The sequence below is a fragment of the Hyphomicrobium sp. genome (assembly GCF_051860585.1).
Taxonomy (GTDB): domain Bacteria; phylum Pseudomonadota; class Alphaproteobacteria; order Rhizobiales; family Hyphomicrobiaceae; genus Hyphomicrobium_C.
This window is the reverse complement of sequence record NZ_JBHYDS010000003.1, coordinates 283,732-338,773: the sequence shown is the minus strand read 5'-3', so window position 1 is coordinate 338,773 and position 55,042 is coordinate 283,732. Positions and strand designations below refer to the sequence as shown.

The following is a 55,042-nucleotide window of genomic DNA, read 5'->3' as shown; positions in this document are numbered from 1 at the left end:
TACAAGCGGGCGCGGGCGGAGTTTACCGATCTCCTGTATCAATCCGAGCGCGCGCTCGGCGCGCCGGCGCGTGGCGGACAGAACAACGTGCCTGAGGGCGCGTACGTCGGTCTCGGCGTGCGTACGGCCGCGGTTCGCCATCTGCATCAGCAGGGCTCGCTCGCGCAGACGACCAACAAGCTCGACGTCGCGATCAACGGGCGCGGCTGGTTCCAGATCACCGGCCCGGACGGGCAGACGCTCTATACGCGTGACGGCGCCTTCAACAAGAACGACCAGGGCCAGATCGTGACCCTCGACGGCTACGAGGTTCAGCCCGCGATGACCGTGCCGCAAGATGCGACGGACATCACGATCAACGAGTCGGGCGAGGTCTACGCGACGGTGGCCGGACAGGTGGCGCCGCAGCTCATCGGCCAGTTGTCGATGGCGTCGTTCGTCAACGATGCCGGTCTCGAGCCGCAGGGTGGCAACCTCTACAAGCAGACCGAATCGTCGGGCGATCCCGTGACGGGCGTGCCGGGCGATGCCGGTTTCGGCAAGATCCATCAGGGCTATCTCGAGAATTCGAACGTCGACGCCGTGAAGGAAATCACGCAGCTGATCGCTGCGCAGCGCGCCTACGAGATGAACTCGAAAGTGATCCAGACCGTCGACGCGATGTACGGCACGGTCGCCAATAACATGCGCTAGCGCTGAGGAAGGGTGGTGACGGGCATGGTGCAGGGACCCGCAAGGTTCAGGATGCGGGGATGGCTCGCGCCGTTGGCGTGCGCGCTCGTCGGCGTAGCAATGCTTATGCCTGTGCTTGCCGCCTCTCCGTGCCAGGCGGGCGAATTCGTGCTGCCCGTGCCGCGCGTCACGATTTATCCGGGCGACGTGATTGCAGACACCATGCTTGTCGATAGGTCGTTCCGGAACCAGGATTTCGACGGACCTGGCTTCGTCTCCGCGCGTGAGCAACTCGTCGGCAAGGTTGCGCGCCAGACGCTTCTTCCCAATCAACCCGTGTCGACCAACGGCGTGCGCGAGGCGCATGTGGTGAAGCAGGGCCAGCCGGCCGTCGTCATCTTCCAGTCGGGCAGCCTTATCATTTCGGCGACAGCGATGCCGCTCCAGGCCGGCGCCATCGGCGAGGTGATCAGTCTTCGCAACACCGAGAGCGGGACGACGATCCGCGGCGTGGTGCATGCGGATGGCACCGTGCGGGTGGGCAGCCCATGAGCCGCACTTTCAAACGCGCTGCCTCCGTCGTTGTCATGATGCTCGCCGGTCTCGGCGTGGCGCAGGCCAAAGGGGGCATGACGCGTATCAAGGACATCACGGCCGTGCAGGGCGTGCGCGCCAATCAGCTGATCGGCTACGGTTTGGTCGTCGGCCTCAACGGCACTGGTGACAGTCTCAGGAACTCGCCCTTCACCGAGCAGTCCCTGCAGTCGATGCTCGATCAGATGGGCGTCAACATTCGCAGCGCGAATTCGCGCACCCGCAACATCGCGGCAGTACTGATCACGGCGGATCTGCCGCCGTACGCGGGGGCCGGCGCGCGTATCGACGTGACGGTGTCGTCGCTCGGCGATGCGACGTCGCTCCAGGGCGGATCGCTGGTCATGACGCCGCTGTCCGGAGCCGATGCCGCGATCTATGCCGTCGCGCAAGGGCCCGTGGCCGTCAGCGGCTTCTCGGTGCAGGGAAACGCGGAATCGGTCAGTCAGAACGTGCCGACGACGGGGCGCATTCCGAACGGCGCGCTGGTCGAGCGGGAAGTCGCCGGGACGCTGGACGACGAGGCCGTGCTGGTGCTCGAGCTTCGAAATCCCGACTTCTCGACGGCCGTGCGGGTCGCCGACACCATCAATGCCTTCACCGATCAGAAATACGGACGGAAGACCGCGCGCGAGCACGACCTCCGGACCATTTCCCTTGAGCGGCCGCACAACGTCACCGCAGCGCGCTTCCTGGCCGAGGTCGGCGAACTCTATACGGAGCCTGATGGGCCGGCCCGCGTCGTTATCGACGAGCGGACCGGAACGGTCGTCATCGGGCGCGACGTGCAGATCGCAACGGTGGCGGTATCGCACGGCAGTTTGACGGTCCGGATCACGGAGGGTGCGCAGGTTTCGCAGCCCGAACCGTTCTCGGATGGCGAAACGGTCGTGGTTCCCGAGAGTTTCATCTCGGTCAATCAGGAAGGCGCCAACCTCGCCATCATGGGCGGCACCAATCTCGAAACGCTGGTGCGCGGCCTCAACATGATGGGACTGAAGCCAACCGGTATCATTGCCATCCTGCAGGCCATCAAGACGTCGGGGGCTCTGCAGGCGGAGCTGGTCGTGCAATGACCGAGCGCCGCGACGCCAGAACGCCGAAACCGAATCGCCCGCGTGAGGGACGTTTTCTCGTTTGGGCCTTCGCTGTCGTGATCATCGCCGAGGCGTTCGGTCTTGGTGCGGCTCACGAGGCTCGCGCACAGGACGCGTGGTCGCCGATGGTCGTTACGGCGCCCGGTGGCACGCTCAATCCGCAGAGTGCCGAAACGCAGGCGCGCTTTCCGGCGCTCGAGCTGAAAATGCCCGGTGCGAATGGCGCCGCACGCGCCACGCACGGCCGGTTGCCACAGGGCGCATGGTCGCCAATCGTGACCGGGGGCATTCCGCAAGGGGGTGAAGCAGCGCCGGGCGCGCAAGTTCCGCCGCTTGCGGGCCGGCAGCAAGTCGGTGTGCCGACGCCAACGCCGGTGCAGATGCAGCCGTTGTCGCCGGTTCGCCCGCTTGCGAAACCGCAAGCCGTGGCCGCGAGCGAGGCCAAGGCCGCACCGGCCGCGCCTCAGACGCTAGAGGCACCGGCCGCCGCTGGGACGGATCCCGCGTCTGCGGACGCTAGCGGGACCTTCTTCAAAAAGCCGAGCCCGCTCGATGCGCTCCCGCCGGACGCCAATGCGGCTCAGCAGTACTGCTTCAATACCGTCGATTCCGCTTCAGATGCCCGTTTCGCCTGGCAGGCGCAGAAAATCAAGGACATGGAAGCCGAGCTCGAAAAGCGGGTGCAGAAGCTCCAGGCCAAGACGGAAGAATATAAAGCGTGGCTGGAACGCCGCGACGCGTTCTCACGCAAGGCTCACGAAAAGCTCGTGGGGTTCTATTCGCGCATGCGTCCCGACGCAGCGGCTGTGCAACTCGCAACTCTCGACGAGAATGTCGCCGCGGCGGTCGTGACCAAGCTCGAAACAAAGGTTGCAAGCCAGATCATGGGCGAGATGGATCCGGAACGGGCGGCCAAGATCGCCATGATCATTTCAGGCGCCGCGAAAATTCCGAGTTCGGGCAAGCGTCCGGCCGGGCCCGCGGCTGCCGCAGCTGGACCTGGCGGGCAAGCGGGGACACCTCCTGGCGCCGCACAGGCGCCGCCACAGCAGCCGGAGCAACCGCGATCATGATACCGGCCAGGATGATCTCAGACATTTCCTCCAAGCCAGCGCCTCGCAAAGCGCTGGCAACAGTGTTTATGGCTGCCGCCATCGCCGCGGGCGGTTGCGCGTCCTATCCGGTCGAAATCGGACGGCCTCCGACGCTGAGCGCCGTTGGTTCGGGGCTGCTGGCCGACCGCGTGTCGCTCCCCGCCGAGCCGACCACGCAACCGACGTACCGGCCCGGAAACTCGATCTGGCAGGATACCAGCGCCGACCTGTTCCGCGATCCGCGCGCGCGCAAGATCGGCGACGTGGTGACGGTCAAGATCTCGATCAAGGACAAGGCGACGCTGGATAACAACTCCAAGCGTTCGCGTGACGCGACGACCAAGCTCAAGCCCAAGATCGGATACGATCTCGCGACATCGGGCGGGCTTGCGCATACAGGCGACATGTCGATCGACGTCGAAGCCGAGGCGGAAACCTCCACCGACAGCAAGGGCGGCATCAATCGATCTGAAAAGATCGAACTGCTGGTGGCGGCCGTCGTCACGGGCGTGCTGCCGAACGGTAACCTGATCATCAGCGGCAGCCAGGAAGTGCGGGTCAATTTCGAGGTTCGCGAACTCAGCGTCGCGGGCATCGTGCGGCCGCGCGACATCTCGACCGACAACGCGGTCGGCTACGACAAGATCGCCGAAGCGCGCATTTCGTACGGCGGCCGTGGCCGCATTACCGAAGTACAGCAGCCGGCGGTCGGCCAGCAAATCTTCGACCTCTTGACGCCCTTCTAGAGTCCTTCCGGTTTTGGTTGAATCGCGGAAAGACTCTAGCCCTTTGTTTTATCGTTCTTCTTATCGGAAAACAGGTTCCCGCTTTTCCGGAAGCACTCTAGGAGCGCTCCTGTGGCCAAGAAAACTGCACCAGCCGGTGGCAAGGGAGGGGGAGGTGGGATCGTCGGATTCCTGCTCGCGACCGTCATGGCTCTGGCCGTAGGCGGTGGCTTCGGATTTTTCCTGGATGGTCACCTCAAGGGCGCCGCGCCTGTCGAGGAGGTCAAAGATGCGGCCGCGAAAGACGAGAAGCCGAAGCCGGCCGTCTCCGCGTCCGCCAAGCTGATCTCGATGGCGCCGATGGTCGTCAATCTGGCCGAGCCGAAGGACGCCTGGATCCGTATCGAGGCCTCCATGCTGATCGAGGGCGGGACGGAGGGCGCGGACGTGCTTGCGGCCCAACTCGGCGAGGATTTCGTCGCCTATCTGCGCACGGCAACGCTCGTGCAATTCGAGGGGCCGAGCGGTTTCCAGAACCTGCGTGAGGATCTCATGGATCGCGCCACGATTCGCGATAAGGCCCGCATCAAGGATGTCATCATCCACGGCGTGGTGATCGAATGAAGCGTCTCGCGCTGTTGACGCTGGCGATCCTGCTGCTCCATCCCGCTGTCGCCATGGCGCAGGGGTTCAATCTGGAGGGGCTGCTGCCGGCGGGCGAGCAGACGGTGAGCGGCCGGATGGTGCAGATCATCCTGGTCGTCACCATGCTGTCGGTGGCGCCCGGCCTTCTGATGATGGTCACGTGCTTCACCCGGTTCGTGATCGTGCTGAGCCTGCTGCGCTCCGGCATGGGGCTTCAGACCACGCCGGCGAACATGATCCTCGTCAGTCTTGCCCTGTTCATGACGTTCTACGTCATGGCGCCGACCTTCGACCGGGCCTGGCAGAACGGCCTCAAGCCGTTCGCGGAGAATAAAATTACCGAGCAGGAAGCCTACGTCCAGATCACGCAGCCGTTGCGCGAGTTCATGCGGGCGAACGTGAGGCCGAAGGACCTGGAGCTGTTCGAGGATCTCGCTCAGGAACGGTTTGGACCGCGGCCGGCGGATCAGGAAGTCGAGCTGCGCGTGCTCATTCCCGCCTTCATGATCTCGGAGCTGCGACGCGGCTTCGAAATGGGATTCCTCGTCGTCTTGCCCTTCCTCGTCATCGATCTCATCGTCGCAACGCTCACCATGTCCATGGGCATGATGATGCTCCCGCCAACGGTGATGAGCTTGCCGTTCAAGGTGCTCTTCTTCGTTTTGATCGACGGATGGAATCTGTTGATCGGAGGGCTCGTACGTTCATTTCCCTGAAAGACGATGAGTATTCGAACTATTAAAGAAAGGTCGCATTAACCGAGGCTCAACACTTCAGGATTATACGTGACTGGGTGGCAGGTAGAGTTCGGGGGAGGACCCTAAGCGCGATGCCGCGGTGTGAGAAGGGGCCGTGTCTCGGTTCCGGGTGCGTAGCGTAAAGGTGTGAAATGAGTAGTCTCAATACGAATATCGCGGCCATGACCGCGCTGCAGGCGCTTCGTTCTACGAACGCCGACATGCTTCAGACGCAGAACCGGATTTCGACCGGCCTGCGCGTTGCCAATGCTTCAGACAATGCTGCCTATTGGTCGATCGCCACAACCATGCGCTCGGATCGCCAGGCTCTTTCTACCGTTTCCGACGCGCTCGGCCTCGGTTCTGCGACCGTCGATATCGCGTCGAAGGGCGTCGATAGCGCCATCTCCGTCGCCAGCAAGATCAAAGACAAGCTCGTTGCCGCGCGTCAGCCCGGCGTCGATCGTTCCAAGATCCAGGCGGAAATCTCGGAGCTTCAGTCCTCGCTGCAGGACACTGTCGCTGGTGCCACCTTCTCCGGCCAGAACTGGCTGCAGGGCGACAGCACCGGTACGACCACCCGCACGCTCGTGTCGTCGTTCTCTCGCGACAGCACCGGCTCCATCAACATCGGCACGATTTCTGTAGATACCGGCGCCACGGGCTCGATGCTGATCGACTCGTCGGGCTCGGGCGCCGGCATTCTCGACACCGATCGCTCGGTGACGAACGGCGCCGACTACACGGTTCTGACGCTCGACATCAGTACTTTGACCGACTCCGCCAACGACCTCGAAGATCTCGAGGACATGGTCAAGGGCGTCGACGCAGCGATCACGTCGATGACGGACGCAGGCGCGCGCCTCGGCGCCGTCAAGACGCGCGTCAATCTGCAGAAGGACTTCGCAGAGACCCTGATGAGTGCCATCGACACGGGCATCGGCGCCCTCGTCGATGCCGACATGAACGAGGAAAGCACGCGCTTGCAGGCTCTGCAGGTCCGCTCGCAGCTCGGTATCCAGGCGCTCGGACTGGCCAACCAGTCGGCTCAGTCGATTCTGTCTCTCTTCAGATAGTCCTCCCGGCCTAATCCCTATCCGCCACTTTCGAGAGGCCGCGCCCAATGACGGGCGCGGCCTTTTGCTTTTTTTTTTGCTCGCGATCCGGCCTCCGGCGCCGCCGCACCGCAGTTCGTGAAATGCTCAACTTGTCAGTATGTTGAGCGTTTCTATTCAGCACCCCTAGGGTGGCGGCCGTTCGTACGCAGACTGAGCGTGGCGGGGCCATTCCGGGGCAATGGGACAGATTTGGAGCAGCGTTTAACGATTCAGTAAGCACGCTTCACTATTTTCTATCCGGACAGCCCGACTTGGGGAGCGGGACAGAGTCGGAAAAGGAACACACGATGGCGAGCCTTCTTACAAACATTGCAGCGATGACCGCGCTGCAGGCGTTGAACCAGACTAACAAGGAAACCCTGACGGTTCAGAACCGGGTTGCCACGGGTCTCCGCGTTGCTGATGCTTCTGACAACGCAGCCTACTGGTCGATCGCGACCACCATGCGGTCCGACCGCCAGGCACTTTCGACCGTTACCGACGCGCTCGGCCTCGGTGCTGCTACGGTTGACGTTGCAAACCAAGGCATGGAAGGCGCGATCAAGATCGCGAGCGATATCAAGGCGAAGCTCGTCGCAGCCCGCCAGCCCGGCGTTGACCGCGCCAAGATTCAGTCGGAAATTACCCAGCTTCAGGAATCGCTTTCGAGCGTGGTCGATACGTCGACCTTCTCGGGCCAGAACTGGCTGGCAGTAGACAGCACGGCGACGCTCGAGCGGACCCTGGTTTCCTCGTTCTCGCGTGACGGAACGGGCGCCATCTCGATCGGCACCATCACCGTCGACATCGGCGCGACCGGTTCCATGCTCGTAGATACGAGCGGCGGCGGCGTCGGCATTCTGGACTCTGACCGCAGCGTGACCAACGGCGCGGATTACACGGTCCTGACGCTGGATATCAGCACTTTGACGAACGATGCGGCCGACCTCGAAGACCTCGAGGACATGATCTCGGGCGTGGATGACGCCATCACGGCAATGACCAACTCGGCGACCGGCCTCGGCGCCGTCAAGAGCCGCGTCGATCTCCAGAAGGACTTCGCCAAGAGCCTGATGGACGCCATCGACACGGGCGTCGGCCAGCTCGTCGATGCCGACATGAATGAGGAAAGCACGCGCTTGCAGGCACTGCAGGTTCGTTCGCAGCTTGGCATTCAGGCCCTCGGCATGGCCAACCAGTCTGCCCAGCAGATCCTGAGGCTCTTCCAGTAAGCCTCAGACCAAGCTCTCCATTTTCTGAAGCGTCAGCCGCGCCCTTCGCCAGGGTCGCGGCTTTCGCCGTTTGTGCCCCGCAATCCCCACACAAGGTTCAGATTTGAGAATGAGTCACGAATCGGTAATGGGGCTCCGGCATGAGCAGCTTAAATACAAACATCGCGGCCATGACCGCGCTGCAGACCCTGAACCAAACCAACAAGGAAATGTTGGTTACGCAAAACCGCATTTCGACCGGTTTGCGGGTCAAGGACGCCTCGGACAACGCGGCCTACTGGTCGATCGCAACGACGATGCGAAGCGACAACATGTCGGTCTCGACGGTACAGGACGCGCTTGGGCTTGGCGGAGCAACCGCCGATGTCGCCGTCACCGCGATGAACAACGCCATCGAGGCGGTCAGCAAGATCAAGGCGAAGCTGGTGGCTGCACGCGCGCCCGGCCTCGACCGCTCCAAAATCCAGAGTGAAATTTCCGCGCTTCAGACCGAACTGCGCAGCACGGCCGAATCGGCGGTGTTCTCGGGCGAGAACTGGCTTAACGTCGACTCAGACGGTCCGCTGAGCAAGACGATCGTCGCCTCGTTCTCGCGCGACAGCACCGGCGCCATCACGATCGGGACCATCGAGGTCGACGTGGGTCCGACGGGCACCATGCTGTTCGATACCTCGGGCAACAACCTCGGCGCGCTCGACCTTGAACGCACGACGACCGGAAACGCCGTTACCTACAGCGTGGCGACGCTCGATATCTCGGCCATCACGGACGACACGACGGAACTTCTCGACCTCGAAGACATGATTCGGGGCGTCGACGACGCTCTGGGCCAGATGACCGATGCGGCGACCGTGCTCGGCGCCGCCAAGTCGCGGATCAGCTTGCAGAAGGACTTCGTCAGCAAGCTCATCCAGTCGATCGACACGGGCATCGGCCAGCTGGTCGATGCGGAAATGAACGAAGAGTCGACCCGCTTGCAGGCGCTGCAGGTCCGCCAGCAGCTTGGCGTGCAGGCGCTCGGTATCGCCAACCAGTCGGCGCAGCAGATTCTCCGACTCTTCCAGAGCTAATAATAAAAAGAACCTCCCGTTTCGGGCCCGGAGCCCATCACCCCGCGCCCATCAAGGCCACGCCCCCCTGCCCCGGCGTGGCCTTTTCTTTTTCGAGGCTTCGAAGGCATCGCCGCCGCTCTTCGCAATTCCCGCGCAAGCTTACACGGCCAGAATCATTCGGCGGTATTTCCAATAAGGCGCGCAAGGGGTTGAGCCGGCAATGATCGGACTCGAACAACTGGAAAAGATCTGGAGCAATCTTCTTGCTCTCGGCGGCCGGCGCCTGGCCGCTCTCGGAGTCGTCGGCGTTGCCGTGTTCGCTGCCGTGGGCTTCGGAAGTTACTACCTCAGCCGCACCGACTTCGAGACGCTTTACTCCGGTCTCACCGCGCAGGATGTCAGCCGCATCGGCGCGGCCCTCAACGAGGCGGGCATCCGCTTTGACGTGAACTCCGAAGGCACCAAGGTCCTGGTTCGCCGCGAAGAGACGGCTCAGGCTCGCGCGCTGCTTGCCGAAAAGGGCCTGCCCGCTGCCTCCAACGGCGGTTACGAACTGTTCGACAAGCTCGGCCCCATCGGCTTGACCTCGTTCATGCAGGAAGTGACGATCAAGCGCGCGCTCGAGGGCGAGCTCGAACGCACGGTGCTGGCGATGAAGGGCGTCAAGTCGGCCCGTGTTCTCATCACGCTGCCGGAAACCGGCTCGTTCAGGCGCGGTCGCCAGCAAGCGCAAGCTTCGGTCACCATCAAGACGGAGTCGCCTTCGGACAATTCCACGGCGCGCGCCATTCGCCATCTCGTTGCGGCTGCGGTGCCGGGCCTGACGATCGACGAGATCAGCGTCCTGAACACGGATGGCACGGTTCTGGCGGCCGCGGGCGACGCAAGCTCGATGGCTTCCAGCCGGAAGCTGGAGCTCGAACGCGAAGTCGGCAAGGACCTGACCGACAAGGTCAGAAAGACACTCACGCCGTCGATGGGCATCGAGAACTTCGAAGTCAGCATCGCGGCGCGCGTCGACATCGACAAGCGCATGACCAACGAGACGAACTTCGATCCGGACTCGAAAGTCGAGCGGTCGTTGCGCGTCGTCAAGGAGTCGGCGAACCAGCAGGATACGTCGAGCAAGTCGCCGGTCGGCGTCGAACAGAACGTTCCCGACCAAGGCGCGGGCGGCTCGGGCGGCGATCTGTCCAAGCGCTCGAACGAGCGGCGCGAGGATCTGACAAACTACGAGCTGAACTCCAAGACCGTCGCGACGACGAGCGAGGGCTACCGGATCGAGAACATCACGGTCGCGGTGGTTCTCAACCGCAAGCGCTTGCTCGAGACCCTTGGCGATTCCGCGACGCCCGAGCTGATCCAGACAAAGGTCAAGGAACTCGAGCGGACAGTGGTCGCGTCGGCCGGCATCAACACCACCCGCGGCGACCAGATCAGCGTGACGGTGGAAGAGTTCGTCGAGAGCGCACGCGCCGGAGACGGCTTCGATACCGCCAACCTCACGGCCCCGCTCATTGGCCTTGCGACCGGGCTTATCAAGGCCATCACGGTGCTCGGGCTCGTGTTCATCGTCGTGACGCTGGGTCTCCGGCCGCTGACGCGGGTGCTGCTTGACCAGCGTGAGGCGCAGCTTGCCGGTGGGGCGCTTGCGACGGACGGTGCAACGGGTACGACCGTGGACGACGGTTCGCTGCTGACGGCCAGCGACGACGAGGCGGCGCGACTTGCGGCCGACTCGGCGGCGACCGCGGAGCTTCTCGGCATCAAGGAACAGCGCGAGCCCAACCTCATTGCCGATATTACGAGCGACGTGATGCGTCTGTCGCAGCGCAGGCTGGAGCAGATGGTGGCGCTCGATGAAGAGCAGGCGGCTTTGATCCTGAAGCAGTGGATGAGAGAGCGGGCGGCATGACGAATACGCTGCCTGTCGCCTACTACCTCAACGATGTCGATGGCGAACCTCCGCGGCGCGGGCCGAGGGGGATGTCGGCGTTCGGGAGCACATCCGACATCGAGGCGCGTATCGCGGATGCGCACGCGCGCGGTGTGCTCGAAGGACAGGCGGCGGGGCAGGTCGAGACCGATGCGGCGTTGGCACGCCAGGCCGGCGACGCGGCGCGGGCGCTCAAGACGGAACGCGAGCGGTGGTCGGAGGTCGAGGGCGCGCGCCTTTCCGGCCTCGTCATGGATGCTTTGGCCGATCTGGAGCAGCGTATCGCAGAGCAGGTGGCGCGATGCCTGAAGCCGGTGCTGACCGACGGCATCCGTCTCAGGACCGTCGAGCAGCTTTCGAGCACGCTCAACGAGCTGCTGCGCAAGGGCGAATACGTGACCATCTCGATCTCCGGACCCGAAGATCTGCTGGCGGCCCTGAAAGCGAAACTTGGCGCCCAACACGCGGGGCTGACGTTCGCACCGTCCGACAGCGCCGATCTCGTCGTCAGCGCCGATGAAACCATTCTCGAGACCCGGATCGCGGCTTGGTCCGCTGAGATCCACGGAGACGACGCATGAGCGACACTCAAGTCCCGCATGAAGTTGTCATCGTCCGGCGCCGTGGCGGAGGCGGCGACGAAGGCCATCACGGCGGCGCATGGAAGATCGCCTTCGCGGATCTGATGACCGCGATGATGGCGTTCTTCCTCGTGATGTGGCTGCTCAATGTCTCCGACAAGGAGAAGATTTCGCAGATCGCGACCTATTTCAATCCGTTGAAGCTCAATGCGAAGCGTCCGACGATCAAGGGCGTGGAAGATGAGCAGGATACGGAAAAGTCGGCGCCGGTCACGGTCGGTCCGGCGGATAAAGGCGCGGACATCAGCACCGTCGACGACAACGACAAGCATCATGGCGCCTCCAAGCCGGGCGGCGATGGCGAACTCGAGGAAGGCGTTGCGCATAAGGCGGAAGAAGAGCTGTTCAACGATCCCTACGGCGTGCTTGCGCGGCTGGCGCTGAAGGCGTCGAGCGAAGACAGCGACGCGAAGGGTGCCGAGAGCGACAACGTGCTGCCGGGCGGCGACGCCTACACCAATCCGTTCGAGCCGTTCGCCGACCGGTCCATCCCCCAGCCGCCGAAGGAAGAGCCGCCGATTGCGCTGGAACAGTCCGGTTCGCAACCCACGGCGCCGGGTCTCGAAAAGCCGCTCGTCGTCGATCCGGAGGGCGTCGCGGACGTGCCGGCCGATGCCAATCTTGCGGCCAAGCCGGTTCAGCCGGGGCTCGGGACCGATGCGGAGGCGGAAAAGGGCAAGCGTGAGGTCGAAGCGCTCGAAGCGGAGCTGGCCAAGCAGCTTCAGGGCGTCGCTGCCGACAAGAAACCGTCGATCGACGTCGAGAAGGTCGACGGCGGAATCATGATCAGTCTCACGGACGATTTCCGCTTCGGCATGTTCGCCAGCGCGTCGGCGGCGCCGAGACCCGAATTGGTCATCGTGATGGAGAAGGTGGCAAAGGTGCTGGCCGACCACCCTGGTCAGGTCGTGGTCCGCGGCCATACGGACGCTCGCAAGTTCCGCTCCGAGCGCAACAACAATTGGCGGCTCTCAATGGACCGCGCGCAGGTTGCCTACTACATGCTCGCGCGGGGCGGCGTCGATGAAAAGCGTTTCGAGAGCATCGAAGGTTATGCCGACCGCGTGCTCAAGATTCCGTCCGATCCGAATGCGGCGCAGAACCGCCGCATCGAAATCATGCTCAAGGTGCCGAAATCGTGATGCGGGGAGCGCTCCTCTCACTGACGCTCGCGGCCGTGGCGATGATCGCCGCGGCCGGCGGCGCATTTGCGGCCGACGATCACCACGCGGCAGCGGATGCGCCCAAGGCTGCGAAAGCCGACAAGGGGCACGGCGAAAAGGGCCACGGCGACAACGGCGCAGAGCCCGAAGCTGCGGCGGACGCTCCGGCGGAACCGGAGGTTCCGATCTGGTCGGAGGTGCCGGCGGTCGAGCTTGAAAAGCAGCCGTACATACTGGTGCGCGCCCTACGCTCGATCCAGGACGTGATCGCGTCGGGTAGCGTCGAGGCGCATGAACAGCAGCGCCGCCTGTTGCGCGACTTGAGCCAGCAGATGCGCGCGCTTCCGACCGGCGTCTGGGATGACGTCCGGAACGTCCGGTCTGCCATCTTTTTCGTGCTGAGCGGCGGCGATCCGGCTGTGCTCAAGCTCGTGATCGGGCGGGAACGCACGCCGCACATTGAACGACGCCTGCTGAAGGGCGCGCTCGCCTATGGCGAGGGGCGGCTCATCGATTCGCTTGCGTTGATCCAGAAAATGGACGCACGCACGCTCGATGCCTCTCTCGCCGGCATGGTGGCGCTGATCCAGGGTACGCTGACCGCAAAAAAGGATGCGCAGAAGGCGCTCGTCTATTTCAACGAGGCGCGGCTGCTTGCGCCGGGAACGCTCGTCGAAGAATCGGCCCTGCGCCAGCAGATCATGATTTTGGCGCGGGACGGCGAAGTCGAGAAGTTCGACCTGCTGGCTTCGCAGTATTCGAGGCGCTTTCCGCGCTCGCTGTTTGCGCGCAATTTCCGCCAGCAGTTCTTCGCGGGTGTGGCGCGGCAGAGCTTCAAGCGCGCGTCCGAATGGATCTCGCGGACCGAGACGGAGCTGATGAAAGTGCCGGTTTCGGAGCGGGCGGGCCTTTATCTCGCCATCGCCGAGGAAGCGCTCAAAGGCGGGAATATCGGCATGGCGCAATTCGCAGCCGGCAAGGCGCGGGAATTGTCGAGTGCGGGCAGCCGGACCTTGCAGCGGGCCACGCTGTACGAAGGCGCGGCCATGGTCGCGACGGCGGATTTCGAAAAGGGCGTTGCGTTGCTCGACGCCATCGACGTGCCGAAGCTCGGCATGTCGGATCGCGAGGTGCTCGCGTCCGCGCGCTCCGTCGCCAAGGCCGTGGGGCGTTGGCCCGAGCCCGGAAAAGCTCCCGAGGAGCCGCCGACGGAAGGCGTGGGCCGCGCGGAAACGCTTTTGTCTCAAGTCGATTCACTTCTAGAAGGAGCTTCGCAGTGACTGCGACGCCAGCATTAAATTCAGGATTGCCTGTCGCCTCGCCTTCGTCCGCTGCCGCCGATACAGGCATGGAAGAAGGTGACGCTTCGTTCGGCGACGCGCTCGATCAAGTGTTTCTTACGACTTTGGCCGCGCTGAAGGACGGTGGGCCGGGACGCGGAAAATTCCTCGGCGGCTCGGTGGGCGAAGATGCCGATCGCGAGTCCGAGGGACTGCGCGATGTGGCGCAGGTGCCGGATCGGACGGGGTCAGCCAATCTCGTGTTGGCGACGCTGCAGGTGTCCGGGGCCGCGAACGGTGGCGCGGAGGGCGTTGCCGGGGCAGGCGATGGCGCGGTCAGCGTGCCAGCGACGGGACCGTGGATGCCTGGCCAGGTCGAGGACGGCGAAAGCGAATTCGATACGGGGCAACTGCTCGACGCGCTGAGACCCGACGCCGCGCGCGTCGCTAGACGGGATGCCACTGGAGTGGAGTTCACCGAGAACACGACGCTCAGGGTTCTGCGCCGGGAAACGCATCTGGCGGTCGTGCGGACTCCGGTCAACGTCTCCGCGACGCTCGGGGGCCTCGAGGAGGCGGCCCGGGCCGCACCCTCCGAAACGTCACAACCTGCTCCTGTCATTGGGGACGCGCGGGGCAATTCCTTGCGGTCCGATCCGACCGACGCCACGCCGCTTGGCGCCGTACTCGCCCGCTCGCAGGGTGACGCGGGCCAAACGCGCCGCGACGTCTCGAATGTTCACGCGGACGCGAGCACGGTCGATAATGCGCCGAAGAGTGGCGCTGCCAGCAGCTTCTCGTTCGAGGAAGCCGCCAAGCATTCCGCTGACCAGAATGCAGGCGGAGACGGACGGCAAGGGTCCAGGGGCGAGCGCGAGCCGTCTTCGCAGACGTCGGGCGCGATCTCGATCGGGCTGGACGGCACACGAACGCAGGCCGTTCGCGACGCGTCGGGTGAGGTCGTCTACGAAACTCCGGCCGAACAGATATTCTCGGAGGTTCGCGCGGAGCTCGATGCTGAACCGGTGCTGCAAACCTCGACCGACGGCGCCAAGAAGGTTCTCCACCTTGAACTCAAACCCGCGAGTCTCGGGAGCGTGACGGTGCGCATCGCGCTCAAGGATAACGTCGTGACGCTGCATCTCGAAGCGCAACGGAGCGATACGCTCGCTGCCATCGAGCGCGACCGCGATGCCTTGGCGGGGGCCTTGAAGTCGGCCGGGTATTCGGTCGACGCCATCACCTCATCGGTGCAGACCGACGGCGGACGTCTCAATGGCCTGGTCGCCGCTGGTGCTGATGCCAATTCTGCGGCGTCACAGGGCAATCCGCAGGGATCGTTCGCTCAGGGCGCCGGCGATGGCGCCGCGAATTCTTCCGGTCAGGGCCGTTCCGGACAGTCGATGTCCGAGAATCATGGTGAACGCGCCCAGTCCGATCGCGGCGGCGATCGCAGCCGGGTATCCCCGGGCGTCGCGGATGGGTTATACGTCTAGTCACTTCAGGTCAGTGACTGTCGCAAGAGTTGAGTATGAGCGTTGTTCTTTTTTCGTCTGGTGCAAGAGCGGCGAGAGCGATGGCAACCACAGCTACAGGTCTTCTCGGGCCCTTCCGGCTCGCTTATGACGACATCACCAACACCATTCCGCGCGTGGCGCCGGGCGCCTTCGTGCTGGGACACAAGGGCCCGGACGGGCGTTTCTACGTCGACTACGTCGGCCGGGCGGATCACGACGTACGGGACAAGCTGCTGCAGATGATCGGATCGGGCAACCTGTTCAAGTACAGGTGCTCGTCGACCATGGAAGCCGCATTCCATGCAGAATGCGAGCTGTTCCACGACTTCCAGCCGCCGGGAAACCGGATGCATCCCGACCGGCCCGCAGGGACTAGTTGGGAATGTCCGAGGTGCCGCTTTTTCCGGCTTCAAGGGCGAGCATAGCCATCATGTCGCTCAGCGCGGCTTGATAGCCGTGATGCCAGTAGGCGCGCTCCGGCGTGTGCGGATCGAGATGGCGCTGATCCACATCGGTGTAGGGCGCCTCCTCATCGAGCCACTCGCGGATGTTGTCGCGGCGCTGACGGAGCATACTCACATTCGATTTCTGCAACATATTGACCGACCCCTGACCCTGCAATTTTTTGTGCTCTCTTGATGCGCGAGCCTCACCTTTGTACAGGGCCGCTGTTGAGGTCGACTTAGGCGGGGCCGGAAAAGTTGCTTCAAATTTTAACGGGTCTTCCGTGCGAAAACGGGACACTTCGCCGACGTTCTTTAGGATTTGATTGTGCCATCGCGGCGTGGCTGGACGCTTTGCCGACGCGACAGCCGGAGGCTTTGTTCAGGGCGCGTTTGGCGCGCTGTATCACCTGAATAGCGGCTCGAATCGCAACGCGTCAGGGATCAGTGGACTTCCGGAAGGATGTCGCTGAGGCGGCGGGCGCCGGCGGGCCGTTTCGGCGCGGCAGCGGGGGCCGGGCCTTTTTCGACGATCTCTGTCGCCAAGCGGCGGATCCAGCCGTCAATGGTGGCATCGGGGTTGCGGCCGGCCGCCACGTCGCTTGCGACGGCGTTGGCGAGGGCGCGTGCGAGCGCCGCGGCGCGGGTTTCCCCGAGCGGGCGGGACAACTCGCCGAGAGCTGAGATACGTGCGCGAAGGTTAGCGGATACTTGCATGGTTGCACCAAACGAAGACATGTCCGTTCTACGCAACTGCCGTGCCAAGGCTCGGACGGAGGCTCGGACTGAGCCTCTTAAAAAACGCCAGCGAAGCCGATCGTGAATTCCGGGTCAGCTTTGCGCAAGGGCCTCGCGTTAACAAGGCGGGTCAGAGGCCAAAGAACCCTGCCATGCACAGCTTTTATCTGGATGCGATCCGCAACTTCGAGGGGTACACCCCGCAGGCGCAGTGGGACTATGCCCAGTTCTCGAACGGGTACGGCACCAAGGCGCGTTTCGCGGGCGAAAAGATCGATCGTGCGGAGGCGGAGCGCCGTTTCCACGCCGAGGTCGCTTCGGCGCGCTCCATCGTCGAGAAAGCGGCGCCCCATGTCGACGAGGGCACGAAGGCCGCGTTGACATCGCTCACATACAACGCGGGGACTTCCTGGATCCAAAGCGGGCTCGGCGATGCGGTGCGCCGTGGCGACCTCGATGCGGCCCGGGAGATCTTTCAGAAATACAACAAGGCCGGAGGCGAAGTTCTGCCCGGCCTGCTTCACCGAAGGTCGCAAGAGGCCCAGTGGATCGGCAATCCGGGTGCCGTGACCGGAGAGATGGCCGCGGCGCCGACCGAAACCGCCAGTGCGGCCTTGCCGCCGGTCGTGGTCGAGCGCGACCAGGGTGCGCTCAACCTGGCCGAGGTCATTCAGCGGCGCGGCGTGCAAGCCGCTCAGCGCGCTGAGGCGCCTATCGAAGCGAACCCGGCATGGCGCGGCAAGGCGATCGAGCGCGTGGTCGCTTCAGGTTCGCTGGGCAGCGTGGCGAACGAGGCTCTGGTCGCGTTGATCGAAGTGGATCGTCTCGGTCCCGGCGGTATCTCGGACTATGCGCGGCTGGCGCAACTCGGGCGCGGCAGCGAACTGGCGAAGTCCGATCGGGACCGCCAGAACAGCGAAACGCGGCGGATTTGACCGCCGCGTTTGCGTTTGTCGTCCATAATGTAACTTGTTCTAGCCGGCGGTGCGCATCCGCGCGGCCTGCATGGCGGACGCGGCGAAACTCGTCGGCAATGTCGCCGGTGCAGGCGAAGGAGCCGGCGCCGCGCGGGGAGCGAACTTGTTTTCGGACGATGCCGGTACGGGCGCGCCGTTGCGCATGAAGATGCCGCGATGCTCGGGGTGGCCGACAAGATCCGTCTTGAGGCCGATCAGGCTTTCCGATGCGCCAAGGGTGAGGAAGCCGTCCGGCGCGAGGACACGCGTCATGCGACCAAGGATGTCCATCTTTCGCGCGGCGTCGAAATAGATCAGCACGTTGCGGCAGAAGATGATGTCGAAGCGGCCGAGGGCCGTGTAATCGGCCAGCAGGTTCATCTGGCGGAACTGCACCTTGCTGCGCATGGCTTCCGAGATCTGCCAGCTGTCGCCGATCTGGTTGAAGTTGCGGAGCAGCATCGGTGTGGGAAGGCCGCGCTGGACCTCGAACTGCGAGTAGATGCCCTTGCGCGCCTTGTCGAGCACCTGGTCGGACAGATCGGTGCCGAGGATCTCGATCTTCCAGCCGGGCATGCGCGCGGCGTTTTCGTCCAGGATCATGGCGAGCGAGTAGGCTTCCTGTCCGGTCGATGCGGCCGCCGACCAGATGCGGAGACGCTTTTCGTTCTGCCGCTTGGCGATCATGGCCGGCAACATGACATTGCGGAATTGATCGAAAGGGGACTTGTCGCGGAAAAAGTAGGTTTCGTTGATCGTCATCGCCTCGATGACGTCCTTGGCCAACTTTGGCGACTGGTTCTTCTGGAGGATGAGCACCAGCTCATCCAATCCCGATAGTTTCTCGCGCCGCACGATCGGCATGACGCGGCTTTCCACGAGATATTTCTTGCTTTGTTCCATCACGAGGCCGGAGGAACGGCGCAAGTAGTCGCAAAGGGCGTCAAATGCTTGGGACATGCTACGCATCACCAAAAAGAGTTGGGCAGTCGTCGAGACGATCGGGGCCATGCGCCGTTGAGCGCGCAGCCGGGCGAATGCGCCCTACATCATTCCGATCTGCTCGAGCTTCGTGCGGATAATTTCTTGGTCAAATGGCTTCATGATGTACTCGGTGGCACCAGCCTCGAGCGCAGTCATGATTTTTTCGCGCGTGTTTTCCGTGGTGCAGAAAACCACCTGCGGATCGTTTCCGTTGGGCAATTTGCGGAGCTTGGTCAGGAACTCCAGGCCGCTCATGACCGGCATGTTCCAGTCCAGCAGAATGAGTTCCGGAAGTGCGACCTGGCACTGCTCAAGAGCGTGTGCCCCGTCCTTGGCCTCAGAGACCTGGAAACCCATGTTGTCCAGAATCTGCTTGGCGATCTTGCGAATGAAGGCGGAGTCATCCACCACGAGCGCAGTCTTCATTGTCACTAACCCTTTTTACTCACGGCTACACGTCAGTTGGCAAAGTCGAAGAGCGCTCCGATGTTGAGAGCGGGAATGAGGAGGTTTCCGACTTTGTAGAGGCCCGCCATAAAGCGGGAACGGGCAGGATCGAAATGGGCGGGAATCTGCACCTTCATCGAGGCGTCGAGGGTGAGCACGTCGCCCACCTCGTCCACGATCAGGGCGAAGTTCTCGCCTTTGTGTTCGATGCCGATGGCGAGCGAGTTCTGCAGCTCGTCGACGGGGATGCCGAGGCGGCGGCGCAGGCTGACCGCCGTCACGATGCGTCCGCGCAGATTGACGAGGCCGACGATGTCGGCAGGACCGAGCGGGATGGGCGTCACGCTCGTGATGCGGAAGATGGTCTGCGTGTGCAGCACCGAAAGTCCAAAGGCTTCGCCGCCGGCGAAAACCGTGAAGTAGCTTTCTTCGCCCGCGGTCGGGACGTCGGAAACTGCCGAGATGGCGAGGGCTGCGCTGCTCATGCGGCGATTTCCATGCTGGAGGTCTTGGCGTCGGCCGCGGCGTCGAGGGTGTAGGCCAGCGTTTCGAGAATTTGCTGACGCTCATGCCGGCTCAACAGCGCCGCCATGCCGCCCTCGGTGGCGATCCGCGTGGTGCGGTTCGTCGGGTTCTTGCTGACGCCGATGACAGGCACGATGTTCGAATTCTTGCGGTCCTTGAGGGCACGCTGGAACGACGGAAGAGCGAGCGCCGGCGCGTCGGCATCGATGATGACCGCATCGAAGCTCGAGATCAGATGCAGGAACTCGTTCGAATCCGCCGGGATCGACGATGCGACCAGACTATAGCCGCCAGCCGAGATGGCTGGGCAGAGCAGATCGCGCAGGACCTGCTCGTCGGCGGCGAACAGCACGCGCTGGGGCGTGGCGTTGCTGCGCGACGGCGGATCGGCCAGGCGGATGAAGTGGGAGACGTCGATCAACTCGACAGCTTCGCCGCGGATCTCGGCCGAGCCGATCAGCTCCGAGTTGGCGCTGGTCAGCTGGATCTCGAGCTTCTCTTCGAGAATGTCCACGATCTCGTCGGCCATCAGGCCGATGGACCGGTTTTCCGTCGCCACGACGAGCACCGGATAGGCCGGGCGCGACATGTCGATTTCGTGGGAGATCGGAACGATCGGCATCAAGCGGCCCTGCAGGAGGACCATCATGCGGCCGTCGGAATTTTCGATGCGGCTCGTTTCGACCATCTCGATGCGCGAGACGAGCGAAAGCGGGAGCACCTTGGGCGCTCCGCTGCCGGCGCGGAACATGACGAGGCGGCGGCGCTCGAGCGCGCCCTGGTCGCGGACCTGCTCGCGCTTCTTGTCGGCCGATTTCTCGATGCCGAGGTTGGCGCCGATGCCGGCCGGATCGAGGATGAGCACGACCGAGCCGTCGCCGAGAATGGTGTGGCCGCTGAAGATCTTGAGATGAGAGAGCGACGCGCTCAACGGCTTGACGACGATTTCCTGAATATCGGCGACGCTGTCGACGATGACGCAGAAGGATTCGGTGCCGACCCGCATGACGACGGCCAGCTTATCGTTGGTGTCGTCGTCCGAACCGGACTGGAGACCGACGACGTTGCGCAGCTCAACCGCTGGGATCACTTCTTCGCGCAGCTTGAGCACCAAGGCGTGCTGCACATTCTGGATGAGGTCCTTGTAATTCCTGCCCAGGCTGACGGCCTCCACGACCGCGGTCTGGGGAAGCGCGAAGCGTTGGCCGGCAACCTCGATGATCAGAGCGGGCGCGATGGCGAGCGTCAACGGAATGCGCATCGAGAAGCGGCTGCCGCGTCCTTCGACGGACGACAGCGAGACCGAGCCGCCGATGGCTTCGATGTTCGAGCGGACGACGTCCATGCCGACGCCGCGTCCGGACACGTTGGAGACGACCTGGGCCGTGGAGAAGCCGGCTTCGAAGATATGCCGGTAGATCTCCTCGTTGCTCATGGCGCGGAGCTCTTGCTCCGTCGCGAGACCCTGAGAGAGGATCTTCTGCTTGATGCGCTCGGTGTCGAGGCCCTTGCCGTCGTCGGAGATGTCGATCGTGATCTGGCCGGCTTCGTGCGCGGCCGAAACACGGATCTCGCCGCGCTCGGGCTTGCCCTTGGCGATGCGCTCGTCCGGCCGCTCGATGCCGTGATCGGCACAGTTGCGGATGAGATGGGTCAGCGGATCGCGGATCACCTCGATGAGCTGGCGATCGAGTTCGGTGTCGGCGCCTTCAGTGATGAGATCGATGTTCTTGCCGAGGCTGGTCGACAGCTCGCGGATGAGACGCGGAAGGTTGGCGTAGAGGCGGCCGACGGGCTGCATGCGGGCGCGCATGACGGCGTCTTGCAGGTCGCTGGTCAGCGTCGAAAGGTGCTGCAGCGGCGTCTTGATCGCATCGTCTTCGCGGTGACGCGCCAGCTCGAGGAGCTGGTTGCGGGAGAGCACGAGTTCGGAGACGAGCTGCATCATGCGCTCGATCGTCTCGACCGAGACGCGAATGGATTCGCCGTTGCCGCCGCCCTGGCCGCGCTGCTCTTTCTGTTGCGCGGGCGCTGCGGCTTCGGATTTCGCCTGGGGCTTGGGAGCGTCGGGCGCCGGCTGCTCGGCTTTGGCCGCGGGCGCTGCCGCGACGGCGGGCTCGGGCTTTACTTCCGCCGGTGCTGCGGGCGCGCTGACGGGTGCTGAGGCCTCAGCCTTTGCGCTCGCCTCGGCGGCGGCAGTGGCTGCTGCCGCTTCCGAGCCCGCGGCATAGTAGGCCTCTAGCGCATTGATGATCTCGCTATCGTCGTCCGGCGGCTCGGAACCGTGCTTGCCGATGTCCTCGATGATCGTCTTGATGCGATCGATGGCGGCCAGGATGAGCGTGACGGAGTGCTGCGTCGGCGGGACGCCGTCGCGCAGCATGCCCATGACGGACTCCGCTGCGTGGCCGACGCGCTCCAGCCGTTCGAGACCGAGGAAGCTCGATGTTCCCTTGATCGTGTGGACCAGACGGAAAATGCTGGCAATCAGGGATGCATCGGTAGGGTTGCGCTCGAAATGCACAAGCTGCGTTTCGGCCCCTTCGATATGCTCAGTCGTTTCCGTGAGAAAGTCTCGGAGCAGCTCGTCCATAGCAGTTACCTCAGCGTCGGGTTTGCGGCTGTTACGCGACGCAAGGAATCAAGCGATCGGCCATGCCCTGGGGGCTTTCGGCCGGATTGGCTCTGCCGTTGTTGACGAGATCGGAGGCGCGGTTGAGGGCGCTGCGGATCGCGCACGAGGCGTTTTCGCAGAAGTCCGAAACGCGGGTGGGATCCAACTCGCCGTCGGGGCTGCGGTGGGCGCTGATGACGTCGATGCTGGCGGTGGCCATCGCATTGACGCCGTCGATGATGCTTTCGAAGTCGCGCCGGAAGGATTCGTCCAGGCCTTCATAGATTTCGAGGGCGCGCGCGCTGCCAGGCAGCAGCGACTTGGCGAAATATTCGCGGTACGTCACGGGACGCCATTCCAGCAGCTCGTCGAGCATTTCCGGAAGCAGCGTGGGCAAGTTCTCGATCAACAGGAGAACTTCGTTGAAATGATTGAGATAGTCGTTGGCGATGCCGGATGCAGGGTTGACCAGGCAGGCCGCGCGCTCTTCCAAGTCCTTCGCGGCGCCGGTTTCCACTGCTGTTTCGCTAATGCCCATTGATTGCCGCCCGCGTTAAAGTTTCGTCCGCATGTGGTGACGATACTTCCACGCCGTTGCCTAAAAATCGGTTACGAGCGCCGCAAGAAGTGCGGGACCGGACTAAAATTACAGGCATCGCAGGGGGTAAGCGGAGGATATCCGCGATCCGATCGGGGTCAGGCGCCCCGCGCCGGGGAGCCCGAGATCAAATCGGCGACCAGCTCTTTCTGCTTGTCGATGGGTTGCTCGACCACGAGGGCGAACTTGCTCTTCGATTGGGCGAGGCGGCACCAGAAGATGCGCTCGTCCTGGCATTCGAGCGCAATCAGGCTCTTTGGGTCGGCGTTCAAGCGCAGGATCTGGCCCGGCTCGAGTGCCGCGATCTGGCCCAGCGTCATCTCCGGCCCTTCCAGGACACCCTTGAGCATCATGGTCGACGAGGCGACGCCGTCCTGCATCTTCTTCTGCCACTCGGGATCGACGCTCGTGCCATCGAGCGCGCGCTGGCGCTCCAAGAGCTTGCGGATCGGGTAGAGGGCGGACTGCGGGATGATCATGAACATGCGCCCGCCGTTGTCCAGGATCTGGAACAGGATCTGGACGGCGATGACGGGGACGTCGGTCTGGCCGAGAATCTGGAAGTCGAGCTTGGTCTCCAGTTTCTCGATTTCGAGTTCGACGGGGGTAATCGGCGTCAAAAGCGTTTCGAGCTCGGGAACGATGATGCTGAAGACGCTGCGCGCGAGGCGGGCTTCGAGCGACGTGAAGGGGCGGTCGGATTCGAACGGCGGCATGGAGCCGTCGCCGCCGAACGCCGCGTCGATGAGCGAGAAGATGAAGCGCCGGTCGAGGCCGATAACGATGCGGCTATCCCATTGGCGACAATAGTAAATTCCGGCAATACTGTCTTCGTAGGATTCCAGCACGTCCCAGGAGTTGCCGCTTTCCATCTGGTTGACGAAAAACGACGAGGGGACGTTGCAGTACTCGCGGAAGCGCTCGGAGAGCGTGGTGACGAGCCGTTCCAGGACGCCCTTGAGGACGTGCAGCCGTTCGACTTCCAGCTTGGGAGGCTCAAGCAACTTGTCCGTGCCGGGCTGTCCGCCGGACTGACGGACCTCCGCATATTCCTCTCGCATCATTCTTCCTCCGTTGACGCGATTTCGATGATGCCCTTCTCAAGCATTTCCATGGCAGCATCGGCGATAGCGCGGCGTGCTTTCTGAACTTCCTTGGCGGTGGCCTTCTTGCCGGTGGCCATTTCCTGCTCGATCATGCGGCGCGCGCGCGCGGGGGTCGCTTCGAGGACCAAGTCGATCATGCGCGGTTCGGCGCCGGAGAGCGCGGTGATCGTGCGGTCGGCCGGGATGCCGTCGAAGAGTGTGACGAGGGCGGCCGTCGACAGGCGCAAGAGGTCGTCGAAGGTGAAGAGCAGGCCGCGCACCACTTCGGCTTCCTTCGGCCGATGCTGATCGAGATCGTTCAAGATCTCGTCCATCTGCTTGCGGTCCATCTTGTTGATGATGTCGGCGAGACGGGCGTGGATGGTCGGTCCGGTGTTCTTGGCGCTCTTGTAGAGCAGCTCTTCCTTGACAGCTCCTTCGAGCAGTTGAATGGGGCGTTCGAGCACGATCTTGATCGCGAGCATCCGGCGCATGATCTCGTTACGCAGCGGCGTTGGCAGCATCTTGAGAGAGGCTGCCGCGTAGGCCGGGGGCGTGCGCGAAAGCACGAGCGCGGAGACCTGCGGATGTTCCTTGGCGAGATATTGGGCGGTCGATAGCTCGGGCACTTCGCCAAGCTTGATCCAGATCGACTGCAGCGACTTGGAGCGCACCTGAGACATGATCTCGGCGATCTGCTCAGGCGGGACAACGCCGCTGAGAAGCTGCTCGACCTCGTTGGCGGTGGCGATCAGATCGCCGCCGTTGCGCAGGCTCATCGCGAATTCTTCGATGAGGGCGTCGAGCGCCGACTTCGTGACGGCACCGAGGTCGGTCGCTGTCTGGGCAATGAGCTTGATGTCGTCTTCGTCGAAGTGCTTGAGGAGGCGCGAGGCGACCTTCTTGTCCATCGCGAGCAGCAGCGCCGCAACCTTCTTCGGGCCGGTCAGGACCTGGTCCTGCGGCTCCTCTTCTCGGCCTACTCGGCGTTCGGCTTGCACCTGGGTCTCGGTCGCTAGAGGGCCATCGTTGAAGGCGCCGCGCGCATCAGCGCGTCCGACGTTTCATCGTTGGTTCCTGCTGCGCACAGGCGCGCGTTGGCGGCCACGGGCGCGGGCGGAAACCCACGCGATTGTTGAGCGATTTGGCTTGAGCGAAGCTTGTGGAATAGCAGCCCCTGCAACTCCAAAGCGCGCTTTCTTTCCCGAGATGTGGCCGCGTTTACGCGGGTGGGCGGATCAGCTGAAGCGCTGCCACGTTACCGTGACCTTGGTGCCGACCGGAACGCGTGGATAAAGGTCCAGCACGTCCTCGTTGTACATGCGTATGCAGCCCTTCGAGACGGCGGTGCCGATGGTCCAGGGCGCGTCTGTGCCGTGGATGCGATAGGCGGATGCGCCAAGGTAGAGCGCGCGGACACCCATCGGGTTCATGGGATGTCCGCCCGGCACCCATCGCGGGAGGCGCGGGTTTTCAGCCAGCATGGTCGGGGTTGGCGTCCAAGACGGGTTGACTTGCTTGTTGGAGACGCTGGTCACGCCCTGCCAGCGGCTCTGCTCGCGCGGGACGGCGATCGGGTAGCTGATGGCCTCGCCGCGGGTATGGATCCAGTACAACTTCTTGTCGCCGAAGGAGACGATGATCTGGCGCGGCTCATACTTCGGGCTGAAGCCGATGACCGAGCGCGACCCGCCATCCCAGAGGAAGGAAAAGAAGTCCTGCGCGGACGCGGTGGCCGGAATCAGGGCCGCCGACATGATAATCGTGGCGGCAAGAACGGCGCGCCAGCGCTTCGCGATCTGCACCGGCTGCCTCGAACGCTCGATTCTCATCGTGTCGTTTCCCCCGTGGAAGTCTGCAGCGACTGCCGGCGCGCTTCGAAGCGTTTTCGACAGCGATCCAGCCAGAGTGGCGTCGGGACGTTAAACCTTCAAGTTCGTGCTATTCCGTAATGAGCGATAGTTGCACGGGCGATTGTGGCAAAACTGCATCAAAAGGCGGTGGACTTGCGTTGGCGCCCGTCGGGATCGCCCCGTCGAGCCAGGCTTCGATGACGGCCAGCACGTGGGCCTGCACGGGTTCCGAAAGCGGCGCGTGCATGACAATTCCATGCCATTTCGCCAAGCAGCCGCGGCAGCATGTGGCGGTGGCGTGCTGCGCGACGAACACCGGATGGCCGCGCATGGGGGTCTGCTTGCCGTCGTTGCGCGGGTGGGCCGGCGCGAGACGCGTGGCAATGAAGTCGCGGGCGTGCTCGCGGACGGCATCGCGGCCTTTCGCCCGGAGATAGGCCTGCTCTTTTGCGCCGAGCTTGAAGCGCTGGCGGAACGTGGATTTCGACAGATGGCCCAAGACGTCGCCGATGTCCCGCATCATGCTGCCCGCCGCGTGGCGCACCATCGCTGCCAGGCTGTCCGGTAGAGCCTTTCCATGGCGCGCGTCAGGTCTGCGACATCGCTCAATTGGGACTGCTCGCAGCGTGCGCGGAGACCGGCACGCAGCGCGGCAAGCGCTTCAATGTTCGCATTGGCGTCGACGCCCTTTGCGATGTAGCCCGCTTCATCGTGCGCGACCCAATCGCCGAGACCGACAGCGTTGAGCAGGCTTTCGCCTAAGCGGCCGACCGGGGGGCGGTCGGCGAGAGTCAACACCGGCGCTCCCATCCAGAGCGCCTCGAGCGACGTCGTGCCGGCGTTGTGCGGGAACGGGTCGAGCGCGATGTCGATCTCGTTGTAGGCGGCGAGGACGGCCGGATGCGTCGGGGTATCGCCGAGATCAAGCCGGTCCGGAGCCACGCCGAATTCCGCGAAGCGCTTGCGGACATCGTCCTGCGTCGCCGCCGCGCCGAACGGCTTGTTGTCGAGCCGCAACCGGCTGCCGGGACAGGCCGCGAGCAAGGCCGACCACACTTTGACGACGCGGTCGTTGAGCCGTATCGGACGGCCGAAATAGCCGAACGTCAGGTACCCGTTGCGCAGCGCCGGAAGCGGTCCGACGGGCGGCATGGTGGCGGGGGGCTCGTAGGCGACGAACGGGCGGCCGAGATCGCACGGCGCTTCGCTGATGACGTGTTCCGAACCCGGTGGAAGCAAATAGCCGTCGGCGATCAGTCCATCGATCGCCGTCAGTCCCGTCGTCGTGCCGGTGCCGATGACGTAGGACAGCTGGACCGGCGCGGGCTTGCGGGCAAATACAAGCTGCCGGTTGCCGGGGGAATGGCCTGCAAGGTCTATCAGGATGTCGATGCCGTCGGCGGCGATCAGGGCGGCGAGGCGTTCGTCCGCCATGCCGACAGTCTGACGCCAGGTCGAGAGCGCCTGGAATTTCCGGCTCGTGTCGTCGGTGTTGCGGACGTCGGCGTAGCAATAGATGTCGAACGCGCTGCTGTCGTGGCGTGTCATCACCGGCAGCATGAAGACCGCGACGACGTGGTTACAGAGGTCGGGGGAGACATAGCCGATGCGGAGCCGGCGGCCGGGATCGGGCGTATTGGCGTGCGCAGTCGCAGTCGGGCGCAGGTGAAGAGCATAGGCCCGCTCATAGACGGCCGAGGCTTCGCGCAGATCGGCGGCCGCCATTTGCGGATCGTAGGTCTGGCAGATCAGAAAGCTCGAATGCAGGTCCGCGTCCGGCCGCTTCGCGAGGGCCGAGCTATAGACCTGCTTGGCTTCCGTGAACCGGCCGAGGTTTGCAAGCGTGCTGCCGAGATTGCGGATGGCCGTTTGGTTTTCGCCGCGCGCGAGCGACGTCCGGTACGAGGCCGCGGCTTCGACGAGGCGGCCTTGGCGGAACTGGGCGTTGCCGAGCGTGACGTACACTTCGACGGAATTGGCCCCGTTGGCGATAGCGCCAAGCGCCATGCTTTCCGCGGCCGCAAAGTTCCCGAGGTCCATCAGCACGTTGGCGTAGTTCGCAGCGGCGTCGACAAACTTTGGGTCGACGGCGAGTGCGTTCTGATAGGCGGCCGAGGCTTCGGCCAAGCGGCCCGTGGCGCGGAATGCGGCGCCGAGGTTGTTCCAGGCCGCGAGTGTCGGCTCGATCGCGATGGATTGTTTCAGGTGGGCGACGGCGCTGTCGTAGTCGCGCGTCTGATACGCGAGAATGCCGAGGGCGAAGTCGGCCAAGTGGGTCTGCTGGCCTGCGCGCAGCATATCGTGCGCGAGGGAGGCCGCCTCGGCGCTGTCGCCTGCTTGCAAATGCTGGAAGAGCCGGGCCGCGTCGTTGTCCGTCATCTGCCCCGATGCTGGCCGCTGGAATTGCTTATGGATGGCCGAATCAATCGGCGCCTTGCGGCCATTATCGACGAACCGGACGCCCCGTGCCAGCAGGGGCAAATATGACAAAGCAGCCGAGGACCACCCGGCTGCTTTCCTTATCCCGTGCCATTCGGCTTGGACCCTGCGCGTTGCCCTCGATGCGCGGACTAGATGGACGGTGATCCCGGGTCGGCGCCGGCGGTCGCCATGTTTGCCGTCGCCATGTCTTGAGACGCGCCCGCAAAGCGGGAGATGACGAACCCAATCAGCGCCAGGATCAGGATCAGCGGAAGATTCTTCCCGACGCCACGGGCGATGGCCGGCAGAGCCATGGGTGCGGACGAGGCCAGGAACGATCTGACTTCGGGGGTCAGGAGCGCAGACGCATCGAAGTCGGATTCGAGCTGATCGTCCGCCGTCTCGCTCGCGCCGTTCGCCGCCTGAGCGGTTTCGGACACGGTTTCCGCGGCCGTCTGCGGCGGTCCGCTGCCGACGATGGCCATCAAGACGAGACTGAGAACGGCGAAGCCCGCGGCCATGATCGAACAGCCGACGACCGTGCCATACATCTCGATGAGCTTGGTGGTGATCGCGGCCGTTCCAAACCCGCCGGCAATCAAGAGAGGGATGGCGACGACTGCGCGTCCGACGTACTTGGCCACGACCTGGTCGATGGATTGCTCGGCGCGCCTTAAGAGCCCTTGAAACATTTGAGCGCCACTCCCCTGAGATTGTGTCTCGTTGTCGTGATCAACTCGCCGCGCCTCAGGCTTTCCAAATCGCGCCGATGATGAAACCCACCGCGGCGGCGACGGCAAGCGTCGTCAGCGGCTGGTCCTTGACCGACTTGTCGACGGCGGTTTTGAAGTTTTCGGCGACAACCTGGACGTTCTCGGTCGCCACGCGGCTTTGGTCGGCAACGTTGCGGACCGTGCGCTCGATCTGATCGGTTGTCTTTTCCGCGAGGTTCACGGCCTTGTCGGCCAATTCGTCCGCCGTGCGGCCGTAATCGCCACCGCGCGTATTGGGCGTAGAAGATGACTGTACCATGGGAACTCCTGAGCTTGGGGCCGGCCGTCTGGCCTGGGCAGATAACGCCCGAGGTTCTAATTGGTTTCAGACCCTGTCAGTCAGCCGGGGAGCTCCGGGTGTTGCGCGTTCGTCGGTTTCTCATCTCTTCCGGCCGGCTTGCGTTCGCGCCCGGGCAACCGGTTTCAACGTGCCCGCGAGCGTTCGCCCGGCATTGCCGGCCTGGGTCCAGAGCGACTTCCAGCTCCAGCTCTCCTTGAGGTCGTTGAGGCACCGCAGAAGCTGGGCGCGCGTGGCTTCCGGCAGAGCGTCCGCAATCCGCTGCCAGAGTTGCTCGACGTTGTACGGTTTGGCCGGGTCGTTGAGGCTCAGGGCGACCGCTTCATCAGCCTCGAAGCCGAGATCCCCGGCGGCAGCCGCGACGGCCGATCGGATATTGCGGGCTTTTTCGGAGTCGCCTGAGGCTAGGTCGTAAGGTGGGCTCCATTCGTTGAAGGGACGCAGCCGGTCGATGTGCGTGGTGACAAGGATGATCGGCGGCCGGCGGCGATTCAGCCGCGACGCAAAATGCAGCCTGACGCCTTCCAGCGCCTTGCGGTCCGTCTCGCGGTCAGCGCGATTGACGGCGACGACCCACAGCATCAGGTCGCAATCGGCAGCTTTTTCGACAAGCTCGTCCAGCATGGCCGCGTCCGAGCCGATGCCGGGGCTGTCGATGATGAAGGCGGCTGGAAAGCCTTCGCCTTGCAGGACGTAGGGCGTGTACTTGGATGTTGCGGGCAAGGCGTCGCTCGCGGCGCGCGCTTCGCGGGCGAGGGCGTTGATCAGGCTCGACTTGCCGGCGCTCACCTGGCCGGCGACGAGAATGCGCAGCGGCTCCGCCTTGACCTGGCCGATGGCCTCCCGGTCGGCGGCGCTGTCGGCCGAGACATAGCCGGCCAGCGAACCGGACGAGACACGAAGCCGTCCGCCGTAAAGGTCGATGGCGGCGCGGCCGATTTCGAGAACATAAACTTCCATCAGGCGGCGGGAGATGGCGTCGCGGCCCCATTGCACCATGGCTTTCGAGAGTTGCTCGCGCGCTTCCTGCGCGGCGGCGGTTGCCGGGTTGATGAGGCGCACGACGCGCCAGACATCGTAGGCGCGCTCGGCGGCGTCGATCGCGCCGCGCCAGCGGTAGAGCGCCAAGGCCTGCGCCACCGTCATGCGCTCGCCAAACGGGACATTCTCGAGGACAAAGGTTCTCAAGCGGCGGCTGACGCGCTCGACGATGGCGAGCGCTTCGGGCGTGGTGAACTGCCAGATCGGGTCGGTTCGTCCGGGATGCAGCCGGTGCGCGACCGTTTCGATGGCTTCCTGGCCGAGCTTCAGCATGCTTTCGGTCGTTTCAATGCGAGCGGGATCGGTCTTCGCAGCAAGGGCTTCGACATCACCCCAGGCCAATTCCTCGGCCGGAGACCAGCTGAGGTCGCGGGCGAGCGATCCTGCGGTCGATGACGTCGCCGATGGCGAAACGTCCGCTTCGACTGCGGGTTGCGCCTCGGGCCGCGCGGGAAGAAGGCGGCGCTGCACGAGGTAGACGATCGACACCGCCGAAAGGGCGAAGATGGTCCAATAGATCAGATAGCCGTTCTGCCACAGCCAGAGGCTGCCCAAGGGAATCAGCGACAGCGCGGGAATGAGCAGTCCGATGGTGATGAGGATGAGGGATGCCGTGCGCTGGGCGCGGCGCTTTCCGCCAGGGGCTCTCGTCATGGCCGCCTCTCACCCTCGCGTTCGCTCATCCGCCGCCGCTTGGCCATGCTGAAGGCATCGCGCAACGCGCGCTGGTAGGCCTCGGCGACGCCGCCGCGATCCATCGTGCCGAGCCGCCGTCCATGGAGGTAGCGCACCGCAGCTTTGCCGAGCGCGTAGGTGACGGCGAAACTTGCCGCGGCAGAGGCGGCCGCGCCTGCGGTTTGCCCGTAAACGGGAACAAATTTCGCGAGCTGGCGCACGCCCAAGCTGGCCGCAACCCGTGCCAGTGTCCCAGCACCGATGGCGGCCGTGAGCTCGGCATACGCGCGCTTGTCCCAGCCGATGCCGTAGTGACGGCCGAGCTGGCTCAACATGCGCGCCTGGACGGTGGTCGACGCGATCGCGCCGGCGACAGGAATGGGCACGAGATCGCCGCCGGCCGCGGCCATGGCATGGCCCATGACGATCGGATCGGCGGCGCGCGCGCGCGGGTCGGTGCGAATGCCTGGCATGGCGGAGAGGGCGGTGAGCAATCCGAACGGTGCGACGGTCGCCAGCGCTTCCGTCAACGCGTCGAGCCCGTAGTCGACCGGCGCCAATCCATCTTCCGGATGCGTGAGGTCGACGGGCGCGAAGAGAATGGCGCCGCGTCCTGGAAGCTTGTCGAACAACGTGCGCTGGTAGGCGAGGCTGCGCATCAGGTCGGAGGGGATGCGCGCGATGGCTTCCGACGGCGCGTTCGGTTCGAACGGGTAGGGCTCGATATGACCGTCGCCGGCGCTGTAGCCGTCGTGCAGGCTCGTCTGCGCGACGACGATCGGCCAATCGGGACGGCGCGCGCGCACTTTCGACAGGGCGGCGAAGAGTGCGTCCTGGTGCGGGTCCATTGCGCGCATAGTCGCGAGAATGAGGTGGGCCGCGCCCTCGCTGACGGCGAGGTCGTCAGCCGGATCGTAATTGGCTTCGCCGAGGCCGCGCGTGTCCAGAAAGCGGATGACCGGCGCTTCGCTCGGAAATGCGTAGATGTTTGAGTTTCGGGTGCAGGCGCGGAAGCCGTCGCCGATCTCGGCGTCCGTGCTGTGGGTGATGGCGCGGATGACCGATGTCTTGCCGCTTTGGACCTTGCCGATCAGCCAGACAACCGGGGCGTAGGCTTTGGCCGCCGCCTCCGTCCATTCAGCCGTTTCGGCAGCTTCATCAGATCCGTTCGCTTGGGATTTGTTGCGGCTCCTCCGGCCTGTCAAGCCGGGCAGCACGCCCCTCAGCGCTGCAGCCCACGTCGACATGAGAGCCCTCGGTCAAAGACAGCAACAACCGCGCTTAGATTGCGCAACGTGCATGAAAACGCGCGGCGTCGCCATTGTGTTCCGTTTGGCGACTGTGCGAGAGGCAGGTGCGCAGCCGGCAGGCGCCTGATCGGAGCTCTATTTCTGAGCCTTGAGATAGTCGATGATCAGTTTGCGCTGGCCGGCGTCCGCAATACCGCCGAATGGCTTCATGGTCGTGTTGGCCGCGATCGACGCCGGATTGGCGAGGAACTTGTCGAGGGTGGCGTCGTCCCACGTGATTTGCTCGTTCAACTGGCCGGAGTAATTTCCGAAGCCTTTGACTTGCCCGGCTTTCGCGCCGTGGATGCCGTGGAGCGTGGGGCCCAGGCGATTGTCTTCCGGCTTCACCGAATGGCAGGTGCGGCAGTGCGTGTTGAAGGCGATCTGGCCGGCGTCGTCTCCCCCCTCTGATCCAGCGGCGTTGGCTGGTGGGGCAGTGGGTTCTCCGCCGGCATAGAGCGTTCCTGGAAGCGCTGCAGTCAGGGCGAAGACGGCGACGAGCGTGGAAACTTTTGTGCGAGACATTGGCCGCCTCTTCTTTTTGTTGCCGATTGTCCGTGTTCAACGCACAGCCTGCCGCGCAAGTTCCTGTTCGTTACGCCTTCGGGGGATTTCCCTACGGTATATCAATCGTTTGTTAGTCTATCGCGGGAGGACAGCGGACGCATTGGCAGTCATGGGTGTTCCGTAGGGGACAGCGCGGCGGGCCCAAATCTTTAATGGTGGCAGTGTTGGAACCAAAGCGCCTCCCCGCTGTTGGTCCAATGATCCGCCGGAACGCTCCCCCCCGCGATTCCGGCGAGATAGAGCGCCGCTGCGGGCTTCCCCCAACCCACGCTCAGCGGCGCTCGCAATACGATCGGCCCCCCAGCTCCCCCCTGGGGGGTCTTTCTTTTTTGGGGCCTTGGCTTGTTGGGGTGTGGGCTGTGCAAGTCTGTCAGTGCGATGATTTCCCGAAATTTTTCCGAGATGCACTCAGACGTAGAAAAATTTTTGATGCGGCCCGGTTTTCGGCCGAATAAATCTGAGAGAAATCCGTTTTCCCATAAGTGCGGTTCGATTGCTCATGTCCCCGCGTTGGCAATCGCGCCGCACGCAACGTCTCATCTCGGCGTCCGCCACGATGGGCACGTCAACGGACGGGACAGGACCCGCACACCTGTCCCGTCTTTGCTTTTTTCGGGCCGTCGATGCCGACGGCCTCGCGTGGGACGTCCAGATCCTCAAGCCTTGAACGCCGCTGCGTAGATCTCCGGCTTGAAGCCGACGATCAGCTTGCCTTTGCCGAGATCCAGCACCGGCCGCTTGATCATCGATGGCTGCTCCAGCATCAGCGCGATTGCCTTGTCCTGGTCGAGGTCCTGCTTGTCCGCATCAGGCAAGGCGCGGAAGGTGGTGCCCGCACGGTTCAGCACCGTTTCCCAGCCTGCCTTCTTGCACCAGCTCTCGAGCCTCGCGCGCTCGATGCCGTCTTTTTTGTAGTCGTGGAAGGCGTAGGCGATGCCATGCTCCGCGAGCCAGGTGCGCGCTTTCTTGATCGTGTCGCAGTTTGGAATTCCGTAGACGGTTGCAGTCGGCTTGGTCATCCGGCGAAGCACCTTTAGAGATTTTCAGGCCTGAATTTCGAACGGCGGCTGATGACCTTTCCGGACACCATGAAGACGCCGTCGCCGGTGTAGTGCAAGGTCTGTGGGTGTTTCGGTGATGGCGCAACATGGGCCTTCACGACCTCAAAGACGAAAAAGTTGTACCGCGCGATCAGCGCGTCGTCGACGATCCGGCACTCGAAATTGGCATGACAGTCGCGGATCAGGGGGGCGCCGACCTTCGAGGCCTTTTCCGCCGTCAGCCCGAATTGCGCGAATTTGTCGATGTCGGCACCTGACGAATTGCCAATCCCGACGACCGCGTCGGTCAGGGCCGTCGTCGGCAGGTTGATGACGCACTCGCGGCTCTCGCGGATCATCCCATGGCTGTGATTACCTGACGAGATCATGCAGCCCACGAGCGACGGCGAGAATTCCAGCATCGTGTGCCAGCCCATTGTCATGATGTTCGTCTTGCCCTTCGAGGCCGACGAAACGAGGACGATGGGACCGGGTTCGAGATAACGCCGCACGTTGCCGAGTGGAAAGTCTCGCTTCCTCACGCCTTTGGACATGGGCTGATCCTCGTGGTTCGATGGCATGCCATCACCGAAACGCTGGGGGGTTTCGGGAGTTCACACTTCGCCACTCTCTGGCGCACGGCGTCGAGGCGGTGTTCGGCCAGGTCGGCCCGCACTGTATTCGCCGCTGGGGGCAAAGCGTTGCAACAACGGGAGCCTGGACAAGGGAGGTCACACACGTGAGCGCCATCATCAGCGTCTTATTGTGGTTCCTCGCGATCGGTTGCGGCATGATCGCGGGACTGTATTTTGCGTTCTCGGCCTTCATCATGACCGCGCTCGCGCGATCCGGAACAGCAACGGCGATCACGGCCATGAACGCCATCAACGCGGTGATCCTCAAATCCGCCTTCATGCCGTTGTTCTACGCGACATCGCTGGGCGCGTTGCTCGTTGCGCTCGCGGCCGTGCTGAACTGGGATGGACAGGTGTCTCCGATCATCCTCGCCGGTGCGCTGGTCTACTTCATCGGCATGACCGTGGTGACGATCGCCTGCAATGTGCCGCTCAACAACGAGCTGGCGGCGACCGATCCCCTGTCTCCCCAAAGTGCGCCCGTCTGGTCGAAGTACTTCGCGCGATGGACGATGTGGAACCACGTGCGCACCGTCGCCTCGACGCTTGCCTCCATCGCATTCGTCGCGTCCCTCTGCATGCGCTGAGACGCTGGCGAGCGAGCGGGTCTTGACGTCCATCGAAAGCAACGCCGCCGCCACATAGGGCGTTTTTTGCATCGCAAAAGCGAAATAGATGCCGGGCATGAGGCTGGCGTTGCCCCAGATAGAAGCATGCCGGGTACGTAAGTGAAAATTCTCGCCGGGGACAACGGAACGCGTCATTCAAACATGCGTTGGGTTGTGAGCAGGCTGGAGGAATCGGCATGTCCGTTGGCCCCGTGACCGGACGTCCTCTCATCTATCTCATATTACAAGACGCTGTGCCGTCCGGGCTAGCCATTGGCAATCTTGGTGGTGACACGATCTATGAATTCGTCACCGATTATTTTGGCAAACGTTATCGATACGTCGGTCTGGCGCCGAGGCGGTGGAGCGGCGAAATCGATGTTGATGCGTTACAGGCTGGCGAGTTTATCCTGCCACCCAATCTGGTCTACCGGCTCGAGCGCAGCCACGTCGCAAGGCAGCCCGGGCGGATAGCCAGGCTTTGGGCCAGTGTGACTTCGTTTTTCGTTCGCCCGTCGAAAAGCCCAAGTCGCTGATTGGTCGCGTGCCGGGGTTTTAAGCCATCTTTCGGCGCTGCACCTACACGCGGTTTGCAGCTATTCCCACTCGATGGTGCCGGGGGGCTTCGAGGTGACGTCGTAGACGACGCGGTTGATGCCGCGAACCTCGTTGATGATCCGGGTCGCGGCGCGGCCGAGGAAGCCCATGTCGAACGGGAAGAAGTCGGCCGTCATGCCGTCCACCGAGGTCACGGCGCGGAGCGCGAGGACGTGATCGTAGGTGCGCCCGTCACCCATGACGCCGACCGTACGGACCGGCAGTAGCACCGCGAATGCCTGCCAGATCGCATCGTAGAGGCCGGCCTTGCGGATCTCGTCGAGGTAGATCGCGTCCGCCTTGCGCAGGATGTCGAGCTTCTCGGGCGTGATCTCGCCGGGAATGCGGATCGCGAGGCCGGGGCCGGGGAAGGGGTGGCGTCCGACGAACGCGTCGGGCAGGCCAAGCTCGCGTCCGAGTGCACGCACCTCGTCCTTGAAGAGCTCACGCAAGGGCTCGACGAGCTTCATGTTCATGCGTTCCGGCAAGCCGCCGACGTTGTGGTGCGACTTGATCGTGACGGATGGGCCGCCGCTGAAGGAGACGCTCTCGATGACGTCGGGATAGAGCGTGCCCTGGGCCAAAAATTCCGCCCCGCCAATCTTGGCCGCTTCGGCCTCGAACACGTCGATGAAGTGCTTGCCGATGGCCTTGCGTTTGGCCTCCGGATCGCTGACGCCCGCCAGCGCATCGAGGAAGAGCTTCGACGCGTCGACGTGGACAAGTGGGATATTGTAGTGGTCGCGGAAGAGGCCGACGACCTGTTCGGCCTCGCCGAGCCGCATCAGGCCATGGTCGACGAACACGCATGTCAGCTGGTCGCCGATCGCCTCGTGAATGAGAACGGCTGCGACGGCGCTGTCGACACCGCCCGATAGCCCGCAAATCACGCGGCCCTGGCCGACCTGGCTGCGGATCTTGGCGATCATCTCGCGGCGGTAGGCGGACATTGTCCAGTCGGACTGGAGGCCGGCGATGCGATGGACGAAATTCGAGATCAACTTCTCGCCATCGGGCGTGTGCACGACCTCAGGATGGAACTGCACCGCATAGAAGCGGCGGGCCTCGTCGGCCACGGCTGCGTACGGGGCGTTCTCGCTGGTGGCGATGACGCGGAATCCCTCGGGAAGGCGCGTGACGCGGTCGCCGTGGCTCATCCAGACCTGGTGGCGATCGCCTTTTGCCCAGACTCCTTCGAACAGCGGGCTCGCCTCTTCCACCGCAAGCACGGCGCGGCCGAACTCGCGATGATGGCCGCTTTCGACCTTGCCGCCGAGCTGTTCGGCCATGGTCTGCTGGCCGTAGCAAATGCCGAGTACCGGGATGCCGGACTGGAAGACGGCGTCAGGGGCGCGGGGGCTGTCCGCTTCGGGCACCGACGAGGGGCCGCCGGAGAGAATGACCGCGCCGGGCTTGAGCTTGGCAAACGCCTCGGCGGCGGATTGAAAGGGGTGGATTTCGCAATAGACCCCCGCCTCGCGCACGCGCCGTGCGATGAGCTGGGTCACTTGGCTGCCGAAATCGATGATCAGGACGGGCGCGGACATCGGTTGCTGGTCTCTCCCCGGGACTCCCATGATGCTGCGGTAGACCACCCCGCCGCCCAAGCGTCAAGCGCACCGGGCGTGGAGCAAAGCCGCAGGCCGGGCGGCCGAAAGCGCCCCTTTCCCACGATCGTGTCGTGGGCCGAAAGATTGGCCCGTGATTTGCGGTGAATGAGACGTTAAGGGTTTTCTGAGAGGCATAGTGGACCCATGCTGACGTCTTCCCGCACGCCCGCCGGCGAATGGCCACCCGCCAATTCTCAGGCACATGAAAGCGACGGCGACGCGCCTTCCGCGGCTTTTCCGCTGCGCGAGACGCCTTTCTGCGCCGTCACGCGCTGGATTCTCGGCATTGCCTACGCTTTGCACCCGCAACGCATCGGGAGCCTGCCGCACCTGACGCTGCTGACGGCGCGGGACCTGATGCGGGGCGGGACACGGCTTCCGGATCAAAATCGGACATGGGACTATCCTGATACATTCGGTGGCGTGGTCCGCGACCTCACGCCGGAAAGCTACCTCGAAGGTTTACGGCGGGGCTTCTTTCCCTGGGCGCACTGCGGACCGCTCAAGTGGTGGACGCGCGCCAAGCGCATGGTGCTGTCTTTCGACAACCTCCACATCAGCCGGCGCCTGCTTCGCCATTTGAAATCTGGCAAGTACACCGTCACGTTCGACACGGCCTTCGATCGGGTGGTGGCGCAGTGCGGGGCGCCGCGCGCCTACAACTGGCATACGCTGACGTGGCTCACGCCGAGCTACATGCGCCTGTTCTCGGTCCTCAACCGGCAGGGCCACGCGCATTCGTTCGAAGTCTGGAACGGGCAGGGTGAACTGGTCGGCGGCGGGTTCGGCGTCGCGACCGGACGAATCTTCGTCGGGGAATCGATGTTCAGCCTCGAGCCCGATACGTCCAAGATCGGATGCGCGGTGCTGTACGCCCATCTCGAAAAGTGGGGCTTCGAACTGGTCGACGCGCGCGATTTTACGCCTGTGCTCGAGAAGATGGGGTTCCGGGAAATCCCGCGGGCCAAATACGAAGCGATGCTTGAAGCGCACGGCCACGAGCCTGCGCCGGCCGGCGCGTGGAGCGCGGACGGCAGCGTCACGGCCGACGTGTACGGCACGCCGTTAACGCCACATTAATCTCGATTGCAGCTCGGCTCGGCGTTTCCATCGCGCGTTAAGCGGCGCCGGTTAGGACTATGAGGTTGACGACGGCACGATCGTGCGCGCGAAAGACGAGGTTCAAGTGATGACCGCAGCAGTGTTGGCGGGTGGGGCGCTGGCCCTGGCAGGGGCTCTAATTTTGATGTTTGCAGTCCGCGCGAAACGCGACGGAGCGTTTGCAGAAGCGCCGATGTTTACGCTGCAGCGCTGGGTGCTCGGCACGATCTATGCGCTCCGACCGGTGCGGATCGGCGACCTTCCTTATCTCCTCTGGCATTCCGCGCGCGATCTTTTGCGCGGCGGTACGCGCGTCCCCGATCCCTCACGCGTGGCCAACAGGCCGGACACGTTCGGCGGCGTTTGCCGCGACATCAGCCCGGAGACGGTGCGCGTTGCGGCGCAACTCGGCTTCTACCCGTGGTGCCACTTCGGCCCGATGCGCTGGTGGACGCGCCGCGAGCGCATGGTGCTGCGCACGGCAGAATTCCGCATGACCAAGAACCTGCGGCGCATCATGCGCAAGACGCCGCTCCGCGTGACGTTCGACCAGGCCTTCGACGAGGTCATCCGGTCGTGCTCCGGGCGGCGGAAGAACCGCATCTATGGCCTGACCTGGATCACGCCGACGATCATGCGCCTCTATTCGGCGCTGCACGCGCAGGGGCATGCGCATTCGTTCGAGGTCTGGAACGCGGACGGCGTGCTCGTCGGCGGCGGCTACGGCTTGTCGGTCGGCCGCGTGTTCTTCACCGAGTCCCAGTTCAGCCACGAGTCCAACTCGTCCAAGATGGGCTTCGCCTGTCTGATGTATCATCTGGCGCAGTGGGGCTATGTGGCCAACGACGGCAAGGATCCGACGCCGACGTTGGAAGAGGCCGGGTTCCAGCCCATTCCACGCGCGAATTTCGAGCAGCTTTTGCGGGAGCACGGCCGCGAGGGTGACCGCACCGGCGCTTGGGCCGTGACGGCGTCGCTCGCCGAGATTGCAGACTGGGAACCGAGCGGCGTGGCGAAGCCCGCTAGCCAGCCGGTCAAGGCTGCCAAGCCGCCGAAAGTAAAAAAGGCAGCCTAGCGCGTCGTGCTCAGGCTTGCGGATTGAGGACGTAGACGGCGATGTTCAGTGCCGTCGCGTAGGTGATCCACGCCAGATACGGGATGAACAGCAGGCTCGCGATGCGGTCCGTGCGCCAGTTGAGCGCGACGAAGGCCACCACGGTCGTCCACAACAGAACGATATCGACGGCGGCAAGCCCGATCTGGTGCTGGCCGAACATCAGCACCGACCAGATCCCGTTCAGCAGCAGCCCCACGGCCCAAACCGCAAGCGCTGGTCCGAATCCCTGCCGCTCGTAGACCCGCCAGCCGGCGATGGCGATCATGACGTAAAGGATGGCCCAGGCCGGCGCGAACAGCCAGTTGGGCGGGGTCCATTCCGGCTTCGTCAGAGCCTCGTACCAAGGTCCCGGGAGAAACTTCGATCCGGTGACCGAGACGAGCGCAACGAGCGCCAGAAAAACGACGAGGCTCAGACCGGATTTCAAGGTCACGATCAGGATCTCTTCGTGAACGTGGCGATGAAGAAGCCGTCGGTGCCGTGCGAAGCCGGCGTCAACTGCAGCGTATCCGACGATCCGTCGGCCGATACGGGCGGGGTGGCGCCGAGGGTCGCTTGCCAAATTTCGCCGAAGGGCGTGAGCGTAAACTCGGGATGGGCTTCGACGAACCAGGCGGCCTGGTCGACGTTTTCCTCGGGCAGCACCGAGCAGGTGACGTAGGTCAAGCGTCCGCCGGGTTTGACGAGGCTGGCCGCGCGCTTGAGAACCTCGCGCTGTTCCTTCTGGCGGGTGGCGAGGGCTTCGGGACGAAGACGCCACTTCGAATCGGGTTTGCGCCGCCACGTGCCGGAGCCGGAGCAGGGGGAGTCGGCGAAGACGATGTCGAAGCGCGGTCCCAAAGCGTTAAGCGCGGCGGTGTCGCCGCCGTCGATGACCTGGATGTTGCGGACGCCGGCTCGCTGCAGGCGCTCGAAGATCGGCCTAAGCTGGAACTTGTCGCTGTCGTAGGCGTAGATCTGGCCGTTGTTCTCCATCGCTGCGGCGAGGGCGAGCGTCTTGCCGCCTGCGCCTGCGCAGAGGTCAAGCACCTGGTGGCCCGGTTTCGCTCCGCTCAGGGCCGCCGCGATCTGGCTGCCTTCGTCCTGGATCTCGAACCAGCCTTTGCCGTGCGAAGCCTCGGCTTCGGCGTGCGGGCTTTTGGCGGGGCCGACCGGTGCCGGGATGCGAACGCCGTGGGGCGCGAACTGTGTCGGCGCGACGTTCATCTTCTCGAGGGCGGCGAGGACCTTGTCGCGGCCCGCCTTGAGCGTGTTGGCGCGCAGATCGACGGGCGCGCGCTCCGCCATGGCGCGGCCTTCCACGAGCGCACGATCGCCGAAGGCACGCGTGAAGGACGGCATCAGCCACTCGGGAATGTCTGCCGCGATGTGAGGGGCGGTTTCGGCGTCGATCGACGCGTCGAGGCGGTGGCGCTCATCGTCGCTCAGGGCGGCGGGAGCGTGGGGGCCGCCGTCACATGCGCGGGCGATGTCGTCCGGCGAGAGGCCAAGCGCCTTCGTCGCGGCGGCAATCGCCAGCGCGCGCGGTTCGGCGCTTCCCATCCGGGCCGCAAGCGACAAGCGCTGCCGCAGCGCGTCGAAGACGAGCGTGCCGATGGCTGCGCGATCACCGGAGCCTGCGAAGCGATGCTTCTTGCCCCAGTCTTGAAGGGCTGATGCCGCTGGCTGATGGCGCGAGAAAATATCCTCGAGCACTTCGGCCGCGGCTTGAATCCGGGGGCCCGGTCTCACGATGTCGATCCTGGAGTGAAGGGGCGCCGGTCTAAGCCGTGCCCGTGGAGAAAAAGAGGATGCGGAGCGCGAAGGCGACCCACATGACGGCGAGGACGATCGAACCCGCCGCGAAGGCGAGGAAACGGTTGGGCTGCTTGTTCGACGTCGTGTGGATGAAGGCGTGGTAGAGCCGCGCCGCCACGAACACCCAGGCGAGCGCCACGAACAGGATGTCCACCTGGCTGGTGATCATCAGGAACGCGACGAGCGCGTAGAAGAGGACCGGCACCTCGAGCTGATGGTGGAACGCGTTCGAGATCTGCATCACGCGCGGCGGCCAGTTCTGTTGCCGCAGCGAGATATCCTTGTATTGCAGGTCGCCACGCCGGATTGCTCCGATGCGTTCGCGGCGCATCCAAGCCTGGAGAAAGAACGTCAGGGCGACCTGAACGAACACGGGATAGAGAATGGCGGTCTGTCTCATCGATCCTGATCCCGTATTCGTTCGCCGCTTTAGACTGCTCCCGGATAGTTGGGGCTTTCCCGCGTAATGAGAACGCCATGGGCATGACTTTCGCGCATGCTGGCCGGCGAAATGCGGATGAACTGCGATTTGTTGCGAAGTTCCTCGAGGGTCTTGGCGCCGGTATAACCCATGCCCGCGCGAAGTCCTCCGACAAGCTGGTTCAGCACGGCGTCGACGGGCCCCTTATAGGGGACCTGGCCTTCGATACCTTCCGGCACGAGCTTCAAGGTGTCCTTGACCTCCTGCTGGAAGTAGCGATCGGCCGAGCCGCGCGCCATGGCGCCAACTGAGCCCATGCCGCGGTAGGCTTTGTAGGTGCGGCCCTGGTACAGGTAGGTTTCGCCGGGGGCCTCATCGGTGCCCGCGAGCAGCGAGCCGATCATGACGCAATCGGCGCCGGCCGCGAGGGCCTTCACGATGTCACCCGAATAACGGATGCCGCCGTCGGCGATGATCGGCACGTCGTGCTTATGGGCTTCGTTGGCGCAATTCATCACGGCGGTGAGCTGCGGGACGCCGACGCCGGCGACGATGCGGGTGGTGCAGATCGAGCCCGGGCCGATGCCGACCTTGATACTATCGGCGCCTGCATCGATCAGCGCGCGCGTTGCGTCCGCGGTCGCGACGTTGCCGGCGACGACCTGCACGGAGTTCGAGATCTTCTTGATGCGCGTTACGGCATCGAGGACGCTTTTCGAGTGACCGTGGGCGGTGTCCACGACGATCAGGTCGCAGCCGGCCTCCAGCAGCCGTTCGGTGCGTTCCCATCCATCGTTGCCGACCGTCGTCGCGGCGGCGACGCGCAGGCGCCCCTCGGGGTCCTTGCAGGCGTGCGGGTGCTTCTGCGCCTTCTCGATATCCTTGACCGTGATCAGGCCGATGCAGTGGTAGGCGTCGTCGACCACCACCAGTTTCTCGATGCGGTTCTGATGCAGCAGGCGCTTGGCTTCGTCCCGGCTGACATCGCGCGTGACCGTGATCAGGCGATCCTTGGTCATGAGCTCGGCGACCGGCTGCTTGACGTTGGTCGCAAAACGCACGTCGCGGTTCGTCAGGATGCCGACGAGGCGGCCTTTGCTCTCGCCCTTTTTGGGAGCTTCGACGACGGGAATGCCCGAGATGTCATGGGCGGCCATCAGCTTCAACGCTTCGTCGAGGGTGGCCGTGGGCTGGACGGTAACGGGGTTCAGAACGATGCCCGACTCGTACTTCTTGACCATCGCGGCTTGGCGGGCCTGCTCTTCCGGCACGAGATTGCGATGCAACACGCCGATGCCGCCTTCCTGGGCCATCGCGATCGCGAGCTTGCCTTCGGTGACGGTGTCCATGGCGGACGACAGGATCGGGATGTTGAGGGAGATCGTCCGGGTGACCCGGCTCGCCACATTGACTTGGTTAGGTAAAACCTCGGAAGCGGCCGGCAGCAGAAGCACGTCGTCGAAAGTCAGTGCTAGACCCAAATCGCTATCGATTGGGCGTTTAGCCATGGTTCTCTCCTCGGCGGGGTTGACACGGGGCGGCCGCGGACTGGGCGGGCGGGCTCGAATGTCGAATGCGCTATAGCACCGGGCGGGCGCTAGGGGAAGGGAGCGTGCCTGCGGCGTGGGAGCATGGCTCACAAGGACCTCTCGGGGCGGGTCCCAAGGGTGGTAGCCGTCCACGGACGGACGGCATCGTCTGTCGGCAAATTTTCTCGCAACTGCACATCAGCTCAAATGATGGGAGTGCGTTGAAAAATCGAATAGACCTTCGTCTCTGATCGCGTTAGGAAGACGCGTTCAAGTGCTCTAGAGCGTTTTGAGGAGGAAACAACAATGAAGATTTGGTCCAAGCCCGCCGTGCGCGAGCAGGAAGTCGGCCTCGAGGTCACCAGCTACCTCCCGGCAGAGATCGACATCATCTAACTGATGATGGAGATTGGCTCGCGCACTGGCGAGTCGATTTAAGGCACGGCGGTCGAGCAAGCGGCCGCCGTTGCCATTTGTGGGGACCGTCAGAGTCGAAGTTCTTGCTTATTCCGCTGCGCGCCACTTTGCCGCGACAGCGTTGATCCTGCCGGCTTAGGCCGTGCCGCCCTTGAACCCCGTCGCCAACACATAGAGTTCTGCACTGTCCGAACGGCTCGCCGGCGGCTTCACGTGCCGCACCGTTGCGAAGCTGCGCTTGAGCAGGTCGAGCAGATCGCGCTCCGTGCCGCCCTGGAACACCTTGCAGAGGAACGCGCCGCCCGGCGCGAGCACGTCGCACGCGAAATGCGCGGCGGCTTCCGCAAGCATCATGATGCGTAGATGGTCGGTGCTGGTGTGGCCAACCGTCGGCGCCGCCATATCCGACAAAACGATGTCGGCGGCTTCGCCGTTCAGCTGTTGCTTCAACCAGGGCTCGGCGCTGTCGTCCATGAAATCGAGCTGCGCGGCCTGGACTCCGGCGACCGGCTCCATCTCCAGGATGTCGATCGCAATGACTTGGCCGCGCCCGCCGACGGATTGCGTGCGCGTGGCTGCGATCTGGCTCCAGCCGCCCGGTGCGGCGCCGAGATCCACCACGCGATGGCCGGGTTTCAGGACGTGATATTTGTCGTCGATCTCGAGCAGCTTGTAGGCGGCGCGCGAACGATATCCCTCGCGTTTGGCTGCGGCCACATACGGATCGTTGAGCTGGCGCTCCAGCCACCGTTGCGACGATGCGGTGCGGCTGCGTGCGGTTTTCAGGCGGACGTTGAGGTCGCGCTGGCCGCCGGATACGCCGAGCGCGCTCGTCGGCGTCTTTCCGCTCGTCGCCTTGCCGCCGGGCCCGCGGCCCGACTTTCCCTTCATGCGCATCAGTTTTGTCCCGATCTTTGCCGTCTGCGCCGCCGGCCGGTGCGATAGACTCCGTCCTCACTCATGAGCGTCGCAAGGATGCCTTCGCGCAGCCCGCGATCGGCTACGCGCAATCTTTCGGCGGGCCAGGTGCGCAGGATCGCTTCCAATATGGCGCAGCCCGCGAGAACGAGGTCGGCGCGCTCCTGGCCGATGCAGGGCTCAGCCACGCGCTCCTCATACGATCGGGCGAGCAGCTGGTAGGTGACGGCCTGAATTTCATCGAACGTGAGCCAGCAGCCGTCGACGCGCGCGCGGTCGTAGCGCTTGAGGCCGAGATGAATGCCAGCCACGGTCGTCACGGTGCCGGAGGTGCCGAGCAGGTGGACGGTCGCGCCGCTCGAAAGGGCGCGAAATCCGTGTAGCGTTTCGAACGGCCTGACGAGGCCGATGACGTACTGCACCATCTCCTCAAAGCTGTCGGGCGTGACATGGTGGCCGCCAAATCGTTCGGCCAGCGTGACGACGCCGACGGGCAGCGATGTCCATCCGCGGATCTCAGGTTTCGCCGCGGGCCGCCGGTCTGCGTCGGGCCCGCGCTCGGCACTGGTGCGCTTGGTGAGGTCGAGCCAGATCAGTTCGGACGAGCCGCCGCCGATGTCGAACACCAGAACGTAGTCGGTGCGATAGTCGATCAGGGAGGCGCAACCGGAGACGGCGAGCGACGCTTCGGTCTCGCGGTCGAGCACTTCGAGCTTGAGGCCGACCTCGTCTTCCACGCGGTGCAGGAAGTCGCGGCCGTTGATGGCGATGCGGCACGCTTCGGTGGCGACGCAGCGGGCGCGCGCAACCTCGTTGCGCTGAATTTTAGAGGCGCAGACGCGCAAGGCGTCGATGGTGCGCCGCATCGCTGCATCCGAGAGCCGCCCGGTCTGGGAGACACCTTCGCCAAGGCGAATGATGCGTGAGAACGCGTCCACGACACGGAAGCCGCGCCGCGACGGGCGGGCCAGCAGCAAGCGGCAGTTGTTCGTTCCGAGATCCAACGCGCCATAGACGGGACCGCGATCGGCAGGAGCAAAGCGGGACGGCTGTGAGGAGACGGACTGCGGGGGGTGGCCGCCAGGTGCGCCGCCTGGGCCACGCGCCGAGCCGCTACCGGGACCCGTCTGGGCGACTCGCATTGCGCGAGGGGCCGTGGCCCGCTCATCGTCAGAAAATTCCGACACGTCTCTTCCCCAGAGCCTGGTTCCGGGTTGCGGGCCGTTTTCGGCCGCTGACCCTCGTCGTCAGGCTATTTGACTGGCTGCATCTTGCGTCAGTGTACCAGGAGACCGCCGGGCGTAAAGAAAAAGCGCGCTTGTGGTATATGACGGCCGCGGATGCGGCATCCGCGACGGCCTGCGCTGGCGCTTGAACTCGAACAGGAAATCCGGCTTCGCATGGTGAGAAGGCACGCTTCATGTCGGGTGCTGGGCGCAACCTCGGCTTCGGTGCTGGGCGCAGTCTTGGCGGTCGCCGTCGTCGCTTCACCCGTTCATTCGGAGCCCGGACCGCAAGGCGCTGCGTCCGATGTGACGGCCGGCGTTGCCCGCCTGATCGCGGCTTATCCCAACCACCTCGAAAAGGCCGAGGGCAACTGGCTGGTTTGGCGGGACGGAACGCGCATGGCGCTCGACGACGGCGGCGGCACCAAGTCCTTCGCGGATTGGCTCGACCACCCGGATATCGAGGACATGCTTCGGCTCGCCTATCCGGCGGGCGCCGGGCCGCTGGTTCCGGAGCCGGAGAGCGATCCGGGGCGCGCGCGCAACACGGCGTTCTTCGACAAGATGTACGGCGATTGCCGCAAGGGTGAGGTGGCGGGTTCGCTCGACACGATCACTTGGTTGCCCAAGAAGGCGCCGCAGAAACTGCAGGTGACGCGCATCAACGGCGTCGCCGCGCGGCTCGCGGCGGTGTCGCGGGCGCTCGATGCGCTGCCGGCGTCGTTCGACAAGTATCTCATCCCCTCGGCCGGCACCTATAATTGCCGCGCGATCGCGGGCACGAGCCGTCTTTCAGCGCATGGTTCCGGAATCGCGATCGACATCGCGGTGGCGCTGACCGACTATTGGCGCTGGGGCGGGACGTCGTCCGGCGGGCGCGTCGCCTACAAGAACCGCATTCCGCTCGAGATCGTGCACATCTTCGAGCGGCACGGGTTCATCTGGGGCGGGCGGTGGTCCCACTACGACACCATGCATTTCGAGTACCGGCCGGAGCTGCTGCCGCCGCTGGAGCCGCTGACGCCCGTAGATGATGAGCCCCCGCCGTAGCCCGAGCGCGGCGGAGCGGGGTCGCGCTTCTGACGGGAGGCATTGTTCGCGAGATGAGCGGAGACTGTGTCTCAGGCCGGTGGCGTGACGGGCGGCGGAGCGGGATAACCGGCGGGCCCGGACCACACCTGTCAGCCGAGGTGTCGCAGCGGGGTCGCGGTGCATCTTCATGAAATGGCGGCGATGCGGCGTTCGCCTTGCGCGGTCCGGGGCGAGCTGTTATACGGCCCAACTCGGCGCGCCTCCGGCCCGCCAGATCCCGGCTTTGGGGGATCGTCTAATGGTAGGACTGCAGACTCTGACTCTGCCTGTCTAGGTTCGAATCCTAGTCCCCCAGCCAACAAAATCAACGACTTACAGTTCGATCAAAAAAACTAGGCGCAGATTAGGTGCATCCGTTTTGGTCGATTGACTGGTGGGGTAGGGCTCAGCGCCGATTTGAACGGACTTTGAACGTCGGCCCGCCGATTGCAATTCAAGTGGCGTAGAGGTTCAGCGCGGCGGTCATTAGTAGCGACCGCAACGCCTACAAACTTCGTCCGATCATTGCATTTGCGCTGACGCGTTAGACCAATCAGGAAATCGTTCGCTTCGGCCGTCATCGCAATTGGCCGTAGGCTTCGTCCGCTCCCCGCGAATAAGCGGCCGTCCTCGACCGGTCATGCCTTTGTCGGCTGCGGGCCATGAACAGACGTTCCAGAGATCCATTTTCCACGCCTGGCTGCTGGGAAGAAGCGAGCCTTCTATTCGCTCGGCTGTGCCAACACGCGTGTCGCCTCTGCTCCAGCAGCCAGAATACGATCCGACAATTCGGTTCCTTCAACCGCGCGCGCGAGCTGAAGTGTGCCAACGATAGTTGCGTAGATACTCAAGGCCACGTTGTCCCGATCCCGCATTTTCGCCGGCAGGACCGACGATAACTGGTCCGCCATGCGTTCGAGATGTTCCGCAAAGAGTGCGCGCGCATCGGTAGGCAGCCGGGCAAGCTCGGGCAAGAGCGCCGCGGCGGCGCAGCCCTTGCCCGGATTGTCACGGTGCTCCGGCGACAAATACGTCGCGATGGCTGCCTCAAGTTCACCCGTTGCGAGTGTGGTCTCGAGCCAGGCCAACTGATCCTTGAATGCTGCATCCAAGACGTCACGGACAAGGTCAGCCTTGGACCGGAAGTGCGGATAGAACGCCCCGTTGGTCAGCCCTGCATCGCTCATGATGCCGGCTAAGCCCGAAGCGGCGATGCCATCCTCGCGAAACGTCTCCGACGCGACCTCCATGATGTGACGCCGCGAGGCATCCTTTCTGCCCTTCTCGTAGCGCACGAATGACCTCCTATAATTTTATTGTATTACGATCGTAATTTGACTATATGATCATAATTCAATGATCGTCCCCGTGCAATAAATTAAGAGTATTAGGAGTGGTCCATGGCTAAGATTTCTGGAAAAATCGCCGTCGTAACAGGAGCTTCCAGCGGCATAGGTAGGGCGACCGCTGAAGCGCTCGCGCGTGTGGGCTTCGCGGTCTTTGGCACCAGCCGCCGCCCGAACGGTGACGCCCCTGTCGGGGTCACGATGTTGGCCTGTGATGTCACCGACGATGAATCGGTCAAGACCCTCGTCTCGACCGTGCTTTCGAAAACCGCCCGCATCGACCTCTTGGTGAACAACGCTGGTATCGGCTTGATCGGTGGCGCCGAGGAGTCGTCCATCGAGCAGATAAAGGCATTATTCGACGTCAACCTGCTGGGCGTTATGCGTGCCACAAACGCCGTGCTTCCGTCGATGCGCGAGCGGCGCGCCGGGCTCATCATCAATATGGGCTCGGTGTTGGGGATCGTCCCTGCCCCTTACTCCGCTTACTACTCCGCAACCAAGCATGCGCTTGAGGGATATTCGGAGTCCCTCGATCATGAGACGCGCGCCTTCAACGTCCGCGTTTCCGTGATTGAACCCGCTTTCACGCGAAGCGTCTTCGACCAGAACGCGCTCGAGCCCGATCAGAAGTTGGAGCCATATGAGAAGTCCCGGGCCGACGCACGCGCCTTGATGAGCGACGTGATGCCCACGGCAGATCTGCCCGAGGTGGTCGCCGATGTCGTTGTGGCGGCCGCCACGGCCAAGCACCCGAAACGCCGCTACACCGCCGGTAAGCTCGCGCGCCAGATCAGCATCCTCCGTCGGTTCGCGCCAGCCGGAACGTTCGACAAGAACCTGCGCAGACAAATGCGCCTGCCGGCCTGAACGATCGCACTGCTCAAACAGAGAAGTTAAAAATGAAAACGCTCATCTTGCAACGTTACGGCGGCCCCGAGCACATAGAGTTCGCCGATACCCCCCGGCCCGTTCCGAAGCCACACGAAATTCTCGTACAGGTCCACGCCGCTGGCTTGAACCCGATCGACACCATGATCCCGAAAGGCACGTTCAAGCCCATCATCCGGTTGCGGCTTCCATCCACTCTGGGCAGTGACGTCGCTGGCGTCGCAGTCGAGGTCGGACTCAAGGTCACTCGTTTCAAGCCGGGCGATCCCGTTTTCGCCAGTGTCTTGGACTTGGGTACGGGGACACTCGCCGAATTCGTGACCGTTCCGGAGCATGCCGCGGCGCTCAAGCCGGCGAACCTGGACTTTGTGCAGGCTGCATCGATCCCTATGGTCGGGCTGACGTCGTGGCAGGCGCTCAAAGAGCGCGCCGGCGTGAAGCCCGGACAAAAGGTTTTCGTGCCCGCCGGCTCCGGCGGGATAGGCACGTTCGCGATCCAGCTCGCGAAGTATCTTGGAGCCAAGGTCGGGACGACCACCAGCACCGGAAACGTCGATCTGGTTCGCAGCCTCGGTGCCGATGAGGTGATTGATTACAAGAGGCAGGAGTTCGACGAGGTTCTGAGCGGCTACGATGTCGTGCTCGGTACCGTCAGGGGTGACGCGCTCGACAAATCACTTCGAATTCTGAAACCCAACAGCATTGTGGTTTCGCTTATCGGGCCGCCGGACGCAGCATTTGCCCGCGCCCGACGCATGAATATTTTTATGGTATTCGTGTTTGCGTTTCTGAGCCGTGGAATCATTCGGCGCGCCAAAAAACGCGGCACAACGTATTCGTTCTTGTTCGTTCATCCGGATGGGGGCCAACTTACGGAAATCGGTAAGCTGATCGAGGCGGGGCGCATTCGGCCGGTAATCGATAAGGTGTTTCCGTTCGAACAAGCGAAGGAGGCGCTTGCCTATCTCGAGCAGGGTCGAGCCAAGGGGAAGGTCGTCGTCCAGATGAGGTAATGGCGTCGGTATCGATCCGCTGGCACGAAGCGTCAAGCGACAATCGCACCGTAGTGATGGAATCGCGCTGCTGAGCGCGATCGTGATGTGTCCGCTTGGAAGGTGGTCGTGCAGATCAAGAGGCGAGGTCGCCGATAATGGTAGCGAGTTCGCTCTCGTCGTCGGTAAAGCTTGTGATCATCGCCTGGAGCGTTGCGATTGGAGGAGCGTGGCAACTTGTCCACAGCCTGCGCGTCCCGAAGCGGTCGACCCTCAGAGAGAGCCGACCGCCACTGCCGGACGCTTAACCGGGCAGCTGGAAGTAGTAATGGCCAAATAGCGTGATCGCGGCGCCGGCCGCTAAGGCCAGGTAGGGCAGGATGCCCGCGCGACGCTCGCCGAGATCCTGGCTCTTGAGATCCAGGTCGATCAGCATGTGATCCGGGAAGCGCCCCTTGTCCTGCACGTAATGGCGATACAGGAACACGGGAACGATAAGAAGCGCGAACAAAAGCCCGTACCAGAGCGCGTTCGGATTGCCCCACACCTTCGCGCCGACACCCATCAGGAACAGGTTGAAGAAACCTAGCCCCGCGTTGACAGCGATCAGCCAATTCGGCGCTCGGTAGGGGCGAGGAATATGAGGGCTGTCGATGCGGTGGATCCAGGTGGCTTGAAGATTCAAGAAGATGAAGATCATGTAGCCGACGTTCGAGATCGACAGGATCAGGTAGTAAGCCGTCGCGTCAGACGCGGCGAATGTCAGCAGTCCGAGATTGAAGATGAGATCCGTCCACATGGCACGCGTCGGTGCGCCATGCTCGTTCGTGTGTGCGAGATACTTCGGGAGCCATCCATCGACGCCGCCCTGATAGAGGGTGCGGGACGAGCCGGCCATCGCCATCTGGATCGCGAGGATCAAGGCGAGGATCATCATCATTTCGAGAAGATGCGTGACGATTGGCGAGCCGCCGCTGACCATGTTGCCCATGGCCTGCGCTACGCCCGTGCCGTCGACGATGCCGGGCTGCGTCATGCCCTCCAGGCCGAGATAGCCTTGGAACGACGCCGCGACCAAGGTGTACAGCAACACGCACAGCAGACCGGCAGCGATGATGGACTTCTTGGTATCCGACGCCGGATTTTTGAACTCGCGGGTGTAGCAGACGGCCGTTTCGAAGGCGTACGTCGACCAGCCGGCGATGAACAATGCACCAAGGAAGAGCGTCCATCCGCCATTGTTCCACGCGCCACCCGGGGGAACGAGCGGGGAATAGTTCGCGTAGTTCACTCCGCCGTTGAAGAACGGAACGATGCCGACGACGAGCATCGGGATGACGACCAAAAGTCCGATCACCATCTGAACGCGCGCGGTGCCGAGAACGCCGCGATGCTGAATGGCGAACGTGACCAGCATCAGTGCGGCGCCGATGAAGAATGTCGGCCCGATTTCGATTTTCGCGAGGCCGAAGAATGAGAAGCTTGCGAGCGTCATCGTGCGGAGCGCGGGGGTCGCGGCTTCGGTCACGGCTGCGATTGCGATCTTGACGGCTTCTTCGGCTGACTTGCCGTCAATGGAAGCCGTATTTGCCGCGTTCTTCAGCCACGACAGCACCTCTGGAGAGTCCGGCATGAACGCCGGAATGGGTGCGATCGCATTCAAGATATAGCCGGCTGCGATGGCACAGCCGAGCGAGAGAACCGGCGTCCAAGCAAACCAGTTGCACCAAACCGACAGCGGCGCGATCAGTTTGTTGTAGCGCAGCCATGCCGCGGAACCGTAGACGGCGGCGCCGCCGGATTTGTTTTTGAACAGGCCGGCGATCTCGGCGTAGCTGTACGCCTGGAGGTAGCCCATCGTGACCGATATGGCCCATACGAGGAACGCGAGTGAGCCGGCCGTGGCACCCATGCCGCCGATTGAAATGAGCACCAGTGCGGGCACGCCGCTCGCGATCCAAAAGGCTCCTTTCCAATCGATCGTTCGATGCAACCCCGCATCAGCGTCTTCTCCGGAGGCGATACCCCCAGAATTTCTGTCCACCACATCCTGCATGAAACGCTCCCTGTGACTCCCCTTCTGGGGAGATTTTTTGGCGTGTTGATGGGAGGCATTCTGCCGCAGATGTGCGCCACATGCAATTAATTTGCATGAATGTAGTGCAAAAGTATTAACTCGCAGGCAAGTTTTCCGTCGCGTCGCAGCATGGGTTGCAAACGTGAACAGCTCGACTGCATGATGGCCGTCGCGAGTGCGAGTTCGCTTGAAAATGTCCTTCAAAGTCGATCTGAAGGAGCCCCAAGAAGGAACGGAAATGGCGAAATCAAAAGTGCGGCGGGTCCCTGTGCGCGCGCCGCGGAACCGAGTCAGCGCTCAAGCGTCCAAGGCACGGCCTCCGCCCGATACGGCGAACGTGCCGTTGGAAAAACGGATCGGCGAAGTCTTCAAGCAACTGCGTGTGGACGCGAACCTCACTCTTGCCGAGCTGAGTGTCGGAGCGGGCGTCTCGAGCGCCATGCTCAGCCGTATTGAAAATGGGATGGCGACCGCGAGCCTCGATTCGCTCGAACGCCTCTGCCTGGCGCTCGGAATCGGTCTTTCCGATCTCTTTAAACGGATCGATCGGAAGAAAGGCACGGCCCAGCTCGTCAAACGCAGCGAGCAGATGGAGGTCGTGCGCGTCGGCACGAAGTACGGCTACACCTACAAGCTGCTCTCTTACGACAAGGGGCCGAAAAAGCTCTTCGATCCGTTCTTCATCGCGATGGACAAGAAAAGCCAATCCTACCCGCGATTTTCGCATCCCGGCACGGAGTTCATCTACATGCTGCAGGGGCGCGTCGAGTATCGCTTCGGAGAGTTCACGTATCTGCTCGAGCCGGGCGACGCCTTTACGTTTTCGGGAGACGTCGTTCACGGGCCGGAGAAGCTGCTGGACGAGACAGCCAAGTTTCTTTCGATCATTTTTTACGGGGAGTAGTCAGCTTCCTTGCAGGGATTCCCCTCCTAAAAAAAAGCCGGGAGCTTTCGCTCCCGGGAGTTGGGGGAAAACCAGAGATTGGCTCTCAGAAGCTTGCCCCGGGGATCCAATTGGTGCCCGCAGGAGGAACCCGAGCCATTGCGGCGGCCCAGGGCGCGAGCGTCAATGTCGAGAGATCGCCGACGAGAATGTATTCGGCTTCGGGGGGCGCGAGCCGCATTCCGAACGCGCCACTGCCCGCGACTCCGACGCCGCCGGTGACGATGTCTTCGAGATGATCGACTGGAACGGCCTTACTTTTGGCTGCTGATCCAGGAACAGGTTAGCTTTCGCGATATTGAGCGCGAGCTGCCCCGGCGAATTGCGCCAATTCCAATGGGCGATCTGCATGAACGTTTTCTCCGTTGCGAGCGTTCTTTGGTGCACTTTTTTTGGGTGCGATCGGCCACGATGGCGTACAACAAACTTGCATATGGTGCAACTTGTTTGTATGTAAGGAAAAGAATGTTCAAGGACTGACGATGGACTCAACCGACGAAAACAACGCTGATGCGACGGGCGCTGGCACCCATTCAGGTCCGACGGCCTTGCAGCTCGCGCGGGGACGCGCGTCCACCTCGCATGGCCTGACCTACAGGCCGTACTGGTGGGAGGCTGCGCCGCGCCGTCAGTCTGCCGCTGTCTTGCCGGGACGAGCGGATGTCGTGATCGTCGGCTCCGGTTTCACGGGCCTCTCGGCCGCGTTGACACTGTTGCGTGAGGGCCGCTCGGTCGTCGTGCTCGAGCGGGACGCGCCGGGCTTCGGCGCAAGCACGCGCAATGGCGGACAGATCGGCAGCGGCAATCAAAAGTTCAGGGTGAAGCGCCTGATCGAGCTGCGCGGCCGGAAGAAGGCCGAAGCGATGCTGCGCGAAGGCGTGCGCATGCTCGACACCATCGAACACCTGATCACATCCGAGAAGATCGACTGCCACTTCAGCCGATGCGGCCGCTTCAGGGCTGCGATGCAGCCGGAACATTACGAGTCCATGGCGCGCGATATGGAGGATCTCCGGCAGGTTGCCGGTGTCGAGAGCTACATGGTGCCGCGCGCCGAGCAGCACAGCGAAATCGGATCGGACGTGTTTTTTGGCGGGTCGGTGCTGCCGGGCGACGCCTCCGTGCATCCCGCGCTTTACCATGCGGGGCTGATGCAGCGCATCGAGGAGCGCGGCGGGCACGTTTTGGGCAGCGCGGGCGCTCAAGGCATTTCGTCCACTCAGGGCGGCTATGTCGTCAAGACGCCGCTCGGCGAGATCTCGTGCAAGAACGTCCTCATCGCCACCAACGGCTATACGGATGGTCTCGTGCCGGAACTGGGCCGCCGCATTCTGCCGATTGGTTCCGGCTTGATCGCTACGGGGGAGATTCCCGAAGCCACGTTCTCGCGGCTGCTGCCCAAGAATCGCGTGTACGGCAATTCGAACCGGGTCTTCTATTATTTCCGGGCGGCGCCGGGCGAGCGCAGGATCATCTGGGGCGGGCGCGTCGGGCGCATCGCCAACAACACGTCGCCGCTCGCGTTTCGTCATCTCGCGCGCGACATGCTTCGCGTGTTTCCCGACATCGCGGATGTGCCGGTCACGCACGCCTGGGATGGCATGATCGGCTACACCTACGACGAAGTTCCCCATCTCGGTCGAACCGCGGCCGGGCTGCACTATGCGATCGGATACTGCGGCACCGGCGTCTCGCGGGCCACGTACTTCGGGCACAAGATCGCGCTTCAGATCGTGGGAAAGGGCGACGGACACACGGAGTTCGATGAACTCGTCTTTCCGAGCGTCCCGTTCCATCCCATCGCCAAGCACGCCGTGCCGGTCGTCGAGACCTGGTACCGGTTTCGCGATGCGACGAAGATTTAAACTCAACAAAAATGACCTGGGAGACGACGAGAATGTCAACGACGACCATCAT

At 63.5% G+C, this 55,042-nt stretch carries 57 protein-coding genes and 1 tRNA gene (2 of these 58 running past the window's edge); 29 read left to right on the top strand and 29 right to left on the bottom strand.

The window, feature by feature from the left end; genetic code table 11:
• The 16 genes from flgG to ACTIFK_RS06935 all read left to right on the top strand — a co-directional run.
• Positions 1-693, top strand: the 3' portion of a protein-coding gene (gene flgG, locus ACTIFK_RS07010) for a flagellar basal-body rod protein FlgG (protein WP_439542338.1). It extends 96 nt beyond the left edge of the window; 693 of the gene's 789 nt are visible here — the last part of the coding sequence; the start codon falls outside the window, past its left edge; the stop codon is at positions 691-693.
• A 99-nt stretch (positions 694-792) separates the two neighbouring features.
• Positions 793-1,224: a flagellar basal body P-ring formation chaperone FlgA gene (gene flgA / locus ACTIFK_RS07005; RefSeq protein ID WP_439542337.1), complete on the top strand. Its 432-nt coding sequence runs from the start codon at positions 793-795 to the stop codon at positions 1,222-1,224.
• Positions 1,221-2,342 carry a flagellar basal body P-ring protein FlgI gene (flgI, locus tag ACTIFK_RS07000; RefSeq protein WP_439542336.1) on the top strand — a complete coding sequence of 374 codons (1,122 nt, stop codon included), beginning with the start codon at positions 1,221-1,223 and terminating at the stop codon, positions 2,340-2,342. The genes flgA and flgI overlap by 4 nt, the downstream gene beginning before the upstream one ends.
• Positions 2,339-3,436 carry a hypothetical protein gene (locus ACTIFK_RS06995; RefSeq protein ID WP_439542335.1) on the top strand — a complete coding sequence of 366 codons (1,098 nt, stop codon included), beginning with the start codon at positions 2,339-2,341 and terminating at the stop codon, positions 3,434-3,436. Before flgI ends, ACTIFK_RS06995 begins: the two co-directional genes overlap by 4 nt.
• 68 nt (positions 3,437-3,504) lie before the next feature.
• Positions 3,505-4,203 (top strand): flagellar basal body L-ring protein FlgH, encoded by a 699-nt coding sequence (gene flgH, locus ACTIFK_RS06990; RefSeq protein ID WP_439542334.1) that lies wholly within the window; start codon positions 3,505-3,507, stop codon positions 4,201-4,203.
• A 111-nt stretch (positions 4,204-4,314) separates the two neighbouring features.
• On the top strand, positions 4,315-4,806 hold the full coding sequence (locus tag ACTIFK_RS06985) for a flagellar basal body-associated FliL family protein (protein ID WP_439542333.1): 492 nt from the start codon (positions 4,315-4,317) through the stop codon (positions 4,804-4,806).
• Positions 4,803-5,543, top strand: a complete 741-nt coding sequence (gene fliP / locus ACTIFK_RS06980) for a flagellar type III secretion system pore protein FliP (protein WP_439542332.1) — start codon at positions 4,803-4,805, stop codon at positions 5,541-5,543. Before ACTIFK_RS06985 ends, fliP begins: the two co-directional genes overlap by 4 nt.
• A 173-nt stretch (positions 5,544-5,716) precedes the next feature.
• Positions 5,717-6,640, top strand: a complete 924-nt coding sequence (locus tag ACTIFK_RS06975; protein ID WP_439542331.1) for a flagellin N-terminal helical domain-containing protein — start codon at positions 5,717-5,719, stop codon at positions 6,638-6,640.
• A gap of 329 nt (positions 6,641-6,969) precedes the next feature.
• Complete coding sequence (locus tag ACTIFK_RS06970) at positions 6,970-7,893, top strand: flagellin N-terminal helical domain-containing protein (RefSeq protein WP_439542330.1); 924 nt, start codon at positions 6,970-6,972, stop codon at positions 7,891-7,893.
• 140 nt (positions 7,894-8,033) lie between these two features.
• A complete protein-coding gene (locus tag ACTIFK_RS06965; protein ID WP_439542329.1) occupies positions 8,034-8,963 on the top strand; it encodes a flagellin N-terminal helical domain-containing protein in 930 nt (309 codons plus the stop codon).
• A 202-nt stretch (positions 8,964-9,165) separates the two neighbouring features.
• Positions 9,166-10,860, top strand: a complete 1,695-nt coding sequence (fliF, locus tag ACTIFK_RS06960; RefSeq protein ID WP_439542328.1) for a flagellar basal-body MS-ring/collar protein FliF — start codon at positions 9,166-9,168, stop codon at positions 10,858-10,860.
• The gene (locus ACTIFK_RS06955; RefSeq protein WP_439542327.1) at positions 10,857-11,462 is read left to right on the top strand and encodes a hypothetical protein; all 606 of its coding nucleotides are present in this window, start codon (positions 10,857-10,859) and stop codon (positions 11,460-11,462) included. The genes fliF and ACTIFK_RS06955 overlap by 4 nt, the downstream gene beginning before the upstream one ends.
• Positions 11,459-12,664, top strand: a complete 1,206-nt coding sequence (locus ACTIFK_RS06950; RefSeq protein WP_439542326.1) for a flagellar motor protein MotB — start codon at positions 11,459-11,461, stop codon at positions 12,662-12,664. Before ACTIFK_RS06955 ends, ACTIFK_RS06950 begins: the two co-directional genes overlap by 4 nt.
• Entirely contained in the window at positions 12,664-13,965 is a 1,302-nt protein-coding gene (locus ACTIFK_RS06945; RefSeq protein ID WP_439542325.1) for a hypothetical protein, read from the top strand. Before ACTIFK_RS06950 ends, ACTIFK_RS06945 begins: the two co-directional genes overlap by 1 nt.
• Before the next feature lie 68 nt (positions 13,966-14,033).
• Positions 14,034-15,461: a flagellar hook-length control protein FliK gene (gene fliK / locus ACTIFK_RS06940; protein WP_439542324.1), complete on the top strand. Its 1,428-nt coding sequence runs from the start codon at positions 14,034-14,036 to the stop codon at positions 15,459-15,461.
• A gap of 80 nt (positions 15,462-15,541) precedes the next feature.
• Positions 15,542-15,907, top strand: a complete 366-nt coding sequence (locus ACTIFK_RS06935) for a hypothetical protein (protein WP_439542323.1) — start codon at positions 15,542-15,544, stop codon at positions 15,905-15,907.
• On the opposite strand, the gene ACTIFK_RS06930 is transcribed toward ACTIFK_RS06935, so the two are convergent.
• A complete protein-coding gene (locus ACTIFK_RS06930; RefSeq protein ID WP_439542322.1) occupies positions 15,855-16,055 on the bottom strand; it encodes a hypothetical protein in 201 nt (66 codons plus the stop codon). The two genes, ACTIFK_RS06935 and ACTIFK_RS06930, sit on opposite strands and share 53 nt — an antisense overlap.
• A 314-nt stretch (positions 16,056-16,369) precedes the next feature.
• Positions 16,370-16,642: a hypothetical protein gene (locus ACTIFK_RS06925; protein ID WP_439542321.1), complete on the bottom strand. Its 273-nt coding sequence runs from the start codon at positions 16,640-16,642 to the stop codon at positions 16,370-16,372.
• 173 nt (positions 16,643-16,815) lie between these two features.
• On the opposite strand from ACTIFK_RS06925, the gene ACTIFK_RS06920 reads away from it, so the two are divergent.
• Complete coding sequence (locus tag ACTIFK_RS06920) at positions 16,816-17,598, top strand: lysozyme (RefSeq protein ID WP_439542320.1); 783 nt, start codon at positions 16,816-16,818, stop codon at positions 17,596-17,598.
• A gap of 39 nt (positions 17,599-17,637) precedes the next feature.
• On the opposite strand, the gene ACTIFK_RS06915 is transcribed toward ACTIFK_RS06920, so the two are convergent.
• From ACTIFK_RS06915 to ACTIFK_RS06835, 17 genes are all read right to left on the bottom strand, one after another.
• Positions 17,638-18,579, bottom strand: a complete 942-nt coding sequence (locus tag ACTIFK_RS06915; protein WP_439542319.1) for a CheR family methyltransferase — start codon at positions 18,577-18,579, stop codon at positions 17,638-17,640.
• A gap of 84 nt (positions 18,580-18,663) precedes the next feature.
• The gene (locus ACTIFK_RS06910) at positions 18,664-19,029 is read right to left on the bottom strand and encodes a response regulator (RefSeq protein WP_439542318.1); all 366 of its coding nucleotides are present in this window, start codon (positions 19,027-19,029) and stop codon (positions 18,664-18,666) included.
• Positions 19,030-19,061: 32 nt separating this feature from the next.
• Positions 19,062-19,535: a chemotaxis protein CheW gene (locus tag ACTIFK_RS06905; protein WP_439542317.1), complete on the bottom strand. Its 474-nt coding sequence runs from the start codon at positions 19,533-19,535 to the stop codon at positions 19,062-19,064.
• Entirely contained in the window at positions 19,532-22,168 is a 2,637-nt protein-coding gene (locus tag ACTIFK_RS06900; RefSeq protein WP_439542316.1) for a chemotaxis protein CheW, read from the bottom strand. The genes ACTIFK_RS06905 and ACTIFK_RS06900 overlap by 4 nt, the downstream gene beginning before the upstream one ends.
• A 31-nt stretch (positions 22,169-22,199) precedes the next feature.
• Positions 22,200-22,727 carry a hypothetical protein gene (locus ACTIFK_RS06895; protein WP_439542315.1) on the bottom strand — a complete coding sequence of 176 codons (528 nt, stop codon included), beginning with the start codon at positions 22,725-22,727 and terminating at the stop codon, positions 22,200-22,202.
• A 158-nt stretch (positions 22,728-22,885) separates the two neighbouring features.
• Positions 22,886-23,851, bottom strand: coding sequence for a flagellar motor switch protein FliM (locus ACTIFK_RS06890; RefSeq protein WP_439542314.1), 966 nt, complete (start codon positions 23,849-23,851; stop codon positions 22,886-22,888).
• Positions 23,848-24,873, bottom strand: coding sequence for a flagellar motor switch protein FliG (locus ACTIFK_RS06885; RefSeq protein ID WP_439542313.1), 1,026 nt, complete (start codon positions 24,871-24,873; stop codon positions 23,848-23,850). The genes ACTIFK_RS06890 and ACTIFK_RS06885 overlap by 4 nt, the downstream gene beginning before the upstream one ends.
• A 237-nt stretch (positions 24,874-25,110) precedes the next feature.
• Positions 25,111-25,704: a L,D-transpeptidase gene (locus ACTIFK_RS06880; RefSeq protein WP_439542312.1), complete on the bottom strand. Its 594-nt coding sequence runs from the start codon at positions 25,702-25,704 to the stop codon at positions 25,111-25,113.
• A gap of 109 nt (positions 25,705-25,813) precedes the next feature.
• On the bottom strand, positions 25,814-26,248 hold the full coding sequence (locus ACTIFK_RS06875; RefSeq protein ID WP_439542311.1) for a DUF4186 domain-containing protein: 435 nt from the start codon (positions 26,246-26,248) through the stop codon (positions 25,814-25,816).
• A complete protein-coding gene (locus ACTIFK_RS06870) occupies positions 26,245-28,104 on the bottom strand; it encodes an O-linked N-acetylglucosamine transferase family protein (RefSeq protein ID WP_439542310.1) in 1,860 nt (619 codons plus the stop codon). The genes ACTIFK_RS06875 and ACTIFK_RS06870 overlap by 4 nt, the downstream gene beginning before the upstream one ends.
• A gap of 191 nt (positions 28,105-28,295) precedes the next feature.
• Positions 28,296-28,838 carry a hypothetical protein gene (locus ACTIFK_RS06865; protein ID WP_439542309.1) on the bottom strand — a complete coding sequence of 181 codons (543 nt, stop codon included), beginning with the start codon at positions 28,836-28,838 and terminating at the stop codon, positions 28,296-28,298.
• Between the two features lie 55 nt (positions 28,839-28,893).
• On the bottom strand, positions 28,894-29,178 hold the full coding sequence (locus tag ACTIFK_RS06860; RefSeq protein WP_439542308.1) for a glycine zipper domain-containing protein: 285 nt from the start codon (positions 29,176-29,178) through the stop codon (positions 28,894-28,896).
• A gap of 120 nt (positions 29,179-29,298) precedes the next feature.
• Positions 29,299-30,912, bottom strand: a complete 1,614-nt coding sequence (locus tag ACTIFK_RS06855; RefSeq protein WP_439542307.1) for a GTPase family protein — start codon at positions 30,910-30,912, stop codon at positions 29,299-29,301.
• Positions 30,909-32,180 carry a YcjF family protein gene (locus ACTIFK_RS06850; protein ID WP_439542306.1) on the bottom strand — a complete coding sequence of 424 codons (1,272 nt, stop codon included), beginning with the start codon at positions 32,178-32,180 and terminating at the stop codon, positions 30,909-30,911. The genes ACTIFK_RS06855 and ACTIFK_RS06850 overlap by 4 nt, the downstream gene beginning before the upstream one ends.
• 138 nt (positions 32,181-32,318) lie before the next feature.
• Positions 32,319-32,747, bottom strand: coding sequence for a c-type cytochrome (locus ACTIFK_RS06845; protein ID WP_439542305.1), 429 nt, complete (start codon positions 32,745-32,747; stop codon positions 32,319-32,321).
• A 698-nt stretch (positions 32,748-33,445) separates the two neighbouring features.
• Entirely contained in the window at positions 33,446-33,808 is a 363-nt protein-coding gene (locus ACTIFK_RS06840) for an ArsC family reductase (RefSeq protein ID WP_439542304.1), read from the bottom strand.
• 14 nt (positions 33,809-33,822) lie between these two features.
• Positions 33,823-34,383 (bottom strand): flavin reductase family protein, encoded by a 561-nt coding sequence (locus ACTIFK_RS06835; RefSeq protein WP_439542303.1) that lies wholly within the window; start codon positions 34,381-34,383, stop codon positions 33,823-33,825.
• Positions 34,384-34,568: 185 nt separating this feature from the next.
• On the opposite strand from ACTIFK_RS06835, the gene ACTIFK_RS06830 reads away from it, so the two are divergent.
• A complete protein-coding gene (locus ACTIFK_RS06830; RefSeq protein ID WP_439542302.1) occupies positions 34,569-35,051 on the top strand; it encodes an anthrone oxygenase family protein in 483 nt (160 codons plus the stop codon).
• A 218-nt stretch (positions 35,052-35,269) separates the two neighbouring features.
• The gene (locus ACTIFK_RS06825; RefSeq protein ID WP_439542301.1) at positions 35,270-35,608 is read left to right on the top strand and encodes a hypothetical protein; all 339 of its coding nucleotides are present in this window, start codon (positions 35,270-35,272) and stop codon (positions 35,606-35,608) included.
• A 60-nt stretch (positions 35,609-35,668) separates the two neighbouring features.
• On the opposite strand, the gene guaA is transcribed toward ACTIFK_RS06825, so the two are convergent.
• Positions 35,669-37,216 (bottom strand): glutamine-hydrolyzing GMP synthase, encoded by a 1,548-nt coding sequence (guaA, locus tag ACTIFK_RS06820; RefSeq protein ID WP_439542300.1) that lies wholly within the window; start codon positions 37,214-37,216, stop codon positions 35,669-35,671.
• A 207-nt stretch (positions 37,217-37,423) separates the two neighbouring features.
• Here guaA and ACTIFK_RS06815 point away from each other — a divergent pair, with 207 nt between their 5' ends.
• Both ACTIFK_RS06815 and ACTIFK_RS06810 read left to right on the top strand, forming a co-directional pair.
• The gene (locus ACTIFK_RS06815) at positions 37,424-38,359 is read left to right on the top strand and encodes a leucyl/phenylalanyl-tRNA--protein transferase (protein ID WP_439542299.1); all 936 of its coding nucleotides are present in this window, start codon (positions 37,424-37,426) and stop codon (positions 38,357-38,359) included.
• 109 nt (positions 38,360-38,468) lie between these two features.
• A complete protein-coding gene (locus tag ACTIFK_RS06810; protein ID WP_439542298.1) occupies positions 38,469-39,455 on the top strand; it encodes a leucyl/phenylalanyl-tRNA--protein transferase in 987 nt (328 codons plus the stop codon).
• 10 nt (positions 39,456-39,465) lie between these two features.
• On the opposite strand, the gene ACTIFK_RS06805 is transcribed toward ACTIFK_RS06810, so the two are convergent.
• The 4 genes from ACTIFK_RS06805 to guaB are packed head-to-tail and all read right to left on the bottom strand — an operon-like array spanning position 39,466 to position 43,223.
• Positions 39,466-39,930, bottom strand: a complete 465-nt coding sequence (locus ACTIFK_RS06805; protein WP_439542297.1) for a TspO/MBR family protein — start codon at positions 39,928-39,930, stop codon at positions 39,466-39,468.
• A gap of 2 nt (positions 39,931-39,932) precedes the next feature.
• Positions 39,933-41,228, bottom strand: a complete 1,296-nt coding sequence (locus ACTIFK_RS06800; RefSeq protein WP_439542296.1) for an RsmB/NOP family class I SAM-dependent RNA methyltransferase — start codon at positions 41,226-41,228, stop codon at positions 39,933-39,935.
• A gap of 31 nt (positions 41,229-41,259) precedes the next feature.
• On the bottom strand, positions 41,260-41,694 hold the full coding sequence (locus tag ACTIFK_RS06795; protein WP_439542295.1) for an MAPEG family protein: 435 nt from the start codon (positions 41,692-41,694) through the stop codon (positions 41,260-41,262).
• A 29-nt stretch (positions 41,695-41,723) separates the two neighbouring features.
• Positions 41,724-43,223 (bottom strand): IMP dehydrogenase, encoded by a 1,500-nt coding sequence (guaB, locus tag ACTIFK_RS06790; RefSeq protein ID WP_439542294.1) that lies wholly within the window; start codon positions 43,221-43,223, stop codon positions 41,724-41,726.
• 327 nt (positions 43,224-43,550) lie between these two features.
• On the opposite strand from guaB, the gene pqqA reads away from it, so the two are divergent.
• Positions 43,551-43,640: a pyrroloquinoline quinone precursor peptide PqqA gene (gene pqqA, locus ACTIFK_RS06785; RefSeq protein WP_020084408.1), complete on the top strand. Its 90-nt coding sequence runs from the start codon at positions 43,551-43,553 to the stop codon at positions 43,638-43,640.
• A gap of 156 nt (positions 43,641-43,796) precedes the next feature.
• Here pqqA and ACTIFK_RS06780 read toward each other — a convergent pair whose 3' ends face one another.
• Both ACTIFK_RS06780 and ACTIFK_RS06775 read right to left on the bottom strand, forming a co-directional pair.
• Positions 43,797-44,552: an RlmE family RNA methyltransferase gene (locus ACTIFK_RS06780; protein ID WP_439542454.1), complete on the bottom strand. Its 756-nt coding sequence runs from the start codon at positions 44,550-44,552 to the stop codon at positions 43,797-43,799.
• A 5-nt stretch (positions 44,553-44,557) separates the two neighbouring features.
• Positions 44,558-45,721 (bottom strand): Ppx/GppA phosphatase family protein, encoded by a 1,164-nt coding sequence (locus ACTIFK_RS06775; protein WP_439542293.1) that lies wholly within the window; start codon positions 45,719-45,721, stop codon positions 44,558-44,560.
• Between the two features lie 258 nt (positions 45,722-45,979).
• On the opposite strand from ACTIFK_RS06775, the gene ACTIFK_RS06770 reads away from it, so the two are divergent.
• Both ACTIFK_RS06770 and ACTIFK_RS06765 read left to right on the top strand, forming a co-directional pair.
• Positions 45,980-46,855 (top strand): M15 family metallopeptidase, encoded by an 876-nt coding sequence (locus tag ACTIFK_RS06770; protein WP_439542292.1) that lies wholly within the window; start codon positions 45,980-45,982, stop codon positions 46,853-46,855.
• Positions 46,856-47,121: 266 nt separating this feature from the next.
• Positions 47,122-47,195: transfer RNA gene (locus tag ACTIFK_RS06765), tRNA-Gln, on the top strand.
• Between the two features lie 403 nt (positions 47,196-47,598).
• On the opposite strand, the gene ACTIFK_RS06760 is transcribed toward ACTIFK_RS06765, so the two are convergent.
• Positions 47,599-48,171 carry a TetR/AcrR family transcriptional regulator gene (locus tag ACTIFK_RS06760; protein WP_439542291.1) on the bottom strand — a complete coding sequence of 191 codons (573 nt, stop codon included), beginning with the start codon at positions 48,169-48,171 and terminating at the stop codon, positions 47,599-47,601.
• 105 nt (positions 48,172-48,276) lie between these two features.
• On the opposite strand from ACTIFK_RS06760, the gene ACTIFK_RS06755 reads away from it, so the two are divergent.
• Both ACTIFK_RS06755 and ACTIFK_RS06750 read left to right on the top strand, forming a co-directional pair.
• Positions 48,277-49,092 carry an oxidoreductase gene (locus ACTIFK_RS06755; protein WP_439542290.1) on the top strand — a complete coding sequence of 272 codons (816 nt, stop codon included), beginning with the start codon at positions 48,277-48,279 and terminating at the stop codon, positions 49,090-49,092.
• 32 nt (positions 49,093-49,124) lie between these two features.
• The gene (locus ACTIFK_RS06750) at positions 49,125-50,126 is read left to right on the top strand and encodes an NADP-dependent oxidoreductase (RefSeq protein ID WP_439542289.1); all 1,002 of its coding nucleotides are present in this window, start codon (positions 49,125-49,127) and stop codon (positions 50,124-50,126) included.
• A 283-nt stretch (positions 50,127-50,409) separates the two neighbouring features.
• On the opposite strand, the gene ACTIFK_RS06745 is transcribed toward ACTIFK_RS06750, so the two are convergent.
• Positions 50,410-52,161: an APC family permease gene (locus ACTIFK_RS06745; protein ID WP_439542288.1), complete on the bottom strand. Its 1,752-nt coding sequence runs from the start codon at positions 52,159-52,161 to the stop codon at positions 50,410-50,412.
• Positions 52,162-52,519: 358 nt separating this feature from the next.
• On the opposite strand from ACTIFK_RS06745, the gene ACTIFK_RS06740 reads away from it, so the two are divergent.
• A complete protein-coding gene (locus ACTIFK_RS06740) occupies positions 52,520-53,086 on the top strand; it encodes a helix-turn-helix domain-containing protein (protein ID WP_439542287.1) in 567 nt (188 codons plus the stop codon).
• 162 nt (positions 53,087-53,248) lie between these two features.
• Here the strand turns inward: ACTIFK_RS06740 and ACTIFK_RS06735 are convergent, their stop codons facing one another.
• The gene (locus tag ACTIFK_RS06735) at positions 53,249-53,476 is read right to left on the bottom strand and encodes a hypothetical protein (RefSeq protein WP_439542286.1); all 228 of its coding nucleotides are present in this window, start codon (positions 53,474-53,476) and stop codon (positions 53,249-53,251) included.
• 131 nt (positions 53,477-53,607) lie between these two features.
• Between ACTIFK_RS06735 and ACTIFK_RS06730 the strand changes: the two genes are divergently transcribed.
• Together ACTIFK_RS06730 and ACTIFK_RS06725 are read left to right on the top strand one after the other, a co-directional pair.
• Complete coding sequence (locus ACTIFK_RS06730) at positions 53,608-54,990, top strand: NAD(P)/FAD-dependent oxidoreductase (protein ID WP_439542285.1); 1,383 nt, start codon at positions 53,608-53,610, stop codon at positions 54,988-54,990.
• Positions 54,991-55,001: 11 nt separating this feature from the next.
• Positions 55,002-55,042: the beginning of a RidA family protein gene (locus tag ACTIFK_RS06725; protein ID WP_439542284.1), read on the top strand. Its footprint extends 382 nt past the window's final position; 41 of the gene's 423 nt are visible here — the first part of the coding sequence; the start codon lies at positions 55,002-55,004; its stop codon lies beyond the right edge, outside the window.

Coding starts and splice junctions, on each gene's coding strand:
- flgA (WP_439542337.1), top strand. CDS start 793: ATGCTTATGCCTGTGCTTGCCGCCTCTCCGTGCCAGGCGGGCGAATTC.
- flgI (WP_439542336.1), top strand. CDS start 1,221: ATGAGCCGCACTTTCAAACGCGCTGCCTCCGTCGTTGTCATGATGCTC.
- ACTIFK_RS06995 (WP_439542335.1), top strand. CDS start 2,339: ATGACCGAGCGCCGCGACGCCAGAACGCCGAAACCGAATCGCCCGCGT.
- flgH (WP_439542334.1), top strand. CDS start 3,505: ATGGCTGCCGCCATCGCCGCGGGCGGTTGCGCGTCCTATCCGGTCGAA.
- fliP (WP_439542332.1), top strand. CDS start 4,803: ATGAAGCGTCTCGCGCTGTTGACGCTGGCGATCCTGCTGCTCCATCCC.
- ACTIFK_RS06975 (WP_439542331.1), top strand. CDS start 5,717: ATGAGTAGTCTCAATACGAATATCGCGGCCATGACCGCGCTGCAGGCG.
- ACTIFK_RS06970 (WP_439542330.1), top strand. CDS start 6,970: ATGGCGAGCCTTCTTACAAACATTGCAGCGATGACCGCGCTGCAGGCG.
- ACTIFK_RS06965 (WP_439542329.1), top strand. CDS start 8,034: ATGAGCAGCTTAAATACAAACATCGCGGCCATGACCGCGCTGCAGACC.
- fliF (WP_439542328.1), top strand. CDS start 9,166: ATGATCGGACTCGAACAACTGGAAAAGATCTGGAGCAATCTTCTTGCT.
- ACTIFK_RS06955 (WP_439542327.1), top strand. CDS start 10,857: ATGACGAATACGCTGCCTGTCGCCTACTACCTCAACGATGTCGATGGC.
- ACTIFK_RS06950 (WP_439542326.1), top strand. CDS start 11,459: ATGAGCGACACTCAAGTCCCGCATGAAGTTGTCATCGTCCGGCGCCGT.
- ACTIFK_RS06945 (WP_439542325.1), top strand. CDS start 12,664: ATGCGGGGAGCGCTCCTCTCACTGACGCTCGCGGCCGTGGCGATGATC.
- fliK (WP_439542324.1), top strand. CDS start 14,034: ATGGAAGAAGGTGACGCTTCGTTCGGCGACGCGCTCGATCAAGTGTTT.
- ACTIFK_RS06935 (WP_439542323.1), top strand. CDS start 15,542: ATGGCAACCACAGCTACAGGTCTTCTCGGGCCCTTCCGGCTCGCTTAT.
- ACTIFK_RS06930 (WP_439542322.1), bottom strand. CDS start 16,055: ATGCTCCGTCAGCGCCGCGACAACATCCGCGAGTGGCTCGATGAGGAG.
- ACTIFK_RS06925 (WP_439542321.1), bottom strand. CDS start 16,642: ATGCAAGTATCCGCTAACCTTCGCGCACGTATCTCAGCTCTCGGCGAG.
- ACTIFK_RS06920 (WP_439542320.1), top strand. CDS start 16,816: ATGCACAGCTTTTATCTGGATGCGATCCGCAACTTCGAGGGGTACACC.
- ACTIFK_RS06915 (WP_439542319.1), bottom strand. CDS start 18,579: ATGTCCCAAGCATTTGACGCCCTTTGCGACTACTTGCGCCGTTCCTCC.
- ACTIFK_RS06910 (WP_439542318.1), bottom strand. CDS start 19,029: ATGAAGACTGCGCTCGTGGTGGATGACTCCGCCTTCATTCGCAAGATC.
- ACTIFK_RS06905 (WP_439542317.1), bottom strand. CDS start 19,535: ATGAGCAGCGCAGCCCTCGCCATCTCGGCAGTTTCCGACGTCCCGACC.
- ACTIFK_RS06900 (WP_439542316.1), bottom strand. CDS start 22,168: ATGGACGAGCTGCTCCGAGACTTTCTCACGGAAACGACTGAGCATATC.
- ACTIFK_RS06895 (WP_439542315.1), bottom strand. CDS start 22,727: ATGGGCATTAGCGAAACAGCAGTGGAAACCGGCGCCGCGAAGGACTTG.
- ACTIFK_RS06890 (WP_439542314.1), bottom strand. CDS start 23,851: ATGATGCGAGAGGAATATGCGGAGGTCCGTCAGTCCGGCGGACAGCCC.
- ACTIFK_RS06880 (WP_439542312.1), bottom strand. CDS start 25,704: ATGAGAATCGAGCGTTCGAGGCAGCCGGTGCAGATCGCGAAGCGCTGG.
- ACTIFK_RS06875 (WP_439542311.1), bottom strand. CDS start 26,248: ATGATGCGGGACATCGGCGACGTCTTGGGCCATCTGTCGAAATCCACG.
- ACTIFK_RS06870 (WP_439542310.1), bottom strand. CDS start 28,104: ATGACGGACAACGACGCGGCCCGGCTCTTCCAGCATTTGCAAGCAGGC.
- ACTIFK_RS06865 (WP_439542309.1), bottom strand. CDS start 28,838: ATGTTTCAAGGGCTCTTAAGGCGCGCCGAGCAATCCATCGACCAGGTC.
- ACTIFK_RS06860 (WP_439542308.1), bottom strand. CDS start 29,178: ATGGTACAGTCATCTTCTACGCCCAATACGCGCGGTGGCGATTACGGC.
- ACTIFK_RS06855 (WP_439542307.1), bottom strand. CDS start 30,912: ATGACGAGAGCCCCTGGCGGAAAGCGCCGCGCCCAGCGCACGGCATCC.
- ACTIFK_RS06850 (WP_439542306.1), bottom strand. CDS start 32,180: ATGTCGACGTGGGCTGCAGCGCTGAGGGGCGTGCTGCCCGGCTTGACA.
- ACTIFK_RS06845 (WP_439542305.1), bottom strand. CDS start 32,747: ATGTCTCGCACAAAAGTTTCCACGCTCGTCGCCGTCTTCGCCCTGACT.
- ACTIFK_RS06840 (WP_439542304.1), bottom strand. CDS start 33,808: ATGACCAAGCCGACTGCAACCGTCTACGGAATTCCAAACTGCGACACG.
- ACTIFK_RS06835 (WP_439542303.1), bottom strand. CDS start 34,383: ATGTCCAAAGGCGTGAGGAAGCGAGACTTTCCACTCGGCAACGTGCGG.
- ACTIFK_RS06825 (WP_439542301.1), top strand. CDS start 35,270: ATGTCCGTTGGCCCCGTGACCGGACGTCCTCTCATCTATCTCATATTA.
- guaA (WP_439542300.1), bottom strand. CDS start 37,216: ATGTCCGCGCCCGTCCTGATCATCGATTTCGGCAGCCAAGTGACCCAG.
- ACTIFK_RS06815 (WP_439542299.1), top strand. CDS start 37,424: ATGCTGACGTCTTCCCGCACGCCCGCCGGCGAATGGCCACCCGCCAAT.
- ACTIFK_RS06810 (WP_439542298.1), top strand. CDS start 38,469: ATGACCGCAGCAGTGTTGGCGGGTGGGGCGCTGGCCCTGGCAGGGGCT.
- ACTIFK_RS06795 (WP_439542295.1), bottom strand. CDS start 41,694: ATGAGACAGACCGCCATTCTCTATCCCGTGTTCGTTCAGGTCGCCCTG.
- guaB (WP_439542294.1), bottom strand. CDS start 43,223: ATGGCTAAACGCCCAATCGATAGCGATTTGGGTCTAGCACTGACTTTC.
- pqqA (WP_020084408.1), top strand. CDS start 43,551: ATGAAGATTTGGTCCAAGCCCGCCGTGCGCGAGCAGGAAGTCGGCCTC.
- ACTIFK_RS06780 (WP_439542454.1), bottom strand. CDS start 44,552: ATGAAGGGAAAGTCGGGCCGCGGGCCCGGCGGCAAGGCGACGAGCGGA.
- ACTIFK_RS06775 (WP_439542293.1), bottom strand. CDS start 45,721: ATGCGAGTCGCCCAGACGGGTCCCGGTAGCGGCTCGGCGCGTGGCCCA.
- ACTIFK_RS06770 (WP_439542292.1), top strand. CDS start 45,980: ATGGTGAGAAGGCACGCTTCATGTCGGGTGCTGGGCGCAACCTCGGCT.
- ACTIFK_RS06755 (WP_439542290.1), top strand. CDS start 48,277: ATGGCTAAGATTTCTGGAAAAATCGCCGTCGTAACAGGAGCTTCCAGC.
- ACTIFK_RS06750 (WP_439542289.1), top strand. CDS start 49,125: ATGAAAACGCTCATCTTGCAACGTTACGGCGGCCCCGAGCACATAGAG.
- ACTIFK_RS06745 (WP_439542288.1), bottom strand. CDS start 52,161: ATGCAGGATGTGGTGGACAGAAATTCTGGGGGTATCGCCTCCGGAGAA.
- ACTIFK_RS06735 (WP_439542286.1), bottom strand. CDS start 53,476: ATGCAGATCGCCCATTGGAATTGGCGCAATTCGCCGGGGCAGCTCGCG.
- ACTIFK_RS06730 (WP_439542285.1), top strand. CDS start 53,608: ATGGACTCAACCGACGAAAACAACGCTGATGCGACGGGCGCTGGCACC.